Origin of the sequence: Paraburkholderia sacchari, from assembly GCF_000785435.2 — a bacterium.
In the GTDB taxonomy this organism is placed as follows: Bacteria; Pseudomonadota; Gammaproteobacteria; order Burkholderiales; family Burkholderiaceae; genus Paraburkholderia; species Paraburkholderia sacchari.
The window spans coordinates 343012-400682 of record NZ_JTDB02000005.1 but is presented as its reverse complement, the minus strand read 5'-3'; the positions used below and the strand labels follow the sequence as shown (position 1 = coordinate 400682).

At 63.1% G+C, this 57671-nt stretch carries 49 protein-coding genes and 3 pseudogenes (1 of these 52 running past the window's edge); 35 read left to right on the top strand and 17 right to left on the bottom strand.

The window, feature by feature from the left end:
* The 14 genes and pseudogenes from NH14_RS20270 to NH14_RS20205 form a co-directional block, all read left to right on the top strand.
* On the top strand, positions 1 to 199 hold the 3' portion of the coding sequence (locus NH14_RS20270; RefSeq protein ID WP_028219235.1) for a helix-turn-helix domain-containing protein. The gene continues 62 nt to the left of window position 1, outside the view; the window shows 199 of its 261 coding nt (coding positions 63–261); the start codon falls outside the window, past its left edge; the stop codon is at positions 197 to 199.
* 2 nt (positions 200 to 201) lie between these two features.
* Positions 202 to 1542 carry a type II toxin-antitoxin system HipA family toxin gene (locus NH14_RS20265; RefSeq protein WP_035524864.1) on the top strand — a complete coding sequence of 447 codons (1341 nt, stop codon included), beginning with the start codon at positions 202 to 204 and terminating at the stop codon, positions 1540 to 1542.
* A 638-nt stretch (positions 1543 to 2180) separates the two neighbouring features.
* Positions 2181 to 2417, top strand: a pseudogene (locus NH14_RS20260) (IS21 family transposase); the annotation flags it as partial.
* Positions 2418 to 3219: 802 nt separating this feature from the next.
* The gene (locus NH14_RS20255; protein ID WP_152617112.1) at positions 3220 to 3435 is read left to right on the top strand and encodes a hypothetical protein; all 216 of its coding nucleotides are present in this window, start codon (positions 3220 to 3222) and stop codon (positions 3433 to 3435) included.
* 114 nt (positions 3436 to 3549) lie between these two features.
* Positions 3550 to 4464 carry a TauD/TfdA dioxygenase family protein gene (locus NH14_RS20250; RefSeq protein ID WP_035524861.1) on the top strand — a complete coding sequence of 305 codons (915 nt, stop codon included), beginning with the start codon at positions 3550 to 3552 and terminating at the stop codon, positions 4462 to 4464.
* A gap of 31 nt (positions 4465 to 4495) precedes the next feature.
* Positions 4496 to 5917, top strand: coding sequence for an aldehyde dehydrogenase family protein (locus NH14_RS20245; protein WP_035524859.1), 1422 nt, complete (start codon positions 4496 to 4498; stop codon positions 5915 to 5917).
* Positions 5918 to 6418: 501 nt separating this feature from the next.
* Positions 6419 to 7021, top strand: coding sequence for a DUF2889 domain-containing protein (locus NH14_RS20240; RefSeq protein WP_052147941.1), 603 nt, complete (start codon positions 6419 to 6421; stop codon positions 7019 to 7021).
* Between the two features lie 72 nt (positions 7022 to 7093).
* Positions 7094 to 7740, top strand: a pseudogene (locus NH14_RS20235) (PDDEXK nuclease domain-containing protein); the annotation flags it as partial.
* An 88-nt stretch (positions 7741 to 7828) separates the two neighbouring features.
* Complete coding sequence (locus tag NH14_RS20230) at positions 7829 to 8575, top strand: GntR family transcriptional regulator (protein ID WP_035525094.1); 747 nt, start codon at positions 7829 to 7831, stop codon at positions 8573 to 8575.
* Positions 8576 to 9033: 458 nt separating this feature from the next.
* Entirely contained in the window at positions 9034 to 10647 is a 1614-nt protein-coding gene (locus NH14_RS20225) for an FAD-dependent oxidoreductase (RefSeq protein ID WP_035525092.1), read from the top strand.
* Between the two features lie 91 nt (positions 10648 to 10738).
* Positions 10739 to 11188 (top strand): nuclear transport factor 2 family protein, encoded by a 450-nt coding sequence (locus tag NH14_RS20220; RefSeq protein ID WP_035524855.1) that lies wholly within the window; start codon positions 10739 to 10741, stop codon positions 11186 to 11188.
* Positions 11189 to 11204: 16 nt separating this feature from the next.
* Positions 11205 to 11357: an SDR family oxidoreductase gene (locus tag NH14_RS33900; RefSeq protein ID WP_167556485.1), complete on the top strand. Its 153-nt coding sequence runs from the start codon at positions 11205 to 11207 to the stop codon at positions 11355 to 11357.
* Positions 11358 to 11506: 149 nt separating this feature from the next.
* Positions 11507 to 12586, top strand: a complete 1080-nt coding sequence (locus NH14_RS20210) for a porin (protein ID WP_035524852.1) — start codon at positions 11507 to 11509, stop codon at positions 12584 to 12586.
* A 57-nt stretch (positions 12587 to 12643) separates the two neighbouring features.
* On the top strand, positions 12644 to 13006 hold the full coding sequence (locus NH14_RS20205) for a BON domain-containing protein (protein ID WP_035524850.1): 363 nt from the start codon (positions 12644 to 12646) through the stop codon (positions 13004 to 13006).
* A gap of 83 nt (positions 13007 to 13089) precedes the next feature.
* Here the strand turns inward: NH14_RS20205 and NH14_RS20200 are convergent, their stop codons facing one another.
* Positions 13090 to 13749 carry a hypothetical protein gene (locus NH14_RS20200; RefSeq protein ID WP_152617109.1) on the bottom strand — a complete coding sequence of 220 codons (660 nt, stop codon included), beginning with the start codon at positions 13747 to 13749 and terminating at the stop codon, positions 13090 to 13092.
* 706 nt (positions 13750 to 14455) lie between these two features.
* Between NH14_RS20200 and NH14_RS20195 the strand changes: the two genes are divergently transcribed.
* Entirely contained in the window at positions 14456 to 14896 is a 441-nt protein-coding gene (locus NH14_RS20195; protein ID WP_035524846.1) for a potassium channel family protein, read from the top strand.
* 121 nt (positions 14897 to 15017) lie between these two features.
* Here the strand turns inward: NH14_RS20195 and NH14_RS20190 are convergent.
* Positions 15018 to 15707: pseudogene (locus tag NH14_RS20190) on the bottom strand (IS6 family transposase).
* Between the two features lie 379 nt (positions 15708 to 16086).
* Here NH14_RS20190 and NH14_RS20185 point away from each other — a divergent pair.
* On the top strand, positions 16087 to 17388 hold the full coding sequence (locus tag NH14_RS20185; protein WP_035525090.1) for a TAXI family TRAP transporter solute-binding subunit: 1302 nt from the start codon (positions 16087 to 16089) through the stop codon (positions 17386 to 17388).
* Between the two features lie 35 nt (positions 17389 to 17423).
* Here NH14_RS20185 and NH14_RS20180 read toward each other — a convergent pair whose 3' ends face one another.
* Positions 17424 to 18998 (bottom strand): PqiB family protein, encoded by a 1575-nt coding sequence (locus NH14_RS20180; RefSeq protein ID WP_084225282.1) that lies wholly within the window; start codon positions 18996 to 18998, stop codon positions 17424 to 17426.
* Positions 18999 to 19341: 343 nt separating this feature from the next.
* Between NH14_RS20180 and NH14_RS20175 the strand changes: the two genes are divergently transcribed.
* Genes NH14_RS20175 through NH14_RS20165 form a run of 3 tightly spaced genes read left to right on the top strand, consistent with a single transcriptional unit; the run spans position 19342 to position 22860 of the window.
* Complete coding sequence (locus tag NH14_RS20175; RefSeq protein WP_052147938.1) at positions 19342 to 20781, top strand: MFS transporter; 1440 nt, start codon at positions 19342 to 19344, stop codon at positions 20779 to 20781.
* 19 nt (positions 20782 to 20800) lie between these two features.
* Positions 20801 to 22003, top strand: a complete 1203-nt coding sequence (locus tag NH14_RS20170) for a CaiB/BaiF CoA transferase family protein (protein ID WP_035524844.1) — start codon at positions 20801 to 20803, stop codon at positions 22001 to 22003.
* A gap of 2 nt (positions 22004 to 22005) precedes the next feature.
* Complete coding sequence (locus tag NH14_RS20165) at positions 22006 to 22860, top strand: citryl-CoA lyase (RefSeq protein WP_035524842.1); 855 nt, start codon at positions 22006 to 22008, stop codon at positions 22858 to 22860.
* Between the two features lie 27 nt (positions 22861 to 22887).
* Here NH14_RS20165 and NH14_RS20160 read toward each other — a convergent pair whose 3' ends face one another.
* The 3 genes from NH14_RS20160 to NH14_RS20150 all read right to left on the bottom strand — a co-directional run bounded on the left by NH14_RS20160 (position 22888) and on the right by NH14_RS20150 (position 25122).
* Positions 22888 to 23643 carry an IclR family transcriptional regulator gene (locus tag NH14_RS20160; protein ID WP_035524840.1) on the bottom strand — a complete coding sequence of 252 codons (756 nt, stop codon included), beginning with the start codon at positions 23641 to 23643 and terminating at the stop codon, positions 22888 to 22890.
* Between the two features lie 79 nt (positions 23644 to 23722).
* Complete coding sequence (locus NH14_RS20155) at positions 23723 to 24415, bottom strand: DUF1223 domain-containing protein (RefSeq protein WP_035524838.1); 693 nt, start codon at positions 24413 to 24415, stop codon at positions 23723 to 23725.
* 167 nt (positions 24416 to 24582) lie between these two features.
* Positions 24583 to 25122 carry a hypothetical protein gene (locus NH14_RS20150; RefSeq protein ID WP_035524836.1) on the bottom strand — a complete coding sequence of 180 codons (540 nt, stop codon included), beginning with the start codon at positions 25120 to 25122 and terminating at the stop codon, positions 24583 to 24585.
* An 820-nt stretch (positions 25123 to 25942) separates the two neighbouring features.
* Here NH14_RS20150 and NH14_RS20145 point away from each other — a divergent pair.
* Positions 25943 to 26119 (top strand): hypothetical protein, encoded by a 177-nt coding sequence (locus tag NH14_RS20145; protein WP_161790835.1) that lies wholly within the window; start codon positions 25943 to 25945, stop codon positions 26117 to 26119.
* 182 nt (positions 26120 to 26301) lie between these two features.
* Here NH14_RS20145 and NH14_RS20140 read toward each other — a convergent pair whose 3' ends face one another.
* The 6 genes from NH14_RS20140 to NH14_RS20115 form a co-directional block, all read right to left on the bottom strand.
* Positions 26302 to 27096, bottom strand: a complete 795-nt coding sequence (locus NH14_RS20140; RefSeq protein WP_035524834.1) for a hypothetical protein — start codon at positions 27094 to 27096, stop codon at positions 26302 to 26304.
* A 297-nt stretch (positions 27097 to 27393) separates the two neighbouring features.
* The gene (locus tag NH14_RS20135; protein ID WP_052147936.1) at positions 27394 to 27798 is read right to left on the bottom strand and encodes a lipase family protein; all 405 of its coding nucleotides are present in this window, start codon (positions 27796 to 27798) and stop codon (positions 27394 to 27396) included.
* Positions 27782 to 28516, bottom strand: coding sequence for an ABC transporter substrate-binding protein (locus tag NH14_RS20130; protein WP_035524832.1), 735 nt, complete (start codon positions 28514 to 28516; stop codon positions 27782 to 27784). Before NH14_RS20130 ends, NH14_RS20135 begins: the two co-directional genes overlap by 17 nt.
* Before the next feature lie 259 nt (positions 28517 to 28775).
* The gene (locus NH14_RS20125; RefSeq protein ID WP_035524830.1) at positions 28776 to 30179 is read right to left on the bottom strand and encodes an amino acid permease; all 1404 of its coding nucleotides are present in this window, start codon (positions 30177 to 30179) and stop codon (positions 28776 to 28778) included.
* Positions 30180 to 30642: 463 nt separating this feature from the next.
* Positions 30643 to 31143, bottom strand: coding sequence for an aminoacyl-tRNA deacylase (locus tag NH14_RS20120; protein ID WP_035524827.1), 501 nt, complete (start codon positions 31141 to 31143; stop codon positions 30643 to 30645).
* Between the two features lie 133 nt (positions 31144 to 31276).
* On the bottom strand, positions 31277 to 33757 hold the full coding sequence (locus NH14_RS20115) for a GcvT family protein (RefSeq protein ID WP_035524825.1): 2481 nt from the start codon (positions 33755 to 33757) through the stop codon (positions 31277 to 31279).
* Between the two features lie 303 nt (positions 33758 to 34060).
* Here NH14_RS20115 and NH14_RS20110 point away from each other — a divergent pair, with 303 nt between their 5' ends.
* The 9 genes from NH14_RS20110 to NH14_RS20070 all read left to right on the top strand — a co-directional run bounded on the left by NH14_RS20110 (position 34061) and on the right by NH14_RS20070 (position 44971).
* Positions 34061 to 34891: a DeoR/GlpR family DNA-binding transcription regulator gene (locus NH14_RS20110; RefSeq protein WP_052147935.1), complete on the top strand. Its 831-nt coding sequence runs from the start codon at positions 34061 to 34063 to the stop codon at positions 34889 to 34891.
* Positions 34892 to 35149: 258 nt separating this feature from the next.
* Positions 35150 to 36325 carry a 2-aminoethylphosphonate--pyruvate transaminase gene (locus NH14_RS20105; RefSeq protein ID WP_035524822.1) on the top strand — a complete coding sequence of 392 codons (1176 nt, stop codon included), beginning with the start codon at positions 35150 to 35152 and terminating at the stop codon, positions 36323 to 36325.
* An 11-nt stretch (positions 36326 to 36336) separates the two neighbouring features.
* Positions 36337 to 37599 (top strand): phosphonoacetate hydrolase, encoded by a 1263-nt coding sequence (phnA, locus tag NH14_RS20100; RefSeq protein ID WP_035524820.1) that lies wholly within the window; start codon positions 36337 to 36339, stop codon positions 37597 to 37599.
* A gap of 70 nt (positions 37600 to 37669) precedes the next feature.
* Positions 37670 to 39118 (top strand): phosphonoacetaldehyde dehydrogenase, encoded by a 1449-nt coding sequence (gene phnY / locus NH14_RS20095; protein ID WP_035524818.1) that lies wholly within the window; start codon positions 37670 to 37672, stop codon positions 39116 to 39118.
* Positions 39119 to 39311: 193 nt separating this feature from the next.
* Positions 39312 to 40343, top strand: coding sequence for a 2-aminoethylphosphonate ABC transporter substrate-binding protein (locus NH14_RS20090; RefSeq protein WP_035524815.1), 1032 nt, complete (start codon positions 39312 to 39314; stop codon positions 40341 to 40343).
* Positions 40344 to 40354: 11 nt separating this feature from the next.
* The gene (locus tag NH14_RS20085; RefSeq protein WP_084225278.1) at positions 40355 to 41506 is read left to right on the top strand and encodes an ABC transporter ATP-binding protein; all 1152 of its coding nucleotides are present in this window, start codon (positions 40355 to 40357) and stop codon (positions 41504 to 41506) included.
* On the top strand, positions 41499 to 42395 hold the full coding sequence (locus NH14_RS20080; RefSeq protein WP_176329267.1) for a 2-aminoethylphosphonate ABC transporter permease subunit: 897 nt from the start codon (positions 41499 to 41501) through the stop codon (positions 42393 to 42395). The genes NH14_RS20085 and NH14_RS20080 overlap by 8 nt, the downstream gene beginning before the upstream one ends.
* Before the next feature lie 10 nt (positions 42396 to 42405).
* Positions 42406 to 43176, top strand: a complete 771-nt coding sequence (locus tag NH14_RS20075; protein WP_237179702.1) for an ABC transporter permease subunit — start codon at positions 42406 to 42408, stop codon at positions 43174 to 43176.
* 127 nt (positions 43177 to 43303) lie between these two features.
* Positions 43304 to 44971, top strand: a complete 1668-nt coding sequence (locus NH14_RS20070) for a Na/Pi cotransporter family protein (protein WP_035524810.1) — start codon at positions 43304 to 43306, stop codon at positions 44969 to 44971.
* A 19-nt stretch (positions 44972 to 44990) separates the two neighbouring features.
* On the opposite strand, the gene NH14_RS20065 is transcribed toward NH14_RS20070, so the two are convergent.
* Positions 44991 to 45338 carry an HVO_A0114 family putative DNA-binding protein gene (locus tag NH14_RS20065; protein ID WP_035524808.1) on the bottom strand — a complete coding sequence of 116 codons (348 nt, stop codon included), beginning with the start codon at positions 45336 to 45338 and terminating at the stop codon, positions 44991 to 44993.
* A 255-nt stretch (positions 45339 to 45593) separates the two neighbouring features.
* On the opposite strand from NH14_RS20065, the gene NH14_RS20060 reads away from it, so the two are divergent.
* The 5 genes from NH14_RS20060 to NH14_RS20040 all read left to right on the top strand — a co-directional run bounded on the left by NH14_RS20060 (position 45594) and on the right by NH14_RS20040 (position 50418).
* Positions 45594 to 46268 carry a histidine phosphatase family protein gene (locus NH14_RS20060; RefSeq protein WP_035524805.1) on the top strand — a complete coding sequence of 225 codons (675 nt, stop codon included), beginning with the start codon at positions 45594 to 45596 and terminating at the stop codon, positions 46266 to 46268.
* 44 nt (positions 46269 to 46312) lie between these two features.
* A complete protein-coding gene (locus NH14_RS20055; protein ID WP_035524802.1) occupies positions 46313 to 47341 on the top strand; it encodes a phosphotransferase in 1029 nt (342 codons plus the stop codon).
* 46 nt (positions 47342 to 47387) lie between these two features.
* The gene (locus tag NH14_RS20050) at positions 47388 to 48152 is read left to right on the top strand and encodes an SDR family oxidoreductase (protein WP_035524800.1); all 765 of its coding nucleotides are present in this window, start codon (positions 47388 to 47390) and stop codon (positions 48150 to 48152) included.
* A gap of 28 nt (positions 48153 to 48180) precedes the next feature.
* The gene (locus NH14_RS20045) at positions 48181 to 49431 is read left to right on the top strand and encodes an acyl-CoA dehydrogenase family protein (protein ID WP_035524797.1); all 1251 of its coding nucleotides are present in this window, start codon (positions 48181 to 48183) and stop codon (positions 49429 to 49431) included.
* A gap of 96 nt (positions 49432 to 49527) precedes the next feature.
* A complete protein-coding gene (locus tag NH14_RS20040) occupies positions 49528 to 50418 on the top strand; it encodes a LysR family transcriptional regulator (RefSeq protein ID WP_035524795.1) in 891 nt (296 codons plus the stop codon).
* Positions 50419 to 50512: 94 nt separating this feature from the next.
* Here the strand turns inward: NH14_RS20040 and NH14_RS20035 are convergent, their stop codons facing one another.
* The 3 genes from NH14_RS20035 to NH14_RS20025 all read right to left on the bottom strand — a co-directional run bounded on the left by NH14_RS20035 (position 50513) and on the right by NH14_RS20025 (position 56315).
* Positions 50513 to 52000, bottom strand: coding sequence for a YncE family protein (locus NH14_RS20035; RefSeq protein WP_035524792.1), 1488 nt, complete (start codon positions 51998 to 52000; stop codon positions 50513 to 50515).
* Complete coding sequence (locus tag NH14_RS20030) at positions 51997 to 52455, bottom strand: DUF305 domain-containing protein (protein ID WP_052147953.1); 459 nt, start codon at positions 52453 to 52455, stop codon at positions 51997 to 51999. The genes NH14_RS20035 and NH14_RS20030 overlap by 4 nt, the downstream gene beginning before the upstream one ends.
* Before the next feature lie 278 nt (positions 52456 to 52733).
* Positions 52734 to 56315, bottom strand: a complete 3582-nt coding sequence (locus NH14_RS20025) for an indolepyruvate ferredoxin oxidoreductase family protein (protein WP_035524787.1) — start codon at positions 56313 to 56315, stop codon at positions 52734 to 52736.
* 102 nt (positions 56316 to 56417) lie between these two features.
* Between NH14_RS20025 and NH14_RS20020 the strand changes: the two genes are divergently transcribed.
* Entirely contained in the window at positions 56418 to 57323 is a 906-nt protein-coding gene (locus NH14_RS20020) for a LysR family transcriptional regulator (protein WP_035524785.1), read from the top strand.
* 124 nt (positions 57324 to 57447) lie between these two features.
* Here NH14_RS20020 and NH14_RS20015 read toward each other — a convergent pair whose 3' ends face one another.
* The gene (locus NH14_RS20015) at positions 57448 to 57645 is read right to left on the bottom strand and encodes a hypothetical protein (protein WP_035524783.1); all 198 of its coding nucleotides are present in this window, start codon (positions 57643 to 57645) and stop codon (positions 57448 to 57450) included.
* Positions 57646 to 57671: the final 26 nt, after the last annotated feature.

The following is a 57671-nucleotide window of genomic DNA, read 5'->3' as shown; positions in this document are numbered from 1 at the left end:
GCAAAAAGACCTTGCTGAACGCGCAGGCGTCGCTCGCACCACGCTCGCGCGCATGGAGACGCTCGCGCGTGGCGACATGAGTGTGGCGGTGCTCGTCCGGCTCCTCGAAGCGGCCGGCTACGACCTGCGGGTCGTCAAGCGCGGTCATGCCCGCACGCTCGACGACGTGCTCACAGAACAGAAACAGTCCGGAGCCTGAGCATGCGTCTTCACGTCTACGTCAAGGGCGAGCCCGTCGCGCAGTTGTACCGCCATCAAGACAATTATGCGATTCGGTATAGCACGGAAGCGTCACCCAAGGACTTCGTCAGCCTGACCATGCCTGTTCGCGAAGAGCCCTGGATGTGGCCCCGCGATTTGCACCCATTCTTTCGCCAGAACCTGCCCGAAGGATTCCTTCTTGAGGTCATTCGAGAGGAATTCGGCCCCCTCCTCGACGGAACGGACCTGTCGTTGCTCGCCGTCATAGGCGGCGCCGGCATTGGGCGCGTGACAGTGGCGCCTGAGGGCGGCCAGCCCGGTGGTGAGCTCGACCCGCTTGACCTCAAGACCCTGCTTCATCAGGACGTCTCGACTCAGCACTTCGCGGAGCTGGTGAGGTACTACGCGCGCGCCGCCATCTCGGGCGCGGTGCCGAAGTTCCTGGCGCCGGAGGTTTCCTCCGCGCAAACGCCAGTCGGCAAGCAGACGCTGCGCACCAGCCGGCACATCATCAAGGGTTCCGACAAGCAGACGCCCTACCTTGGGTTCAATGAGCATTACACAATGCGGGTGCTCGCAAGGCTCGACGTCGCTCGAGTGGCAAAAACAACCATGTCTGACGACGGGCGTGTGCTGGTCGTCGACCGCTTCGATGTCAATGAAAATGGCATGACTGCATACGGCGTCGAGGACGCATGCAGTCTCCTTGGTTTCCCACCGCATGAGAAGTATCGGCCCTCGACAGAGCAGGTGCTGAATGCAACGAAGCCCTACATCAGCAGCGCGAAATGGAGACAGCAGGCCGAACATTTTGGCTGGCTGATACTGACCAACTACGTTGTTCGCAACGCGGACTGCCACTCGAAGAACGTTGCTCTTCTCTACTCGAACATCGACGACGTCGTGTACACACCCGTGTACGACATCGTGACCACCCAGGCTTACCCTCGCTTTGCCAGCAATCCACCCGGGCTTAGCGTCGACGGGCGCAAGACATGGGCGCCGGGCAAAACGCTGGAGCGATTCTTCAACACGCGGCTGGGCATCCCGCCGCGGCGCTATCGCGAGATGGTCGAGGCGCTCTGCGATTCGGCCGTGTCAACAGGGAAAGAGGTCGTCGAAGCCGCGAAGAACGAACCCCGATGGCATTGGATAGCGAAGCAGATGCTGAACGCGTGGAACGAGGGCATGGCGACGGTGCGAAGCGCCAAGCCACAAGCAGAGCTCAAGGGCCTCACACCCATTCTTGAGGCGGCCGGATTCTCGGATTCAGACAAGCCGGAGAGCACGAGAGACGTGATTGGACGTTCCGAGCTTCTCGCTCCTTCGAGAAAGAGCTAACCCCTGCAGGTCCGGGTTCTGCACCGGGTTGCTTGTTTGACGCAGCACGCTCCCTGGCCGACGAAGAGGCCATCCGGCGCTACCCCGCGCAGTCGTTCGAAGCGGGCGACCCAGCGTCGTGCAAGGGGTAATCGTTCGAATCGTGCGAAATCTGGCGATGGCCAAGCGCGGAGCCTCACCCAGCAAGGCTCCGGCGGCTCGCTGTTCGTTTTTCTCAATGATGGCGCTAACTCATTGATAGATATAGATTTACGTGACAAAACCGCCAGAAATTTCACAAAAAGTACGATAAACCCAGGATGGAGCGCGGGCTCGGGCAGACACGCGCATCGCGCGACCATGCTATTGAACCGACTGATCCCACCATTGCGTCGATAGATGATTAGCATTCCTACTTGTCAAAGCCATTTTCAGATGTCCGCTTTCTGGCCAAGTTGAAATGTCCGCTTTTGCGGGGTTTAGGGTTTGTCTTTCATGGTTTGCTGCTCACGCAGTGTCGAAGAGCTGCTCATGAACGGGCATGCTGTGCACCTGAACCCGGATCGAAGCGACAACCAGGGCGTCGCCCCAAACCGCCATCGGGAGCAGAAGGCCGCCTGAAATTCAATCGTTGAGGCGACAACTAGCTTGAAAATTCCGGCTACGATGCTTGCTATTCGCGGGTAACCGATTTCATCCGGGCCTGGCGGCAAGGCGAAGGCAAGGCGGTGTCGAAGTCGGCGTTTGTGCCGTTGCAGTTCGAGCTGGGCGAAGCATTTCAGTTTGACTGGTCCGAAGAAGGACTGGTTATCGGCAGCATTTACCGCAAGCTGCAGGTGTCGCACATGAAGCTGTGCGCGTCCCGGGCGTTCTGGCTCGTGGCCTACCCGAGCCAGCTACCCGCCTTGGGGGGGTACCGGACAACCAGGCGCCCCTATGCTGAGCACCAACATAGAGAATCACGACGGGGCGTAACGTAAAGCGCCTCGCAATGCAAAAAGATGGAGACAACCATGGACGCCTTGAACGCCTTGGCCCAGCAGCCGTCGTTGCCCCCTCACCCGGCTGCCCTCCCGCCCTTGAACGCGTGAGCGGCTCCGCTGCCCGGCCCTGCGAGTCAGTTTCGCGAGCCTGCGCGGCGCATCCCCTGTAGCGAGCCAGACCACGAGCACGTCCATGTCCGCATCTACTGTCTGCCAGCCCAAGTCCGCTTGGACCGTCACGGTCCTGCTCACGGGCCTCACCATTCCACTCGTCACGCTGCACCGGGGCCGGCGCGCCAACTTCTTTCTTGCCGCGGTGGGCTGCGTCCGGTGCCTTCTGTGGCTGTTCTTCGGCCGCGAGAGCACGCCGCTCGACAAGTGGCAGCGGCCGGGAGCGCCAACCGGAGCGGCTCCCGTGTCGCCCGATCCTGACCGATGCCTCCGTCCTCTCCGTATTCCTGCTCGGGTTCGTGGCCTACTGGCTGCGCGGCCAGACCATCACGTGGCTGCCCGCCTACCTGCAAAATGGGCTGGGCTTCAGCAGTGTCGCTTCGGGACGTTGGTTCGCGCTGTTCATCGCGCTCGCCGCCATCGACCTCGGGCCACTGCCAAAGGTGCTCTGCTACGCAGCGGCCGGTGCGCTGCCCACCCTCTGCCTCTCGGTCGCGCCCGCCATGCTGGCGAGATGGTGCCTCCCGCCAAGCGCGGTTCGATCGTGGCGATCAACACTGCGGTCTCGAGCCTCGACGCGGCGATCGGCCCGGCGGTGGTCAGCCGGCTCATCCAGTCGCACGCCAATTCGGGCAGCCACGCGTACGAACTCGGCATCGAGACGACCGCCGTGCTGCTGAACCTCGCGGCGTCGTCGGGCTGCGCTGGCTGCATCGCGAGCGGTCGCTGCACTCGCTCAATCGGATGGCGCGCCCGCTGACCGCCTGAGAGGCCGGTCGCCCCACGTTTGCTTACTCTTCGTCGGCTCGGGCAGGTGCGTATCGGAAGAGTACCGCGCTGCAGCCGAAGGCCCCTATCAACCTGGAGAAGTCACATGGAAGCTACCGCTGGTGCACCGAATGGGCCCCCGGCCGCTAACCCGCCAACAGAAAGCTGGCCCTTCACCGTTACGCGCCACACCCCGACGATCGGCGCTGAGATCGGCGACATCGACCTGCGCGAGCGACTCGACGACGCCACCTGTCTCGCGCTGCGCCGCGCGTTGTTGAAATACAAGGTGCTGTTCTTCCGCGACCAGGACATTACGCCAGCCCAGCACGTTGCCATCGCGCGCCGCTTCGGAGAGCTGGAAGTGCACCCGGCATTTCCCCACCACCCCGACCATCCGGAACTTGTGATTCTCGGTCGCGGCGAATCGAAGGGCGGGCGCGAGAACCTCTACCACTCGGATGTGTCGTGGCGCGAGATTCCTTCGATGGGCTCGATGCTGCGCTGCATACAGTGCCCGGAGGTGGGCGGCGACACCATGTGGATCAACATGGTCGCCGCCTATGAGAACTTGCCCGACGACGTCAAAACGCTGATTGCCGACCTCACGGCCGCACACGAATTCCTCCCCCTGTTCGGCATCGCCGTGCCGGAGGAGCAGCACGATGAGATGCGCAAGCGCTTCCCGCCCGCCATCCACCCGGTCGTGCGAACGCACCCCGAGACGGGCGAGAAGGTCCTCTACGTGAACGAGGCCTTCACGACCCATCTGGCCAACTTCGGCCACAAGACCGTCGGGCGCTACCGGATTGGCTTCGACTTCAAGCTCGCGGAGATGGATCTGCTGCAGTACCTGTTCCGGCAGGCTCAGGCGCCCGAATACCAGGTGCGCCTCAAGTGGCGCCCCAACACGGTCGCGTTCTGGGACAACCGCTCGTGCCAGCACTATGCGATCCAGGACTACTTCCCGGCCGTACGCCAGATGATGCGTGCCACGATCATCGGCGATCGCCCGGTGTGACTACTTTGCCCACCTCGTGAGGGAATACAGCATGAAAACGTTGAACCGCTTTTATATCGACGGCAAATGGGTCGAGCCGTCTCCAGGGGCCACCCTGTTCGATATCGTCGATCCGGCTACGGAAAACGTAACCGGCAAGCTTTCGATGGGTACGACCGAGGACGCCGATCGTGCCGTCGCCGCTGCGCGCGCCGCCTTTGCCGGCTGGTCTGCCACGAGCCGCGAAGCGCGTATCGCGCTGCTCGAACGCATCGCCGAAATCTATCAGCGCCGCATGCCCGAGATCGCTCAGGCCGTGCGCGAGGAAATCGGCGCTCCGGTCACGCTCTGCAACGCCTTGCAGGCGCCGATCGGCCTTGCCCAACTGCGCGCGGCCATCGATACGCTGCGCGATTACCCGTTCGAAACGGAGAGTGGCAAGAGCTATGTGCGCCGCGAGGCGATCGGCGTGGCCGCGCTCATCACGCCTTGGAACTGGCCGCTGAACCAGATCGCGGCCAAGGTCGCGCCCGCTCTCGCGGCGGGCTGCACAGTCGTGCTCAAGCCTTCCGAGATCGCACCGCTCGACGCCATGATCTTCGCGGAGATCATGCACGAGGCCGGCACGCCGGCCGGTGTTTTCAACATGGTGTTCGGCGACGGACGCATTGTGGGGGCGCGCCTCTCCTCGCACCCTGAGGTCGACATGGTCTCCATCACGGGCTCCACACGAGCTGGCGTCGAGGTCGCGATCAGCGCGGCCCCTACGGTCAAGCGCGTGGCACAGGAGCTGGGCGGCAAATCCGCCCTGCTGATCCTCGACGACGCGGATCTGCAGACCGCCGTGACGAGCGGTATTGCGCAATGCATGGCGAACTCCGGCCAGACCTGCATCGCGCCCACGCGCATGCTGGTGCCACGCGAACGCTACGATGAGGCCGTCGCGATTGCCGCTGCCACCGCAAACGCGGTGGCGGTCGGCGATCCGGCCGATCCGGCCACGCGCATGGGGCCAATTTCAAATCGTATGCAGTACGAAAAGGTTCAGCTCATGATCGAGGCGGGAATCGCGGAAGGCGCGCGCGTGGCAGCAGGCGGCCTCGGCCGGCCCGAGGGGCTGACGCGCGGGTTCTACGCACGGCCGACCGTGTTCGCCGATGTGCACAACGACATGAAGATCGCCCGCGAGGAAATCTTCGGCCCCGTATTGACGATGATCCCGTACGACAGCGAAGAAGACGCCATCCGCATTGCGAACGACAGCATTTATGGACTTGCGGGCTACATCGCCTCCGGCGATCCGCAGCGCGCCCGCAAGGTGGCGGCTCGCTTGCGCGTGGGCTCGGTGCGCGTCAATGGCGCCATGCTCGACGTCACGGTGCCGTTCGGCGGCTACAAGACGTCTGGAAACGGGCGCGAATATGGCACGGAAGGTCTCGAGGAATTTCTGGAGTGCAAGTCGGTGACGATGTAACGGTGTGATCCGGGCAGCGGCTTCGGCACACGGGCGGCCGTGTTCGACACGTGCCGCACCTAACTTGCCAGCGGTGTACGATGATGGGCTTCGGCCTGAGCGAGCCTACGCCGACTACGCAACAATTTCCGCCGCCACCGACGCGGCGAAGGAAGCCACCCATCTCGGTGCGTCGTGTGCGCCACGCACAGGCCGAACATCGAACCCGTATTGCCGCCGCTGCGCACCGAAAGCGAATGGGTGCCACCGTTGTTGAGGTACTGCGCGAAAACATCCACGACTCCATGCAGCAACTGTCGAGCAACGACCCGAACAGGATGGAATTACCCGGAGTCAGAAGGCGGGATATGGTCTGCTCCGAAGTGCGGACCGAGACGCGGACGATTGGCAGCGCAGCCTCTGTAGCCACCCTTCGCGGGTGGCGCGATGGCTGCGCTTGAGACAGCAATATGGAGATAACAGAGCCGCATAGCGCGGCGGCATCCTTAGGAGCAACGCACTATGTCCGGGAACCCCACTGCAGCCGCGCCCCGACGGCTTGCGCATACGCGTCACATCATCTGCGTTGGATACGCTCGCGACGACGGCCTCTACGACATCGAAGCCACGATGACGGACACGCGCGGCTACGATTCGAGACTGCTGCTGACGACACTGCCGGCGGGCGACGCGCTCCACGACATGCGGTTCACGATCACGGTGAACAGCGCTCTCGTAATCCAGGCCGCCTGCGCGCATACCGGGGCTGCGCCAACGCCCTACTGCGACCGGATCAATGAGGCTTACGCAAAACTGGTGGGCATTGGGCTGGGCGGGGGCTTCATGAAGGAGGTCCGCGCGCGCGTCGGTGGCACACGCGGCTGTACGCACCTGACCGAACTGTTGGGGCCGATGGCCACCACGGCGTTTCAAACCGTCATGGGCCTGCGCAACCGGGTGAAGGCCGCCGCATCCGAGGATGCGGGAGGCGCGCCGCCCCTCTCCCTGCTAGGCACCTGTCACCCGTGGCGCGAGGGAGGCGAGGTCGTCCAGATCATGCGCCGGCGCGCGGGCATGCCGCCCTTGCACGACACGGCGCGGCCGACTCAAAACAGTGATGGATAATCATGGATGGAGACGGCTGCCCGCCGTCGGTCGGCCCGACATGCGCGGATTCTCGCCGCGCAACATCAAGTACATGCGCGCGCTGGCAATGCGGTCACCAACCTTGCAGAGCGATTGCCGCCACCGCAATCCGATCTCGCGCGCGACGTACTCAAGGGTCCCTATATCTTCGATTTCCTCGGCTTGACCGAAAACGCCCAGGCGCTCGACATCGAGCGCGCGCTCACCCAGCCCATCACCCGCTTCCTCCTCGAACTGGGCGCCGGCTTCGCGTTCGCCGGCCGCCAGTACCGGCTGGAGGTCGGCGGCGACGAGCTTTTCGCCGACCTCCTTTTCTACCACCTCAAGCTGCGTTGCTATGTCGTCGTCGAACTGAAAACGACGCCGTTCAAGCCCGAATGTGCCGGCCAGCTGAACTTCTACCTTTCCGCGATCGACGCACAGGTCAACGCGCCCGAAGACCAGCCGACCATTGGCCTGCTGCTGTGCAAGGAGAAAAACCGGCTCGTGGCGGAATATGTGCTGCGCGGGATGGCCGGACCGATGGGTGTCGCCGAATATCAGCTTTACGCCGTGTGCCCGAATCGCTGGAAAGCGGATTGCCATCGACCGACCAGATCGATGCAGAACTTCACACCGATTCCTCGAACAAGCAACGCGGCGAAAGCCCGGGTAATGGACTGCGAGAGGCGCTCCGCCGTTTGATAGACCAACAATAATATATATTTCAGTTTTTGATCGTTAACCCTGATTTCTGCATACATACGCGTTTCTGAATATAATCGGGCCCACATGCAGGAGAACCTTGTGGACATCACGCTCGAGAACGCAGACACCGGCGCATCGCGTACCATGGCCTCGGTGCTGGCGGACGCCATTCTTCAGGACATCGTCACGGGCGCGCTGCCGCCCGGGTCGAAACTCAAGATCCGCGAGCTGGCGGACCGCTACCAGGCGGGCGTCATTCCATTGCGCGAGGCCGTGTCGCGGCTCGCGATGAGCGGGTTCGTCGAGGCGGAAGACCAGCGCGGCTTCCGGGTCACGCAGGTCTCCCGGGAAGACCTCGAAGACGTGACTTCGGTGCGCCAATGCATCGAAACCAAAGCACTGCGAGACGCGATCGAAAGCGGCAATCTCGAATGGGAAGGCGCCGTGCTCTCGGCGTTCCATCAGGTGAACAGCCTGCCGACGGTGATCGGAGATCCGCCGCGCATGAACCCGGCGTGGGAGCGTGCTCACGACAACTTCCACAGCACGCTGCTCGCGGGGTGCCGCTCGAAGTGGCTCAAGCATTTCGCGGCCACGCTGCGGACCCAGACTGCGCGCTACCGTCACATGTCATTGCGCAGCGAGCACGCGGTCGAGCGCAACGTTGCCAGGGAGCACGAAGATATTGTAAAGGCCGTGCTCGCGCGCGACGCGGACCTTGCCTGCAGGCTGCTGAGCCAGCACTTCGCGACCACGACCCAACTGGTGCTCGCGCGCACGACCGAATCCGCTGCGGCGCGGAAGAACACGGCAGCTGCCGCCCGCAAACGCCGCACGACATCCTGAATCCCCGCATGACCGGGCGCCAGGACGCCTGAAGCTACCGTACCTGCCCCTTCCCTGCCCCCGGCGCTCGCCTGCGGCCTCCCTTTGCGCACGCGCGTTCGTTGCCCGGACGTGTGCGCATTCCCTCGCATCGTCTTTCATTGACCTCCATCGGCAAGCGAGGCGCAAGCCTTCGCTTGCGCCTCGCCGTGCACTTCGGCCGTCCTTCACCTGACGTGGTGCCTGACCCGCGTCGATCCAGGCATCTGCATACATCCCTATCACTTCAATAGTTTTTATCTTTTTGTATATTTTTATTTCTAACGTATATTCTTCGGCAGATCGGAGCCAACCTTCGGGAGGCTCCATCCACGCCAAAAAACATATGGAGGAAGACAATGCATCAAAGCTCGACATGGGCCAGGCGCGAGACCGCCGCATCCGCGCCAAAGCCTGCCGCTTGTGATGGCGAATATGATGTGATCGTGGTAGGCGCGGGCGGCGGCGGCCTGCCTGCCGCGCTTTTTGCCCGCTGGCTCGGGAACTCGGTGGTGATCGTGGAGAAAGCCGACGTTGTGGGCGGCACGGCGCGCAAAGCCGCGTTCTGGTACTGGGTACCGAACAACCGGCCCATGCGCGAAGCCGGCCTCATCGATGACAAGGACGACTGCCTGCGCTATATGGCTCGGCTCGCGCGTCCCGAACGCTACCAGCCCGACGCGCCGCTTCTCGGTCTCGAACCCTGGGAATACGAAGCCTTCGAAGCGATCTACGAAAGCGCCGCGCCGGCTGCGCAAGCGCTTCACGAGCGCGGCGCGCTGCGCTACCGGCATTGCGCCGATGTCACCGACTATTGGGCCGAGATGCCGGAAAACAAGGCGCCGCGCGGCCGCGTGCTGCTGCCAGCGGATGCGTGCGAGTCGATGTCAGACGGCGGGAAAGTCGCCGTCGAATCGATGCAAGCCGCGGCGCTACGCGACGGTGTGCAAATCATGACGGGCGTTCGCGTGCAGCGGGTCATGCGCAATGGCAAAGGCGAAGTTGCTGGCGTGCAAGCCACGCGTGCGAGCGGCGAGCAGGTCACGTTAGGCGCGCGCAAGGCCGTGATCTTTGCAACCGGCGGCTTCACGCACGATCCCGCCCTGCGGGCGAATTTCCTGCATGCGCCGTTCGTCGGCGGCTGCGCCGCGCGCAGCAATGAAGGCGACTTCGTGCGCATCGCAAGCGCCGCCGGGGCCCAGTTGCGCAACATGAACTACGCATGGATGTGCCCGGTTGCGCTCGAACGCGTGGCGGCCGGCGGCGACGACTTCACAGGCACCTTCTCGGTCGGCGGGGACTCGATGCTCTGGGTGAACAAGACCGGGCAGCGCGTCGTCAACGAAAAGCTCGCCTACAACGAAATCGCCCAGACGTTCTTCGAATGGGACCCGCAGCGCGCCGAGTATCCGAACTTCGTTCAGATCGCCATCTGGGATCAGCGCAGCCAGCAGCATTGCGCCAGCACAGAGTATGGCCGGCTGATCCGGCCATCGGCAGGCAACAAGGCGTTCGAGCTGCGCGGCGAAACGCTCGATGAGCTAACCGATGCGATTCGCGAGCGCTTGCACAAGTATGCTCATCTGACCGGGAACGCGCAGCTTGGCGACGATTTCACGACGAATCTGCGTGCGTCGATCGCGCGATTCAACACGTTTGCGCGTGAAGGCAAGGACCATGATTTCCGCCGCGGCGAGCGCCTGGTCGAACGCATGTTCAACGGCCCAACAGGCGAGCCGCTCGCACACGGTAACCCGACCCTGTACCCGCTCGCCGACACGGGGCCCTACTACGCGGCACTGGTGGCCGGCGGCACGCTGGACACGAAGGGCGGGCCGCTGACCAATGCCAGCGCGCAGGTCCTGAACGATCTTGGCGAGCCGATTCCAGGCCTGTACGGCGTTGGCAACTGCGTCGCGTCCGCCTCCGCACGCGCCTACTGGGCCGGCGGCGGCACGCTGGGACCGATCATCGCGTTCGCGTGGCGCGCGGCCCATGCGGCGCACGCCGAAGCCATCAAGCAAACCGCGCCGGCCGAAGCCACCCTTGGCTGAGCGCGAACCCGCATCAGGACACCTTCACACTGTTGATATCACCCCGCCGCAGCGGCAATTGCCATCCGCTGCGCATCCCAAGGAGACACCCATGCAGATCCAGTCAATGACCGATGAGCAACGCAAAGCTGTGGCACTCGAATACTTCAAGCGCATGGATCGCGGCGACGAGATCCTGAGCCTCTTCGACGAGCACGCCCAGGTGTATTTCCCGAAATGGGGCATCGCGAACGGCCGCAGCGAGATCGCCAGGCTGTTCGACGACCTGCTTGGCATTCTTGCGGAAATTGGCCATGACGTGACGTATGCCAATTTCATCCAGCAAGGCGATCTCGTCGTGGTCGAAGCGACCTCGCACGGCCGGCTCAAGAGCGGCGAAACGTGGCGCGCGGGCACTTCCCACGCGGGACGCTGGTGCGATGTGTTCGAAATCCGCGACTTCAAGATCCAGCGCTGCCACATCTATCTCGACCCGGACTATGCCGGCGCCGATACGGCACGCTATCCGTGGCTCGCGAAAGACAGCGCACGCCGCTACTGATGCACGCCCGGTCCCGGTGTTTTCACTTCAGACTAAAAAGCACGGAGCACCGCTGAAGCGCCACGGCACGCCCGACGAAGTTGCCGCACTGGTGGCTTTCCTGTCGAGCGACGATAGCGCGTTCATCACCGGGTCCGAGATCGCAATCGACGGCGGCTGGGCGATCTAACGGCGGCGCGCGGACACCTGCGCATCGCGCACCGGTGTCCGCCGCCGCGAACCGCGTGGCAAATCATCGTATGTAATTCGCACTCCATATATTTTATCCATTGACTTCTTGCAATTCGCGCAGACGAAGACGTAAGGGGGAGACATTTCATGCTGCAACATAGAACGCGCGCCCAGCGCATTGCCGGCTGGGCGGCAGGCCTGCTGATCTGTGGATCGGCGCACGCGCAGAGCCATGTCACGGTGTTTGGCATCATCGATGGCGGTATGCTTTACACGAACAAGACGCTCGACGCCACCACGGGTAGCAACGCCGGCAAGCAGTTTTCAATGATCGATGGTGGGTCGTCGTATTCGCAGTTCGGACTACTCGGCAGCGAGGATCTTGGCGGCGGACTGCAAGCCAAATTCAAGCTCGAAAGCGGGATCAGCATTGCCAACGGAGCACTCGCGCACTGTAACGGCAACCTGTTCGGCTGTGAGGCGTGGATCGCGCTCGACAGCCGCTACGGCGAAGTGAAGACCGGTCTGCAATTCTCGCCGTTCTTCCTTGCCCTGTACGCATCCGACCCGCGCAACATGTCGTTCTTCGGCAGCGGCGGCGTCAATCTCGTCGACAACTTTCTCGGCACGAGTATTTTCAGCGCGAGTTCGATCTCGTATACGAGCCCGGAGCTTTGGGGTCTGCAGACCAGTCTCCTGTATTCGTTCGGCGGCAAGCCCGGCGATTTCCGGGCGGGCCGGCAATACTCTGCCAGCGCCAAGTACGAGTACGCGGGCTTCATGATCAATGCAGCGATCTTCGATGGCAACAGCGGCGCCGCAAATCCCACGCCCACACCCACCAGCCTTGCTGCCGAGGGCCGCACGCTCGGCGCGGCATTCAAGTTCGGCGCAGTCACGGTAAAAGCATCGTTCGTCAACTACAAGGTCGCCGGCATGTTTAACAACAACGTCTACGGCGGCGGCCTGTCGTGGTACGTGACACCCGCGCTGGACCTCGACGGCGGAGTGTGGGTCACCAGCGACCGTAATCACACGGCCAACCATTCGCTGCTGGCCGCGCTCGGGGCAAGCTATTTCCTCTCGAAGCGGACCACACTCTACGCACAGGTCGCCTCCGTGAACAACCACGGAGCGATGAACACGGGCTTGTCGGTCAACGGTGCCCTATATGGCGTTTCCGGCACAACGGTGGGCGCGACGGTCGGCATACGTCACTCGTTCTGATCAGGGAGAAACTCATTGAAATCCACTTATTCGGCTATTTACCCAGTTGCGCTCTGCATGGCCTTTTTCACAGCGGCGAGCGCAATCGACGTGCATGCGCAAGCGGCAAACGGCAACTCGTTGCCAATGGCGTCGCAGTCCGTTGCGGTGAGCGATGCTCCGGCCACCACATATATGAAGGCCACGAAAGCCGAGAAGTCAGCCAACCGGGCGCTGCGTAAAGTTGTCATGCGCCAGCTTTCACGCACGCGTGGGCTCGATGTCGACGGCATCAACGTCACGGCCATCGACGGCGTCGTGACGCTGCTGGGCACCGTGCCCGACATCATCCAGATCGACCTCGCGGTCGATGTGGCGCGTGATGTCGCTGGCGTACGCGAGGTGCACAACGGCCTGACGTTGCAGGTGAACGGGAAGTGAGCCGGAGACTGCCGGCAACGCCGGGAGCACGCCTGCCGCCCTGGCGTGCAGCGCCACCGGCGCTTGCCCGCCCGGCCGCAGCGTTACAGCTTTGGCACGCCTTGCTGCTGGTCATACTGCTCCTGCTGCCGCGCACCCTCCTGCGGCGTCCTTGCCGTGAATTCTCCAGCGTTAGGCGCGTCGGCCGCGCCGGTGAACGACAGTGAGACGCCGCCTGGCCGTTGCCAACTCGCCTTGATGACCTGGTAGGTGCCGCGCATCCGGTCTTGCACGATGACGGAGCGTTTGACCTGGGGTTTGCCGAACTTGTACTCCAGGAATGCATAGTCATGTAGCTGCGTGTCGACTCCCGGCGTCAACAGGTAGACGCCGTGCACAATGCCCTCGATGAGACTGATGCGCAGGCTGGTGTACATCTCGGGACAATGGCCCACTGGGTACATGACGTCGAGCATCTCTGTACCGGCAGGAGCCGTGCCAATCAGCGAGCGGTCGGCGTGTTCAAAGCACGGGTGCGGGGTTTCGTCCGTGTAGGTGTTGTCGGTGCCCGGATAGCTGTTCGGCTTGAAGGGGCACTCTGGCATCGCGGTGAAGGGTTTGTACAGGGCTATGCCATAGATGGCCGTGCCGGCGGTCCCGCTCCCTGGCACGCTGGTATGGGCTGAAGCTGCGGATGCAGCAGCAAACGTGAACGCCGCGAGCAAACCACCCAGAGCGGATGGCCGAAAACGAAAGGTTTGCATGTGCTCTCCCCGGGTGTGCTGATAGCGCCCGACTTGCGCATTGACAGGCGGGTCTGTATTGGGTGTGAGCCGGATTCTGTTCGAATGCGCCAAGTCTGTATGTCTGTCAGCGAACGGGCGCTGCGAGCTTGGGCCACGCCTGCATGCCTGCCTCCATCACCGGAGTTTCTGCGGGAAGCTCAACCTCCCCCATGTAGACCACCTGCGTGATCGATACCGGTCACTGCGTCGCACAAGATGTGGGATGCCGGCTTCTGAAGTTGAGCGGAGCCGGCGCATGGCGCTGCCGGGATGTGAAACGTTTCCTCTGCACGGCGGACCGCCGTATGATGGCTGCATTCCGGGAATCCTGGCCGCCAGACGATGGCGATTTGCTGACGGCCCATCGTCGCAGTGCAAGCGAGGCCGCTATGAATGCGTCGTGCATCCCTATGACACCTCCGCAAGCGAAGCGAGCGACGACGTCGTGGTGGCCGGTGCTTCCGCCGGCGGCCTTCCCGCGTTGCTCAAACTCGCTACGGGTCTTGGCGAAGACTTCGTGCTGCCTAATGCGGCAGTACCTGCGTCGGCTATTGGCTGGGAACCGGCACGCGCTGACCGGCGGACAATTCGCACTTAGGTCACAAAAGGTTGGAACTTGCGATCCGCGTGGCCCCAATGCGGCGTCGTATGTCCCAGTGCTCCTCCCCCGAAGACGGAGTCAATCATGCTACAAAATGTACTGGCCGCCGCTCCTGCCATGATCCTGTGCCTGCTGCTCCAAGGGGTGGTGGTAGCCGTCTGCCTGCGCCGGTATGCGCGCTTCCGGCGCAACGTTAAGGGTCAAGATTTGCTGTGGGTGGACGTCCTGCTATTGATAACCGTGATGCTGCTGACCTTGCTCTGCAATTTCGCCCAAATGGCAGTCTGGGCGGCGCTGTTCATGTTCTTAGGCGAATTTTCCGATTTCGCCACTGCTCTGTACCACTCCGCGGTCAATTTCATCACCCTGGGCTACGGCGACATTGTCATGTCCAAGCAGTGGCGCATGCTCGGTCCAATTGAAGCTGCCAACGGCATCCTTATGTTCGGAGTCTCAACCTCGGTGATGACGGCTGCGGTAATGGATGTGATCAAGTACCACAATGCCCGGTTGCAGAGCGAGTAGCCACCGTAGCTCAGGGAGCAAATAGGCATCCAACAGGTTGCTGACTTTGACGTAGCTTTCGTGGCGGTTTTGTCGCGATAAGGTGCGACGAGGATCGGCAATCCTTAGAAAATAGGATTCCTTATTTGTTAAGCGAGTAAAATTGATTGGCAGGTGTCTGTTTCAAACCGTCGGTCTGCATTTGCCCCTTGACGATCATATGCATCAACTCTATGCCGCCGGGCAGAATGCGGGCACATCGGAAATCCTTGACGCCCATCATGGGTCGCGTTCGGCGTTTGATCGCCCGATGATCCTGTTCCACAATGTTGTTCACGTACTTCGCCTGACGTACCTTGATGGGCAGCTCCCGGCCGGCGTTAATACTCTCGAGCGCCGCCGGGTTGGCTCCGCTTTTGTCGATGGTTACCGTCCCGGGCTCGCCGTTGTGCCTGATCGCCTTCTCGAAGTATCGGCGCGCCGCGACCTTGTCACGATGAGCGCGCAGTAGGAAATCGACCGTGTTGCCGTCCTTGTCCACAGCCCGATACAGGTATCGCCACTAGCCGTTGATCTTGATGTAGGTCTCGTCCATTCTCCAGCTTTTGCTCACTGGGCGCTTGCGCTTCCGAAAAAGCTTCTCCATCACCGGCAGCAACTTCAACGCCCACCGGTGCACGGTTGAATGGTCGACCGACACTCCGCGCTCCGACATCATCTCTTCGAGATTTCGCAGGCTCAGCGGATAGGCCACGTACCAGCACACGCGCAGCAGCATCACGTCCAGCGGATAATGCAAGCGCTTGAGCACCCGCCTGAGCGCTGCGTTCATCCCGTTGATCATCGTCCCTGTCGCCTCCGCTTTCATGACCTCAGCATATCAGACCGTCTTGTTGCGACAGAACCCCTTTCGGTAACGTCGTTTCCGTACGCCAATGTAGACCCTGAAGACCGGGGTTCAACAGAAGAAACTGGTTTAATGTGTGGCAGGCCACGCAAGCCATTCGTAACGCATCCAGTGCAATGGCGAATGAAAAATACGCCATAATCTGTCGCTGGATAAAGCAGTCTTGTTTCGAATCATTGGTAACGCCAGCGTTTTCACCATAACGAATCATGGGTTATCGCGTTGCTTGCCGCGATAAAACTGGAGAAGCGAGTCACGGATGTCCAGACCCAATCCCTCGCTGCACCGCAGCCAGAAACCGCCCATGACCCGGGCGAAGCGGCGCCTTTTGATCGTCGGGACAATCGCTTTGTTAGCGGTGCTTGGCGGGATACTGACAATCGTGATCGCCCCTGCCTTCCAGCACACCATCGTCATCACCACCGGTGCGGACAACGGCATCTATCGCGGCTTTGCGGATCGTTATGCGCCCATCCTGAAGCATGCGGGCATCAAACTCGACATCCGCAGTTCATCCGGCTCGGTGGACAACTATGAGCGGCTGCGGGACCCGAACAGCGCCTATGAAGTCGGTTTCATCCAATCGGGCACGACCAGTCCGCAGGCATCGGACGGTCTGCAGACGATTGCCGCCGTGTCATATGAACCGATCTGGGTGTTCTATCGCGGCGACACCACGGTCGACCGGCTGACTCAACTGCGCGGCAAGAGAATTTCCATGGGCGTACCCGGCAGCGGCTTGCTCAACGTTGCGAAGGTACTGCTCGGTTATAGCGGCATCACGAGCGAGAATTCCACACTGCTGCAAATGGATGCGCCCGCGGCTTATCAGGGCCTCGAAAGCGGCCAGATCGACGCGGCGTTCTTCATTGGCAGACCCGACGCCCAAATGCAGCAAACACTGCTGAATGACAAGCAACTGAAGTTGATGAATTTCGCGCAGGCCGACGCGCTGGTTCAGAAATTCCCGTCGCTTTCAAAAATTGTCTTGCCGCGCGCGTCCACCAGTGTCGCAGAGGATCTGCCACGCACCGACGTCACGCTGCTCGCGGCAACGGCATTGCTCGTATCGAAAGACACGATGCATCCGGCGCTTGTCTATCTCCTGCTCGACGCGGCCCACACCATTCACGGCGGCGAAGATTACTTCACGCCGATCGGCACGTTTCCGAACCTGCGCACCGAAGAATTTCCGATCTCCGACGAAAGCACCCGCTATTTCAAATCCGGCCAGCCGTTTTTGTATCGCTATCTGCCCTTCTGGCTCGCGAGTCTGATCGAACGTCGGCTATTGATTCTCGTGCCGTTCGCGGCGCTCTTGATCGGCCTGCTTCAGGCATTGCCTCGCATGGTGGAAACGCGGATGAAAAAGCGGCTCGTGGTCTGGTACCGCGAAATCAAGGCGCTGGAAGATGAAGTGTGGAACAACCGCGAGCCGTCGCGCGCGCAGATTGCGCAATGGCGCGACGAGATCGAAAACATCGATGCAAATGCCAGCCGGATTCGGATTCCCTATCGCTACTTTCAGGACGTTTATGCACTGAAGCAGGCAATCGGTGTCGTGCGCGACCGCATCGCGCAGGTTGCGCAGAGAGCGAAGGAATAGGCAATAAGCCCTTGCGTAAAATTCCCGCTTACGGCTTATTGCCCGCTTTTTCCCCGAAGCAGCGATTCAGGATGGCGCTCCAGATAATCCGCCATGGCGTTGAAATACTGCAACGTGGGTGTGAGGCCCTGCAAGGTCCGATGCATCTCCACATGGAATGGCGAGTCTTGCTGCAAGAGCGCCCCCGCTCCAGCAAGCGACTTTTGGGCTGAGTCCAGGCTGCCGCTCAATGGCGGCAGGACCTCATTGCTGAAATGCGTAGTCGTCTGGTCTACGCCTTTCAATGACGTGTTCAGGTTCATGCCCATTTCATCGAGTGGAATCTTGTCGAGCTTTGCCACCATTTCGCCGGCCTGGCTTTGCAGCGCGAGGATCTTGCTTGGCACGGTCGGCAGTTCGATCGCGTCGTTATCGAAGTCTGCCTTGGCGGGCTTGGCCTCGGGGAAAACATTCAGCGCCACATAGAGCCGCCCCGTTAGCACGTTGGCGATGCGCAATTGTCCGCGCAAGCCGCGCGCGACCATGGCCTTTATCGCCGTTATACCCTCGAGCGAGCGCGTTTCAGGAAATTTGCCGTGCGAAAGGCGCCGCAGGCGTTGCGGGTACAAATTCATGCTCACCGGCATGATGAAAGCATGCTTGCGGCGATCGTAATCGACGCCGATGTGCGTCACCTCGCCGATCACGATTCCCTGAAAGTCCACCGGTGCGCCCACCGCGAGCCCGCGAAGCGACTGATCGAAATACATCACCACGCGCAGCGGCAAGCCGTCCGGCTCGCGCATTGCATCGACCTCGTTAGCCGCCAGAGCGAATGCCATGTTGTCGGGGGCTTCAGGCTGTGGCGGACTATCCGCCCGTGCTTCGAATGCGAGCCCTCCCGCAAGGATGCTTGCGAGCGACTGCGTGTCGATATTGATGCCGTTCGAGGCGATTTTCACCTTCACGCCACTCTCTCGCCACCATCGCGTGTTCGTCATCACATACTGGTCGAAGGGCGCCTTCACAAACACGTCGACGTTGACGCTCGCACCGTCCTCGCCAATCGAATAGCCGATCACCTGACCAACCCGATCTCTCCGGTAAAAAATGGGCGAGCCGACGTCAAGCGCGCCGAGCGTTTCGGCGCGCAGCCGGTAGCGATGGCCCTTTTCATCGATGGTCACGGCGGGCGGCGCCTCCAGGCCGACGAAATCGCTTGCCTGCTCGTTCGACCGGCCGGCGTCGGCTTCAATGTACGGGCCGTTCAGCAATGCCGAGAGCCCCGATACGCCACTTGCGCCAACTCTTGGGGCGACCACCCAGAAGCGGCTGTCCTTCGCCGTGAATTTGCCCGCCTCCCTGGTTAGCTCGACGGTAACCAGCACGCGCGAGAGGTCGTGAGAAAGCCTGATCGCGCGAACAATGCCGATGTCGACGGACTTGGATTTGATGCGGGTTTTGCCGCGCTCGAGCCCTCCGGCGGTAGCAAAGCTGATCGTGACAGTTGGGCCGCGCGAGTGCACTGACCAGACGATCAGCGCAACGCCAACCAAGGCAGCGACAAGCGGAATGGTCCAGACGAGCGAAGGCAGCCAGCGCGAGCGGGAGTGCGATGCGCCTTCCTTCATTTCGTCACCGGCTCGCGGCAATTTGGATCAATCAGATTAATGAGCCGCGCGGGAACCCGTTCGACACGCATGGAACCACTCCGTACGTTGGACAAACGACGATAGCTCGACATCGAATTGTGCGACTGCAATGTGCGCAATAGCCGTGAATTGTGGCGAGTCCGGCGAACACGATTCGGACGCACGCGAAACCGCACGAACGCACGCTTCTCCTCAGTGAAACCCCTGGGTCGGTCCGCAAAGTGGCCTGCGCTATCATCCGCTCACATTTTATAGAACGTCGTTCTGTTAGATAGAACGACAAGGCCGAAAAGCCATTATCCCTGCTCAGGAGACGCCCCCTATGTCCAGCCTGCCGCTCGACGCTGTCCACGAACCGCCCAGCGCCCACGCGCTTGCTGCCAGCGCCGCGCAAATCAACGCACGCATCGACCGCCTGCCCGCCACGCGCGCAATCTGGGCGCTCGTGTTGATGCTGTCACTGGGCGGCTGGTTCGAGTTCTACGATCTGTTCTTTACCGCCTACGTGGGCCCCGGTCTCGTGAAGAGCGGCCTTTACTCGACCACCACGGCCTCGTTCTTCGGCTTCTCCGGGCTCGGCGCATTCGTGGCCGCCTCGTTCGCGGGCCTGTTCATCGGCACGTTCTGCTTCACCCGTCTCGCCGATCGCTACGGCCGCCGCACGATGTTCACGGCGTCGTTGCTCTGGTACTCGGCCGCGACCTTCATCATGGCGCTGCAAACCAGCGCGCCCGCCATCAACGCATGGCGTCTGATCGCCGGCATCGGCGTGGGCGTCGAACTCGTCACCATCGATACGTACGTGAGCGAGCTCGTGCCGATGCACATGCGCGGCCGCGCGTTCGCCTTCGTCCATTTCGTGCAGTACACGGCAGTGCCGTCGGTGGCGCTGCTCGCGTGGTGGTTCGTGCCGCGCGCGCCGCTCGGCATCGACGGCTGGCGCTGGGTCGTGCTGCTCGGTGCGTGCGGTGCGCTCGTCGCCTGGGCGATTCGCCGCCGCGTGCCCGAGAGCGTTCGCTGGCTCGCACAGCGCGGACGCACCGAGGAAGCTGCGCGCGTGCTCGCGAAGCTCGAAGCCAAAGTCGAGGCGCAGTACGGCCGCCCGCTGCCCGACTGCGCTCGTGCGAATGCAAGCGCGAGTGCGCCGCAAACCCGAGCGCGATTCGCCGAGATCTGGCAGCCGCCGTATCGCCGCCGCACGCTCACGATGCTTGTCTTCAACCTGTTCCAGGCGATCGGTTTCTATGGCTTCGCCTCGTGGGTGCCCACGCTGCTCGTCTCCAAGGGGATCACGGTCACGCACAGCCTGCTCTATGCATTCGTGATCGCCGCTTCGAATCCGTTCGGCCCGCTCATCGGCATGACTTTCGCCGACCGCATCGAGCGCAAGACGCTCGTGGTGCTTGCGGCGCTCGCCATCGCCGTGTGCGGCGCGCTGTTCGCCATGCAGACCGCGCCCGCCATGCTGATGTTGTTCGGCATCCTCATCACGCTCGGCGGCACGCTGCTCTCGGTCGGCTATCACGCCTACCAGGTCGAGCTGTTTCCCACCCGCATGCGGGCGACTGCGGTGGGCTTCGTCTACTCGATGTCGCGGCTTTCGGCGATGTTTTCGGGCTTCATGATCGCGTTCGCGCTGCGCCACTTCGGCGTCCCCGGCGTGTTCGCGCTCATCACCGGCGCGATGGCGGTGGTCATGGCGGCAATCGGTTTCTTCGGCCCGCGCACCAACAATCGCGCGCTCGACGATATTTCCCATTGATCAAGAGGCTGGAAACACTGTGACTACGTTGCCTTTGGCTGGAGTGCGCGTTCTCGATCTGTCCAACGTGCTCGCAGGTCCGTTCTGCGCCTATCAACTTGCGCTGCTGGGCGCCGACGTCACCAAGGTCGAGCATCCCGAAGGCGGCGACCTCGCGCGGCGCCTCGGCGCCGACAAGGATGCCGCCGCGCGCAATATGGGTGCCTCGTTCGTGGCGGTGAACGCGGGCAAGCGTTCGATCACGCTGAACCTGAAAGACCCGCGCGGCAAGGAGATCCTGCTTGCACTCGTGAAAGACGCCGACGTGCTGGTCGAGAATTTCCGCCCCGGCGTGATGGATCGTCTGGAGCTTGGGTACGATCAGTTATCCGTAGCAAATCCGCGCCTCGTGTACTGTGCGATTTCCGGCTTTGGCGACAGCGGCGAGCTTTCGCCCCGCCCCGCCTACGATCAGATCATCCAGGGCATGGCGGGCGTGATGAGCGTGACCGGCGACTCGACGAGCGCGCCGCTGCGCGTGGGTTATCCGGTCTCGGACACGGTGGGCGGATTGACGGCGGCGTTCGGCATTTGCGCGGCGCTCGTCGATGCGCGCACGAGCGGGCGCGGCCGGCGTCTCGACGTTTCGATGCTCGAAGCCACGCTTGCGACAATGGGCTGGGTCGTGTCGAACTATCTGAACGCGGGAGTCGAGCCCACGCCGATGGGCAACGAGAATTTCACCGCCGCGCCCTCGGGCACGTTCAAGACCGGCGACGGGCTGCTGAACATCGCCGCGAACGAGACACGCCAGTTCGAGAGCCTGTGCGAGACGATCGGGCGTCCCGACCTGCCGCGCGACGAACGCTTCGCCGCGCGCCATGCACGCAAGCAATATCGCGCCGAATTGAAGGCCGAAATCGAAGCCGCGCTCGCGGGCGACAGCGCCGCGAACTGGGAGACGCGTCTGCTCGCGCGCGGCGTGCCGGTGGGCCGCGTGCTCTCGGTGCCGCAGATTCTCGCGCATCCGCATCTGGCCGAGCGGCGCTTCGTGCGCGAATTCTCACCTGCACAAGGCGAGGCGGCGCAGCGCGTGACGCGCGCGGGCCTGCGCCTCTCGGACGGCGACGCCGCGCCCGCCACCCCCGCGCCCACGCTGGGCGCACACACGCGCGAAACGCTCGCACAGCTCGGCTACGACGCCGCGAGCATCGACGCGCTGCATGCGCAAGGAGTCATCTGAACATGTCCACGACGAACGACGGGACGGCCAAGCCCGACGCCGCCACGCTATGCGCCGACTACTGGCGCACCGCGATCATCGACATTCATCCGGGCTCGATTGCCGTGCGCGGCTACCCGATCCAGGAACTCATCGGCCGCGTGAGCTTCCCGCAAATGATCTGGCTGATGCTGCGCGGCGAGTTGCCCAATGATGCGCAAGCGTCGCTGCTCGAAGCCGCGCTCGTGGCTTCGGTGGACCATGGTCCGCATGCGCCCTCGATTGCGATTTCGCGCATGGCGACGAGCTGCGGGCTGCCGCTCAATGGCGCGATGGCCTCGGCGCTCAACGCGCTCGACGACGTGCACGGCGGCGCGGGCCAGCAGGCGGTCGAGCTTTACGAGGCGATTGCCGCGCGCATCGACGCGGGCCATGGGCTCGACGAAGCGGTCGAAGCGGGCGTGGATGCGTTCATCGCCGAACAGGGAAAATATCTGCCTGGCTTCGGGCATCGCTTTCATCCTGTCGATCCGCGCGCGGGACGGCTGCTCGAACTCGTGGATGCGCGCGTGCAGGCGGGCGACATTGGCGGACGCTATGCGCACATCGCGCGCGGGATCGAAGCGCTGCTGAAAAAACGCAAAGACAAGCCGGTGCCGATGAACATCGACGGCGTAACCGCTGTGATCTACGCGGAGCTGGGCTTCGCGCCCGAACTCGCGCGCGGCGTGTTCTGCCTGTCGCGCGCGGTGGGCATCCTCGCGCATGCGTGGGAGCAGCGCGGACGCGGCGAGCGCAACAAAGGCCCGATGCCGCGGCAGATTCCTTATGCGTATGCGGGACCTGGCGAGCGCCACCTCGAAACCGGCGGCGCCTGAAAATAGCTGCTAAAACTCGCGCCGGGCTCAGGCGCCCGCATTCGCCGCGCGTGCGCGCTGTGCAGCGCGCAATGCGCGCGAGTCACCGCCCAGCGCATCGGTAGCGCGCGCTGCGCAGTCGAACAGCGCGTCGAGATGGGCTTCGATAAACGCACGGTCGATGCGCGAACTCGGCCCCGCTAACGTGAGCACGCCGCGCAATGCGCCGTTTACGCCGAACACCGGCATCGACACGCCAGCGGTTTCGCGCTCGCGCTCGCCAATCGACATGCAGTAAAAGTCCCGCCGCGTCTGCTCGAAAATCTCGCCCGGCTCGCCGCTGAACGCGAGCAGTGCGCGGCCGCCCGAACCCGTCTCCAGCGGCAACACATCGCCTTCGCGCACGTGATGGCGCACGACGTGTTTCGAATCGACGCGATGCAGGCACACGCGCACCGTATTCTCACGCACGTAGAACGAAACGCTCTCCCCGCTCGCCTCCATGAGTTCGCGCATCAGCGGCACGAGGATGTCCCCCAGATTCAGGCTGCGCTGATAAAGCGCGCCGAGCGCGAAGGTGGCCGGCCCGAGCTGATAGCGGCCATCTTCGAGACGCAGCAGCAGCCGGTGCTGGATCAGCGCGCCCGCGAGACGCAGCAGCGTGCTCTTGTAGAGGCCCGTGCGCGCCGCGAGTTCGGCGAGCGTGAGCGCGCCGTCGTCGGGGCGAAACGCGAACAGGATCGCGCACGCGCGGTCGATGACGGCAACGCCTTCTTCCTTCTTGAGCGGCTTTTCCGCGGGCATGAGTGTCAATGCGGGAATGAGAACGAAGCCGATTTTACGCGATGTCGTGCGCCATTCGGACCGCGCTGCATAAGCCGTCTCAACGCGCGTCGTAGTCGACTCGAGTTGCGCCTACGATGCTGCCATCGGGCGCTTGAACGAGTACTGCCGCTAGCTCGCCAGAAGGCACGCGATGATTGAGCGTCATCGAAGCGCCGTTCCATTCGCCAATGGACTCAATGGAGCGAACGATGTTCGACTCCTTGAGCGCACGGCCTGAGTTTTCACCGCGTCCAATCGCCGTGACGTGCTCGCGGTCGTAGCCGACGAGAAGAATCTTTGCGTGACCGGATCCGGCTCCCACAGCAATCGACAGGGTGTTGCCCGTGCGCGTGCCATTGACGGACACAGCGCTGGCGCCACTCGCTTGCGCAGCGAGGATCGCCTTCTCGCCCGCGGCGCGGTCCCAGCCAACGAAGCTCTTGCGGCCGTCCACGACCATCTCCGGCGTATAGGAGCTGCCGCCGAAATGCGAACTGTAGTCGGCCTGGCGTTGCGTGGCCACTTCCAGCGAATACGGGTCTTTCCAGCCAAGGCCGTCCCAGTACGTCACGTGAAAGGCCAGCGGGAGCACGTCCTGGCGGCCGCGCGAAAGATCGGACAAATAGGCGTCGGCGGGCGGGCAGGAAGAACATCCTTCCGATGTGAACAATTCGATCACGACAGGTCTGGCCGAGGCGGCAACAGGCATCGCGGCAAGCAAGGCGAAAGCGGCAAAAAGACGGGCGAACACGATGAACCTCGGAAGCGTGGGGTGCTCGCTTCTAGTTCGTCCTGGCTACCTGAAAAGTTACACCGTGGTGTATCCGCTTTTGCAGAACCGCCCATCGCCTCAATGCCGGCGCGGCGGCTCGTGCGAATCGTGCAATTCGAGCGCCGCGCCGGCAGACGTGCCGCGAATTACATCGAAGAACCCTGGCCCGAACCCTGAGCTGAACCCTTCACGCCAACCGACGCGCCGCCTTGCGCCGCAGCCGCGCCGTCGAGCGTTTCACCGGCCTTTGCCTTCGCGCCGCCCACGGCGTCTTCCGCGCTCGACGTGGCCTCCTTCGCCTGGTGCTTCGTCTTTGCGGCGACGTGCTTCGCGTGCTGCTTCGTCGAATGGGTTGCCGACTTCGCGGTGCCTTCGGCCGTATCGGCCGCTGCGCCCACGGTATTCGTTGCGCCGTTGGCCACGTTGCCAGCCGCTTCGCCTGCGCTGCCCACCGCCTTGCCGGCGCCGTTCACCGCGCCGCCAACGAGACCGCCCGCACCCGCTCCCGTGCCTGCGGCGTTGGCACCTGCGCCTGCCTGCGCACCTGCGCCAAGAGCAGGCGTCTGGACATTCGCGCCCACACCAGCCGAACCTTGCGCGCCCACCTGGTTGGTTTGCGCAAAAGCAGCCGTGGTAGCGAAAGCGGTGAATGCAGCGCCGAGCAACATCGTACGAATCGTGTTCATGGTTTTCTCCCTAAAGGCATCGATCAGGCTTTAAAAAACGGGCTTTGATGATCGCGGCCGAATCATGGTGGCCGGTCCATCTTGCCCGCCGCACCGTGCGGCAGGCAGGGCCACTTTAGCGAGCCTTGGACACGAAGTCGTCGATTTTCGCGGACTGTTACTCTCGAATTACATTGATACAAATCAAAGAATTGAAGTTTTAACCGCTCCGCAATTTAGGCAAAACCATGGGCCGAAGATCCCCTTTGGGTAAGGGCCCGCAAGAAATTGCGGAGCGCACTCATCGGCCAGCCGGGCGCTCGGTCAGGCTTTCAGCCAGGCGCTGTACGCTTCGCGCGGCAGGATAACAACGCCGCGCTTCTCTTTGCGCGGTGCGTGAAAGCGGTTCATCAGCGGATGCTCGTCGGCGTTTAGCGTGAGCATGGTGATCAGGCAGAGCTGCTGCTTTTTCCACGGGCCGCTGAAGCTGTGCTTCTCGCCGGGCGTCTCGCTGAGATATGGGACGAGTTTCCGGCGCCTCTCGTGCTAGAGCTGCTGTGGGAGATCCATCGTTTGCGCGCAACGATCCTGCGGGCCAACCAGGTGCGACGCAGGCTAACAGAGGGAAACAATAAGCCGTACCTGCCGGGCGGCATATGGGAGATTTTCGAGCGTGAACTCGATGCGGAGCCATGTCTGTACGACCCGCCAACACCACGGCAGGCCAACAGGTTTAATAGAGATGAAACGAATGGCCGGCGCAAGCGCCGCATGCGAAATGGGTGACGCGAGAAGTATGATGGGTGCACTGTCAGTTACGGGCTGTCAGGAGGGTCGAGAAATGAGAGTCGAACTAGACATCGATCTGGTCGCGATGCTTTTACGCGATCAGCCGCCCTGCACGTCAGCCGAAATCAGCAATATTGCAGCTGTATTTTTGGATGGCGATGCTCTTGCGTGGGCCGACCTCAATGAAGCCGGGCACGTAGAAAAGCGATTTGCGCTTACCCTTGACTAGTGGGACGATCTCTGCGCTTACGTTATGGATTGGCTCGAGGAACCTCGTTGCAAAGCACGACTGGAACTAATGGAATGAATAAAGACCGCGCGACGCAGCAGAAACGAGTATGGCGTTCTGCAGCGTGGATCGAAATAAATCGCCCCGCTTGAAGCGGGGCCATCGAATACGCGCAGGGCCTGTCAATTCTTCGTGGCCAATACGACGAACGCGTGATCGCGCTGCGACGTAACCCCCGCCGCCGCCAGTTGATTTCCATTTACGACCGCTTCGAAGGTCATCGATGCGCCGGCCCCCAATACGCATGCACCGTTGTTGAAAGTAATCTTGCCATCAAGCACATGCTTTCCGGTCGAACGCGGGGATACTGTGCCGCTGAATGTGCAGCCGCTGTTTGCACCGTTGAATGTGCCATCGGATTTCACCGTCAGCGTCACGGTCGATCCAGACGTCTGGCCAGTCCAGCTGCCTACCGCTTCTGCGATCGTGGCAGGCGAATCATAGAGTGAATTGTAATTCCCGTTGAACGTGGAGCTCATCGAGCCGCTGGGGAATGGCGACGATAGCGCTGCGTTCGCCGATACCGTGCCGGTCAGTGTCTTTTTGGCGCTGAATGATCCCGACAGCGTGCCCGCGACAGGCACATTTGATGCGGGATAGATGACTGCGGCTGGATCAGAGATATTGCCGTTGTTTCCGCTCATCATCCCTTCAACTAGTCCGATGCCGCTCGTTGAAGTGGGTACGATGAAATATTGACCGGTCTCGAGAACAAGCGTCGAAACTGCCAGACCATCGCTCGTGCCGCCACCCCAGATTCCCTCAGGAATTGAGGTGTCGACCTTCGGCGGCGTCGTGGAAGGTGTGCACGCAACCCACCCGGCGCTAGTCAACTGCTTGCACGGCCCATCACTTCCTCCGCCACATGCAGCAACAAACGGCAATACAGCAAGCGCAGCCCAAATTCCTCTTTTCATTTCCGATTTCCCCGGTTGGTAAAATTTGGCTTATGCAACCCGCATTGGTTTTCAAAATGAGGCTCGGTTAGCACGAGGATTATTGTTGGACGTTATTTTCTCCTCTGTGCGCATACCAACATTCGCGCCAACCGGGGAGAAGTAAAAGTAGTGTTTAAGACCGCTTTAGTTTTTACGGATTTGGTCCTGGCAAGATGCGCTTATGCGGTGGGAATACAGCGGAAGCGGACATGGCGCTTCGATGAGGCGACGCGGCATCGGATGGAAGCGGTAGTCCGCAATCTCCTACCGAATACATCAGGCGGTGCCGGGGTGTGCTTCGATCACTCGCGCGAGCACGTGATCTTGGCCGTTGGGAAACGCCGACTTGCCGATATGTGTGAGCAACGCGGCATGATTCCAGCCGAGCGGCATGTACGGGACCACGTCGCTGCCGTTCTTGAAGAGCACTACGTGCACATTGGCGAGCAGCCTGCGCACGCCGAGTCCCGTGCTCACGCGCGGCGGCTCGAAGCCGTACACAGAGACCGGAGCCCTGCCCGCTAGCGTCATCTCCACCGCCGACATAATGACGATCGCGGCGCCCAGCGAGTGACCAACCAAAGGCACCGGCTGCGCGCCGACCGCGGCCTCGACGGGCCCGCTGATCGCCTTCCACGCCTCCCAGAAGTCCCTATGGACGCCTTTAAGCAGCCGGCGCAACCGAAGCGCCCTCGATGCCATGGCGCGCAAGTGATTCAGCCACGAAGCCCGACGCCTTCATCGCCTCGACAAATTCGCCAAGCACCGCGGCCGCGCGCGGGCCACGCTGCTTCGCGACGCCCATCGCCTGGCGGATGACCATGAAGCGCTCGTCGAGCAGACGCAGCCCTGGCGTCTTGCGCGCATCCGCTTCGAGCTGCTGCTTCACGCCTGCCGCCACTTCGAGCCCCTGGTCGAGGAACGTCTGCACGACCGCTGGCGACGACGGCGCGCGCACGATTTGCGCGGCCTTCAACTCGCGCGTGAGAAAGAGATCGTATGCACTGCCCTTGCCGACCGCGACGCGGTTGTGCGGCTGGTCCACCTCGGCATTGGCGCGCACCGGCGAGTCGTCGCGCACCAGGTAGAAGCCTTCGATCAGCACATAAGGCGCGGTGAAGGCGATGGTCTCTCCGCGTTTGGGATCGACGGCGAAGAAACCGAAGTCGGCGCGCTCCTCGCTCACCGCTTCCACGGACTGCGCCGCCGTATCGAACAGGACGAGTTCAAGCGGTACGCCGAGTTGCTGCGCGAACGCCCGCGCAAGATCGACGGACACGCCGGACGCTTCGCCCGAAGCCGGGTCGCGCCCCGCGAGAATGGGATTGCCGAGATTGATGGAAGCGCGCAGCGTGCCGGTGGGCGCGAACGCGTCGACGATGGCGGAATCGATGTTCATGAGCGTGGCAAGGTGAGCGCCGCGCGCGTTGCGCGCGGCCTGGTGTGAAGGTGTGGAAATTCGGAGAGGCCGCCGGAACCCCGGCGAAGGCAATATTACACTGCGGCCGCCAGCCGTCGAAATCTGGCGTCGCGAGTCCCCGGACTTGCGTCGCGGCATGATGTTACGCCCACATGGAAGAAAGGCCCGTTAGCATTTGATCGTGCTAACAGGCCTTTCTTTTTTCACTACGACTGTCTGATTTTAGTTCTAACCTGGATCAACCACGTTCAGATCGCGCCATCGAACCAAACTTGGCATCCTGGGGTTCGAGCTTCAATACGTAGTACAACACGGTGAGCAGCACGAGCCAGGCGGGTCCCACGTAGAGCGCAATTCGCGTATCAGGGAAGTACGCCATCAGGCCAATGACAATTACCAGAAAAGCGAGAGCTATCCACGATCCATATGGATAGAAAGGCATCCTGAACTTCAGATTACGCTTCTCGTTTGCGCTGAGATTGGAGCGGAACTTCATTTGCGTAATGAGAATGATGACCCACGTCCAGATTGCACCGAAGGTGGAAATCGACGTCACCCACACGAATACCTTTTCCGGCACCAGGTAGTTGAGCAACACACCAGCAAGTAACGCAACCATCGAGACGAGAATGGCATTGCGCGGAACACCGGATGCTGTGGCAAGACCAAAAGCCTTCGGAGCCTGGCTTTGCAGGGCAAGGTTGTAGAGCATACGGCCAGTGCTGAAAATCCCGCCGTTGCACGACGACAGCGCAGCGGTCAACACAACGAAGTTGATGATGCCCGCAGCTGTCTTGATGCCGAGTCGTTCGAAGGTCATCACGAATGGGCTACCCTGCGTGCCGATCTCGTTCCACGGATAGATCGACAGGATAACGAACAGTGCGCCACCGTAGAAAATCAGAATGCGCCAGAACACCGAGTTGATTGCGCCTGGGATCGTCTTTTGGGGATTTTCAGCTTCGCCTGCCGTAAGGCCAACCATTTCGACGCCCAGATAGGCGAACATCACCATCTGCATCGACATAAGCACGCCCTGTGCGCCGTTCGGGGCAAAGCCACCGTGGGCCCACAGGTTGGAGATACCCAACGCGACGCCATGATTGCCCAATCCAAACACAATCATTCCCGCCCCGACAGCGATCATGACAACGATGGTGATGACCTTGATGAGCGCAAACCAGAACTCGAACTCACCGTATGCTTTCACGGTCAACAGGTTCACTGAGCCCATGATGGCCAATGCACTGAGTGCCCAGATCCAACGTGGGACATCTGGGAACCACACGTGCATGTAGATGCCGACTGCGGTGATCTCCGCAATGCAGGTGACAACCCACAGGAACCAGTAATTCCAGCCCGTGATATACCCGGCGAGAGGCCCCAAATAGTTGTTTGCGTAGCGGGCGAAAGAGCCTGCTACGGGATCGTGCACAGACATCTCACCAAGCGCGCGCATGATGATGAAAATCATTGCCCCGCCGATGAGATACGATAGAAGGATGGCAGGACCCGCCATCTTGATCGCACTGGCTGAGCCCAGGAACAGGCCGACGCCAATAGTTGAACCCAAGGCGATCAGACGCATCTGCCTCTGATTCAGGCCTCGATGTAGTTTCGTTTGATTACTGCTGGCCTGCATTGATATGTCTCCGTACAGCCTGTTTAAGTTTGTGTGAATACGCACGAGTCCTGGCCTGCCTTGTGGGCAAGCTACGTTCTGGGCTTCACGGGAAGATGCCGAACGTTGTTCTTCCTCATTGGATCGCGTCCGGTAATTTGTATTACGAAAGTGAATGAACACATGCTTCAGGTGGGCGTCTCCTGCATGTGTTGTAACTGCTCCTTTGTCAGAGTCTGGTGATCAGCGCCATCCTAAAGGGTGAATCCCAGCATATGTTCCTGTATTTTTGCAATATTCAGCAAAAAACAACTGCCGGCCATGCCGAGGCAGCGATGCGGGTGGTGAATTCCAAGGCGCAGAAATGTCGAAGCCCGGGACATCGATTTAGAAGCATGTCCCGGGCCGTCCCTTGTTCTCCCCTCCGGCCCCCTCGATCATGGGGCCCTTTCCTTGTGAGTTTCTTTTGGCACAGAACTCCAGGTCACTGCCGTGCGCTCATCCCGCCCATGCCGCGCATGCGCCGTGAAAAATGCGCGCGCTCGGCGTCGTCCATCAGCGCGAGAAACTGATCCGCATCCATGTGAATCAGCGCTTCGTGGTCGCCGGCTTCGAAGTAGACGTCCGGTTGCCCCGCGAGACTCGAATCGAGCCAGGTTTTCATGCCATAGGCCATGCACACCGGTGGCAAGGCGCCCGCATCGCAATCCTTGAACAATTCTCGCAACTCGACTTCCGTGGCGAGCGCGAGCCGGCGTCCGGTTTTGCTCCATAGCTCGGAGAATTGCACGGCGTGAGTCGAAGGCAGCACGGCGGCCACATAGCCGTGCTCATCTTCGAGCAGCACGGTTTTTGCTAGACGGTCACCGGGAATGTGCGCGGCGGCCGCCGTTTCCATGCTCGAATGGCTGTACGGGTGACGCACGATTTCGTAGCGGGAGCCCTTGCTGCGCAGGCACTCCTGCAAGGTGGGTGAGATCGACATGACACACCTCCTGTCGAGAACCGGAAAAGGAATTCTGGTGTCTCTTCAGGATAGGTCACCCGGTGCCAATACGCACGACCGCGCACGACCGCGCACGACCGCGCACGGCGGGCATGCTCGCCGCGAACACCGTTCAGCTTTTCACGCGCATCCCACGCGGATCGTACGGGGCGCTCAGATGCACTGTGGCCGGAATCAGCTCCCCGGCCACGTCGATCGCATAGCGCCCGCCAGCTAGCCACGCCGCGTCGACTGCGCCATCCTCGCGCCAGACGAAGCCCATTGCGACCGGGCAGCCAAGCGTATGACCGAACGCTGCCGAAGTGACGGACCCCACCGCCTCGCCATCGCGCAGAATGGCCTCGCCTCCCCACAGCATCTGCTCGCTCGCGCCCTCTGCGGTGAGCACGACGAGGCGGCGCTGCAAGGGCTGCTTGCGCAGCCGCAGGAGTGCTTCGCGGCCCCGGAACGGAATGTCCGTGTCGAGCTTGCACGCGAACGAGAGGCCGGCCTCGAACGGATTGCAGTCGGGCGAGAGTTCGCGGCCCCACGCGCGATAGCCTTTTTCGATGCGCAGCGAATCGATCGCGTAGTAACCGGCATTGACGAGCCCGAACACCTTGCCCGCCGCATGCAGGGTCTCGTACACTCCCACCGCGAATTCGACCGGCACATACAGTTCCCAGCCCAGCTCGCCTACGTAGGTGAGCCGCGTCGCGCGCACCGTCGCATAGCCGATGTCCACCTCGCGGCTTTGGCCGAACGGGAACGCTTCGGCGCTCCAGTCGGCCTTCGACACGCTTTGCAGCAACGCACGAGAATGCGGCCCCATGACGGCGAGCACCGCGTACTGGCTTGTCACGTCCACGAGCACGCAGTGGCTATCGGCGGGAATCGCTTTCTCCAGGTAGTCGAGATCGCGCGTCGCCTGGGCCGAGCCGGTCACCATCAGGTATTGGTCGTCGGCGAGACGCGTGAGCGTGAGGTCCGACTCGTAGGTGCCCCGCTCGTTTAGCAACCCTGAGTAAATGGTGGAGCCAACCGGCACCGCCACATCGTTTGCCACGATCGATTGCAGCACCGCCTCCGCATCGCGCCCCTTCACAAGCAGCTTCGCGAACGAGCTCATGTCGAACAGCGCAACGCCTTCGCGGCACGCGCGGTGCTCCGCACCGCTCCACGGCAGCCAGTTCTGCTGGCCGAACGCATAGTCGATGCGCGCCTCGTTCGGGCTCGGCGCGAAGAAGTTCGCGCGCTCCCAGCCCATCTTGCTGCCGAAGCACGCGCCATCCGCCGCGAGTTGCGCGTAGACCGGCGAGCGGCGGAACGGGCGCGCCGTGTCGAGCTCGCGGTTCGGCCAGGGCATCGCATAGTGCAGGCCGAGTGTTTCCTTCACGCGGTCGTGCAGCCAGGTGTCGTTGCCGTTGAAGCGCGCGAAGCGGCGAATGTCCACGGGCCACAGATCCATGGTCGGCTCGCCGGCGACGATCCACTCGGCCAGCGCCATGCCCGCTCCGCCCGCCGAGGCAATGCCCATCGAGTTGAAGCCCGCGCCCACGAAGAAGCGCCGCAACTCGGGCGCTTCGCCCACAATGAAATTGTTGTCGGGCGTGAACGATTCCGGCCCGTTGTAGAACTGCCGGATCTGCGCGGTTTCGAGCGCGGGCACGCGCTGAAGCGCGTTTTCCATCAGGATTTCGAACTGATCCCAGTCGTCGGGCAGCAGCTGGAACTCGAAATTCTCGGGGATGCCGTTCATGCCCCACGGTTTCGCATTGGGCTCGAAGCCGCCCATCACGAGCCCGCCCACTTCCTCCTTGAAGTAGATGAATCCGTCCGGGTCGCGCATGACCGGCAGATCGGGATGCACACCGGCGATGCGCTCGGTCACGATGTAGTAGTGCTCCGCCGAATGCAGCGGCACGGTCACGCCGCACATGCGGCCGACCGCCTTCGCCCATTGCCCCGCGCAATTGACGACGATTTCCGCGTGCAGCGTGCCCTCCTCGCCGTCCTTGTTGCGCCACGACACGCCGGTGGCCGCGCGGCCCGAGGGTGTCCCTTCCGTATGAACGGCCGTGATGCGCGTGTTCTCGACGATGCGCGCGCCGCGCTGGCGGGCGCCGCGCGCGAGCGACTGCGTGAGGTCGGTGGGGTTGGCCTTGCCGTCGCCGGGCAGCCAGACCGCGCCCAACAGGTCGTCGGTGCGCATCACGGGCCATAGCTCGCCGGCCTCGCGCGGGCCGATCACGTCGCACACCACGCCGTAGGCCCGCGCGGAGGCCGCGGTGCGCTTCAGTTGCGTCATGCGTTCCAGGGTGCGTGCGACCGAGAGCGAGCCGCACTGCTTCCACCCCGTGGCCAGCCCCGTCTCGGCCTCCAGCTCGGCGTAAAGCGCCGTCGAATAACGGATCAGCTTCGTCATGCTCTGCTGCGAACGCAACTGGCCGACGAGGCCCGCGGCGTGCCAGGTGGTGCCGCACGAGAGCGTGCCCTGCTCGAGCAGGACGACGTCGCGCCAGCCGAGCTTCGTGAGGTGATACGCAACCGAGCAACCGACAATGCCGCCGCCGACGATGACAACGCGAGCGTGCGAGGGAACAGGGGTGGACATGGACATTAGCCTCGTTGCAAAGAGAGAGGACATGACGGACCGATTTGATGTTGCTTTCGGATAAGCCAAAGAATGCAACATAAAGCAACAAAAAACAACATCAAAGCCACATGCCACGATCAACGGAATCGCGTGGCGCCAACGCCCCATCCGCCCTGGTCGGCAATGGCTTAACGCCCGCCACCTGGCGGTTTCAACAGTATTCCGCCGTCTCATTCGGCGCACAGCGCCACACGTCGCATCGAAGCGCGCGGCATTTTGTGGTATTTTGTGACTTCACCTGTTTCACCCGGGAACCGCACCATGGCCGATCACCACGCCGCTCCGCCCGCTGCATCCGTTGCACCGGCCACGCTGCTGAACCGGCGGCTCGCCGTGGGCCGCATCGACTACATCCTGCAAAGCCTCGACGCGAGCGGCTCGGTGAGCGTCGCGGACATGTCGGCCACGCTCGGGGTCTCGCGCGAAACCATCCGCCGCGACCTCAAGGCGCTGGCCGAGCAGGGCCGCCTGAATCTCGTGCACGGCGGGGCCGCGAAGCGCGCGCAAGACGAGCCGTCGCTCGCCACGCGCGAGGCGGCCAACGCCGTGGGCAAGGCGGCCATCGGCGCGGCGGCGGCGCGCCTCGTGACCGACGGCATGGTCGTGCTGATCGATTCGGGCTCGACCACGCTCGGGCTCGCGGCCTCGCTTGCGAACCATAGCGACCTCACAGTGATCACCAACAGCCTGCCGATCGCGCTGCTGCTGTGCCGCTCGCCGGGCGTGAAAGTCATCATGCTCGGCGGCGACATCGAGCCCAACGACGAGGCCGCGTTCGGCGTCGAGACCATGGCGGCGCTCGCGCATTTCCGCTGCGATCTGGTGTTTCTAGGCGTGGGCGGCATCTCGCCCGAAGGCGAGCTCACCGACTATTCGCGGCTCGCCGCCGAACAGCGCCACTGCATGATGAAGGCCGGCAAAGAGGTCTATGTGCTCGCGGACCACAGCAAGTTCGAGCACGGCACGCCCGTGCGGATCGCGCCGGTGCCGCACATCGCTGGGCTGATCGTCGACGCCGCGCCGCCCGCGCACATGGCGCGCGTGTTCGCGCAGAACCAGTGGAATGTGATCGTCGCCAGCGGCCAAAGCTGACGCGCTCCCTCGATTCATCCCCTTCCGGGCGGCCTGCGCCGCCCACTGCCTGCTCCCCCTGATCGACTGCCCCCTCGCCGGCCCCCGAAGGCGCGCCGCCATTGAGCGCTGGCGTGCCCGACGTCCAATCCGGCGCATCGGTATATCTCCTGGGTATGTGGCAATTTTTGGCGTATTGACTGTTTTTGTTGCACGGCCTACAGTGGCTTTAACAATGCAGTGACGCAGCGTCAGAACCGAACTTCACGGAGACACCTCATGACGGCTTCTTCCACGTCTTGCCCGCCCGCCACGTCCGAAACTGGCGATCCGCTGCTGCTCACCCCCGGTCCGCTCACGACCTCGCGCACCGTCAAGGCGGCGATGGTTCACGACTGGGGATCGCGCGACGCGAACTTCATCGAAATCAATCGCTCGGTGCTCGCGCGTCTCGCCAGCATCGCCAATGGCGCCGACGGCTGGGTGACGGTGCCGATGCAAGGCTCGGGCACGTTCGCCGTGGAGGCGATGCTCACCACCTTCGTGCCCGCGAACGGCGAGGTGCTGGTGCTGATAAACGGCGCTTACGGCAAGCGCGCAAAGCGCATTCTCGAGATTGCCGGGCGCAAGACCGTGGTTCATGAAACGCCCGAAGACACACCGCCCGACCTCGCCCAAGTGGAGGCCATGCTCGCGAGCACGCCGTCGATCACGCATGTGTTCACGATTCATTGCGAGACCACCTCGGGCATCCTGAACCCCGTTGCAAAGATCGGTGCGCTCGCACACAAATACGGCAAGGGCTTCCTCGTCGATTCGATGAGCGCGTTCGGCGCATTGCCGCTCGACGTGCAGACCATGCATATCGATGCGGTCGCCGCCTCGTCGAACAAGTGCATCGAAGGCGTGCCGGGACTCGGCTTCGTGATCTGCCGGCGCAAGGCGCTCGAGCAGACCCAGGGCAACGCCACCACGCTCGTGCTCGACCTGCACGAACAGTGGGTCAACATGGAGAAGACGAGCCAGTACCGCTTCACCCCGCCCACGCATGTGATCGTGGCGTTCCATCAGGCGCTCGACGAGTTCGACGCCGAAGGCGGCGTGGCCGGACGCGGCGCACGCTACCGCAGCAACTGCCGGATCCTGCTCGAAGGCATGCGCGCGCTCGGCTTCAAGCCGCTGCTGCCCGATGCCTTGCAGGCCCCCATCATCGTCACGTTCCACATGCCCGAGGACCCGCGCTTCGTATTCGCGCAGTTCTACGAAAGCCTCAAGGCGCGCGGCTACGTGATCTACCCGGGCAAGCTCACGGTGGCGGACTCGTTCCGCATCGGCTGCATCGGCCGCATTGGCGAGAAAGAAATGCGCGCCGCGCTTGCCGCGATAGGCGAGGTGCTCGACGAAATGGGCGCGGCCGGCGTAGGCGTGACGGGTCCGGTCGCTAAATCCGCTTGAAGGAAAACGCAATGAGCACGCTGAAATACAACGCACTGGCCGTGAATGGCCGCGAATACCGCTTCCCCACCGCGCCCGTGGTGGTGATCTGCCTCGATGGCTCCGAGCCCGCCTATATCGAAGAGGCCGTCAAGGCCGGGCGCGCGCCGAACCTCGGCAAGCTGCTGCGCACGGGCACGAGCCGCATCGCCCAGTGCGTGATTCCGAGCTTCACGAACCCGAACAATCTCTCGATTCTCACGGGCCGCCCGCCGAAGGTGCACGGCATCGCGGGCAACTACTTCTACGACCGCACGAGCGGCGAAGAAGTCATGATGAACGATGCCCGCTTCCTGCGCGCGCCCACGATCTTCGAATCCTTCTTCAAAGCGGGCGCGAAGGTGGCGGTCGTGACCGCCAAGGACAAGCTGCGCACGCTGCTGGGCAAGGGGCTCGATTTTTCGAGCGGCCGCGCGATCGGCTTCTCTGCCGAAAAAGCCGACCAGGCCACGCGCGAGGCCAATGGCATCGGCGACGTACTTGCCTTCGTGGGCAAGCCGCTGCCCGACGTCTACTCGGCAGACCTCTCCGAGTTCGTGTTCGCAGCGGGTGTGAAGCTGCTCGACAGCTTCCGCCCCGACCTCATGTACCTCTCGACCACCGACTACGTGCAGCACAAGGCCGCGCCGGGCTCGCCGAAGGCCAACGACTTCTACGCGATGTTCGACCGCTACGTGGGCCAGCTCGACGCGGCCGGCTGCGTGCTCGCGATCACCGCCGACCACGGCATGAACGACAAGCATCGCGCCGATGGCGAGCCCGACGTGCTCTATCTCCAGGACCTGTTCGACGAATGGACCGGCAAGGGCAGCGCGCGCGTGATCCTGCCGATCACCGACCCGTACGTGGCGCATCACGGCGCGCTCGGCTCGTTCGCGACCATCTATCTGCCCGAAGGCGCGGATGCGCCGGCGCTCCTCGAACGCCTGCGCAACACCGCGGGCGTCGAACTCGCGCTCGACAGCGCGGCGGCCTGCGAGCGCTTCGAGCTGCCGCCCGACCGCGTGGGCGACATCGTGGTGGTCGGCACGCGCAGCAAGGTCTTCGGCACCAGCGCCGCGCGCCACGACTTCTCTGGCCTCACCGAGCCGCTGCGCTCGCACGGCGGGCTCTCGGAGCAGGACGTGCCGCTGCTCGTGAACCGCAAGGTCGACTGGCCGCAGGGCCGCGCGCTGCGCAACTTCGACATCTTCGACGTCGCGCTGAACTGCGTGGTGCAAACCGCCGTCGCCTGATTTGCGCATGCAGGCCTGAGCACAGCCAACGAAAAAACTCACCGAAACCGAAACACGGAACGAGGTAGCGATGAACGTCATGACGAAACCCGCATTCAAGCAGGAGTCCATGCGCATCGCCGGCCGGCAGGTCGCGACCGACGAAGTGATCGAAGTCCTGAACCCGTACACCAACGAAGTCGTCGGCACCGTGCCGGCGGGTCGTCCCGAACATGTGCAGGAAGCCTTTGCCAAGGGGCATGCCTACAAGCCGACGCTCACGCGCTTCGAGCGCCAGCGCATTCTGCAGACCACGGCCGAGGCGCTGCGCGATCGCAAGGAAGACTTCGCGCGCCTCATCACCGCCGAATCTGGCCTGTGCTGGAAGGACTCGCTCTATGAAGCGAGCCGTGCCTACGATGTCTGGTCGTTCGCCGCACAACTCACGATCAAGGACGATGGCGAAGTCTACTCGTGCGACATCAGCCCGAATGGCAAGAACCGCAAGATCTTCACGACGCGCCTGCCGCTGCTCGGCGTGATCTCGGCGATCACGCCGTTCAATCACCCGCTGAACATGGTGAGCCACAAGCTCGCGCCGGCCATCGCCACCAATAACCGCGTCGTGCTCAAGCCCACCGAGCTCACGCCGCTCACCGCGCTCGCGCTCGCCGACGTGCTCTATGAGGCCGGCCTGCCGCCCGAGATGCTGAGCGTGGTCACCGGCAATCCGCGCACCATGGGCGACTCGATGATCACGGACCCGCACTGCGACCTGATCACCTTCACGGGCTCGGTGCGCGTAGGCAAGTACATCGCGCAGAACGCGGGCTACCGCCGCACGGTGCTCGAACTCGGCGGCAACGACCCGCTCATCGTGATGGAAGACGCCGATCTCGAACGCGCCGCGCAGCTCGCGGTAACGGGGGCGACCAAGAACTCGGGCCAGCGCTGCACGGCGGTCAAGCGCATTCTCGTGGTGGAGAGCGTGGCCGACGAATTCGTCGAACGCGTGCTTGTGCACGCAAAGAAGCTCAAGTGCGGCGACCCGATGGACCCGAGCGTGGACGTGGGCACCGTGATCAACGAGGCCGCCGCGCAGCTTTTCGAGCGCCGCGTGGCCGACGCCGAAACGCGCGGCGCGCGCGTGCTGTACGGCGCGCCGCGCCGCGGCGCCCTCTTCGCGCCCACCGTGGTCGATCACGTGCCTTACGACTGCGAACTCGTGCATGAAGAAACGTTCGGCCCGGTGATTCCGATCATCCGCGTGCCCAACAATCTCGACGAGGTGATCCGCATCTCCAACTCCACCGCCTATGGCCTGTCTTCGGGCATCTGCACGAACCGGCTCGACTATACGACGCGCTTCGTCAAGGACCTGGAAGTGGGCACGGTGAACGTCTGGGAAGTGCCGGGCTATCGCACCGAGATGTCGCCGTTCGGCGGCATCAAGGACTCGGGCAACGGCTACAAGGAAGGCATGGTCGAGGCCATGAAGAGCTATACGAACGTGAGAACGTGGTCGATGCCCTGGGAGTGAAACGCATAAAAACCCCTTGCGGCACGGCCTCTCGCGGGGCTCGAGGCACGGCCGCGCAGTAACCCTGGCTGGTCCCCAACAACTCGAACAGGCAACATTGTCACGCTGTTGTCACGCGGCAAAACTGCAGGCAGAACTGCAAGAACACACGAGGTTTTTCCAGCATCCAAACCCAACGCAAGGAAGGATGGATATGAAGACTCAACTGATCGCCGCGGTGACTTGTGCATTCGCGTTCGCAGCGGGCGCCGTCCACGCGCAATCCAATGTCGTGACCATCTATAGCGCAGACGGTCTTCACGACGGTTCGCCGAGCTGGTACGGCAACCAATTCGAAGCGTTCACGAAAGCCACGGGCATCAAGGTGCAATACATCGAGGCCGGTTCGAGCGGCGTGGTGGACCGCCTCGGCAAGGAGAAGTCGAATATTCAGGCTGACGTGCTCGTGACGCTGCCGCCGTTCATGCAGAAAGCCGCCGCCGACGGCCTGCTGCAAGCGTACACGCCGGCGGGCGCGGACAAGATCGATGCACGCGACAAGGACCCGAAGGGCATGTTTGTCGCGATGGTCGACAACTACCCCACCTTCATCTACAACTCGGCGGTGCTCAAGACCCCGCCCAAGGCCTACGCCGATCTGCTCGCGCCGCAGTACAAGCAGAAGGTGCAGTACTCCACGCCGGGCCAGGCCGGTGACGGCACCGCGCTCATGCTGCAAACCTTCCACGCGTTCGGCGGCAAGGATGGCGGCTTCGATTATCTGCGCAAGCTCCAGGTGAACAACCTCGGGCCATCGGCCTCCACAGGCAAGCTCACGGCGCTCGTGAACAAGGGCGAGCTCTACGTGGCGAACGGCGACCTGCAGATGAACCTCTCGCAGATGCGCGAGAACCCGAACATCCAGGTGTTCTTCCCCGCGGGTCCCGATGGCAAGCGCACGACGTTCTCGCTGCCCTACTACGTGGGTCTCGTGGCCGGTGCGCCGCATGCCGATAACGGCAAGAAGCTGATCGACTTCCTGCTGAGCGCTGAAGCCCAGCAAGAGGTCAGCAAGACCGCCTATGGCATGCCGGTGCGCACCGACGTGCATCCCACCGACGACAACTTCAAGACGCTCAACGCGATGATGCAGGGCGTCGACGTCTGGTCGCCCGACTGGAATCAGGTCATGCGCGACCTGAAGGCCGACGTGGCGAAGTACAACCACGCGATTTCCAGCAACTGATCGAGCGACTCATGGCCAATTCCCTCACCATGGAACGGGGGCAGCAGCAGGCCTCCCCGGTGCCGGCCGCTCTCGCGCAAGGCGCGAGCGGCATCGGTTTCGAGAATGTGTCGGTGGCATACGGCGGGCAGACGATTCTGGATTCGCTCACGCTCACCGTGAAGCCGGGCGAGATCGTCGCGCTCATCGGCCCTTCGGGCTCGGGCAAGACCACCGCGCTGCGGGCCGTCGCGGGCTTCGTGCAGCCGAGCGCGGGACGCATCGTGATCGGCAACAAGGACGTGACGCAACTGCCGCCCTACGCGCGCAATATCGGCATGGTGGTGCAGAACTACGCGCTGTTTCCGCACATGCGCGTGGAGGACAACGTCGCCTTCGGGCTGCGCGCGCGCGGCGCGCAAGCCGACGTGATCCGTGCACGCGTGCCCGAGTGCCTCGGGCTCGTGGGGATGTCCAAGTATGCGAAGCGCTACCCGCGCGAGCTTTCGGGCGGCCAGCAGCAGCGCGTCGCGATTGCCCGCGCGCTCGCGATCCGGCCGCAGGTGCTGCTGCTCGACGAGCCGCTCTCCGCCCTCGATGCGCAGATCCGCCGCTCGATGCTCGACGAACTCGCGAAGCTGCACCGCAGCCTGCCCTCGCTGACGGTGCTGTACGTGACGCACGACCAGACCGAGGCGCTCACGCTCGCGAATCACATCGGCATCATGCGCGACGGCAAGCTGGTGGCCTATGGCGACACTCAGGGGCTGTACCGGCACCCGCCGAACCGCTTCGCCGCCGAATTCCTCGGCCGCGCGAACGTGCTGCCGGCGCGCCAGCTGGAGCCGCTAGACGATGGCTTCGCACGCGTGCGTTGCGGCGATTTCGTGATCGAGGGACGCAACCATCACAACCTGGCCGCCAGCAGCGCGTGCTACGTATGCGTGCGGCCGCACGACCTGCACTTCGAGCCGCGCGGGCAGAAGTCCAACAGCGTGACGGGCATCGTGCGCAGCGTGCAATGGCTCGGCGAGCTGCATAGCGTGATGCTAGAAGTGGGCGACGAGATGCTGCGCCTCACGCGAGCGCCGCTGTCGAGCCCGCCCGAACCGGGTGCCGTGCTGCCCGTGCATTTCGATGCAGCGGACGTCACGCTCGTACCGGAGGGCGAAGGCCATGTCTGATATCGCCGATCTCGCGATAGCGCCGCCCCCGGCGCGCGCCGGCGCGGCCACGGCGCTCGCGCGCAACCTGTGGATCGCGCCGCCGCTCGTGGTGCTCGCGGCCATCTTCTTCTACCCGTTCGGGCTGATCGTGGCGCAGGCGCTGGGCGGAGACACGCACACGCTGTCGCTCGAGAATTTCACCACGGTGCTGCATTCGCGGCAGTTCCTGAGCGGCCTTTATCACACGATCGCGATTGCGGTGTGCGCGTCGGCGGGCTGTCTCGTGCTCGGCTTCGTGTTCTCGCTCGTGATCGCGTTCGTGCCGTTTCCGGGCGCGCGCTTCGTGGGCCGCCTGATCGACACCTTCATCGCGCTGCCGACTTTTCTGGTCGCGCTCGCGTTCACGTTCGTGTACGGATCGGCCGGGCTGCTGAATCAATCGCTGATGGCGATCTTCCATCTGAACCTGCCGCCCGTCGATTTTCTGTACTCGCAATGGGGCGTCGTGCTCTCGGAGATCACGGTCTATACGCCGTTCATCATGCGGCCGCTGCTCGCCTGCTTCTCGCAGATCGACAACGCGCAGATCGAAGTGGCGAGCAGCCTCGGCGCGAAGCCGCTGCGCATCATCAGGCAGATCATCCTGCCGGCGGCGCTGCCCGCGCTGCTTGCAGGCGGCAGCCTCTGCCTGCTGCTCACCGTGAACGAGTTCGGCATCGTGCTGTTCATCGGCGCCAAGGACGTGATCACGCTGCCGCTGCTCATCTACGGCAAGGCGATTCAGGAGTTCGACTACACCACCGCGTGCGTGATTGCCGTTATCAATATCGCGCTGTCGCTCGGGCTCTATGCCTGCTACCGCACTGTCCTGTCACTTTTCGGAGGCCGCCGTGCTGCTCTGGGCTAGATGGGCAAGAATGTCGACGTGGAGCGCCGCCGCGCTGCTGTTTTGCGCGATCTACGGCCTGCCGGTGGCGATGATCGCGCTCGCGAGCATAAGCGGGCAATGGAACGGCATCCTGCCGAGCCACTTCACGCTCTCGCACTACACGCGGGCGCTGCACGGCGACTCCGCCGAATTGCTGCGCGTGAGCGTGTTCACCGGCGCGCTGGCGAGCGCCGCCGCGCTCGTGAGCGGCACGTGGGCCGCGCTCGCGCTGCGGCGCATGAAGGGCATGCCCAAACGCGTGCTCGACGTGATCTTCTTCGTGCCGAGCGCGGTGCCCTCGGTCTCGATCGGCCTCGGGCTGCTGGTCGCCTTCAGCCAGCCGCCGGTGCTGCTCAACGGCACGGCCACGATCGTATTCCTCGCGCACTTCCTGCTGATCTCGGCGTTCACGTACGGCAACGTCTCCGCAGGGCTTGCGCGGGTCGCGCCCGAGTATGGCGAGGTGGCCGAAAGCCTTGGCGCGAGACCGTTCTACCAGCTCACGCGCGTGACGCTGCCGCTCGTCGCGCCTTATCTGCTCGCGTCGTTCAGCCTGAGCTTTGCGCTCTCGATGGGCGAACTGGGCGCCACGCTGATGATCTATCCGCCGGGATGGGTGACGCTGCCCGTGGGCATCTTCGCGCTCTCCGACCGCGGTGCGATCTTCGATGCATCGACGCTCACGATGGTCCTTGGCGCAGCCACGCTGCTCGTGCTGCTCGGGCTCTCGCGCATCTCGAACAAGGCTGCGGTGCGCTAGAACGCTAAGGATATCCAGGGAAATAACGGGAAGGAAAGAGCGAGGACAATAAGCAAAAGGCCATACGCAAAGGGCAATCACAGCGGGCACGCAGGTTGCGCAGGCAAAAAAGCAAAAGGAGGAACCCGTGATTTTGATCGTCCTTCATCTCGCCGGCGGCGTCGCGTTGCTTACGTGGGGCCTGCACATGGTCGAATCGGGACTCATGCGCGCGTACGGCGCATCGCTCAAGCGCTTCATGGGGAAGAGCCTCGGTAACCGCTTCAATGCGTTTTTCGCGGGGCTCGCCATCACCGGCGCGCTGCAGAGCAGCACGGCGACCGGCATGATCGCGTCGTCGTTCGCCGCGCGCGGGCTGATGCGCCCCGTTACCGGGCTGGCCGTGATGCTCGGCGCGAACGTCGGTTCGACACTGATCGTGCAGGCTTTCTCGCTCGATCTGAGCTGGATCTCGCCTGCTTGCCTGCTGGTGGGCATGGCCATGTTCGAAAAAGGCAAGGGCTCGCGTAACCGCGACATTGGACGCGCCTTGATCGGTCTCGGCCTGATGCTGCTCGCGCTCACCCTGCTCGTTTCCACGGTGCAGCCGGCCGAGAGCGCGCCCGCGCTGCGCACCGTGCTGGGCGCGCTGGCCGGCGAACCCGTGCTCAACGCCGCGCTCGCCTGCCTGCTCACATGGGCTGCGCATTCGAGCATTCCTGTCGTGCTGTTCGTGATGTCGCTCGCGAACCTGCATTCGGTGCCCATGGACAGCGCCATCGCCATGGTGCTGGGCGCGAACGTGGGCAGCGCGCTCAACCCGTATTTCGAAGCCGCCAAAGGCGACGACCGCAGCCGCCGCCGGCTGCCCGCCGGCAACCTGCTTCTGCGCGGCGGCGTTTGCCTGCTGTTGCTCGGCCTGTGCGCGCCGCTCGCGCAACTGATCGACGGCATGTCCGGCGACGCGAGCCACGCAATCGCCAACTTCCACACCGGCGTGAACGTGGGCATCGCAGTGCTGTTCATCGGCTTGCTCGATCCGGTATCGCTGCTGCTGGAGCGGCTGTTGCCCGCGCCCGGCATCTCCGACGACTCCGACTCGCCGCGCTACCTCGACGTCGCCGCCTTGCAGACGCCCGCCCAGGCGCTCGCCTGCGCGGCGCGCGAAGTGATCCGGATGAGCGAGGTCGTGGAGGCCATGCTGAGCGCGAGCGTGCCGGTGCTGCTAGCCAACGACCGCCGCGCGGTGAGCGAACTGGCGGACCGCGACGACACTGTGGACATGCTGCACGATGCGATCAAGCGCTACGTCACCGACATCACACGCGAACCGTTGACAGACGAAGACCGGCGCTGGGCCTCGGCGATCATGACGGCGGTGATCAACCTCGAGCATATCGGCGACATCATCGACAAGAACCTGCTGGAAAGCGCGCAGAAAAAGATCAAGATGCAGTTGAGCTTTTCGCCCGAAGGCGCAGAGGAGCTGCGCATGATGCACCGCTCCGTAATCGGCAGTTTTCATCGCGCCCAGGCACTGCTGGTCTCGGGGCGCACCCAGACCGCCGCGCAACTCATCGCCGATAAACAGGCGTTGCGGCGGCTCGAACGCTCGGCGCGCGACCGTCACCTCGAACGGCTGCGCGATGGCCTGCCGGACAGCATTGCGTCGAGCTCGCTGCATCTGGACGTGCTGCGCGATCTCGTGCGGATTCAGTCGCATATTTGTGCGCTTGCGTATCCGCTGCTCGAGCGGGAGCGGGAGGAGGCGCAGGCACTGGAGGCGGCGGAGGTGGGGCTGCGCGATGTGAGTTGAGCGGTATTAGCGTACGAATTCAGGCGGCCTGTGCCTGCAATGTGAAGTCGACGTGAATCGCATCGTACGGAAAAATGACGCCGCCCTCCGCCGTACGTTCAAACACACCGGCTTTGAGCAGTGCGCTCACGTCTTCATGCACGCGCTTCACATCGCGCTCGACCCTGCGCGCCACTTCGCGAATCGACAACGCGCCAGCGCCGGTCATTACCTTGAGGATGTTCCAGCGCAGTTGCGTGAGCGTCTGAAACAACAGTTCGGGCGTCGCGAAACTGATGAACTGGCCTTGCGCCTGCCCACGCATTGCAGCCGCGAATCGCTTGCTCATTTCGGCGCGCCCTGCAACGCCCAGCGTTACCGTGTTCATGTTGAAGCCCTCCAGGTATCGACGTCAGACCAGAAGTCATGCAGAAATTGCCAAATCAATGCTGCCGCGAACGATTCCGCGTCGATCACAAACCATTCTTTGAGCAGGAGCTTCATGTTGGCGATTATGCCAACACATGCGCCTGGTTCGCCGCGGCAATCACCACAATGAATGCCACCACATTCACAAAATAAACTTCATCAATACCCTCATCAGCGCTAATCTAGCCCTACTCCCTCAAAGGCTAGCGAAGCGATGGCTGAACTCTTTCTGATCAGGCACGGCCAAGCGTCTCTCGGCGCCGACGACTACGACTGCCTCTCCACGACAGGCGAGCAGCAAGGCCGTTGGCTCGGCGAGCATTTCGCGCGCGACGGCATGCAGTTCGATCACGTCATGACTGGCACGCTGCGTCGCCACGCGCAAACGCTCAATGCGATCCGCCACGCGCTGCCCACCCTTCCCGCGCAGTGCGAAATCCACGCCGGTCTGGACGAATACGATTTTTACGCGCTCTTTGCTGCACTGCCCGACGAGCATCGCCACCTTGCCGATGCCATCAAGCACGGCTCGCGCGAGTTCTTCAAGGCGCTGCGCCAGATCCTGCACCTGTGGACCGAAGGCGCGCTCGACGAGCGCGCGCCCGAAACATGGAGCGCATTTCAGCAGCGCGTTGCCAACGCCCGCATCGCCATCCAGCAAAGCGGCGCGCAGCGCGTGCTGGTGGTCACTTCGGGCGGCGTGATTGGCGCATGCGTTCAGCAGATCCTGCAAGCCCCTGCTGCAACGGCCATCGCGCTGAATATGCAGATCCGCAATAGCAGCGTGACGCATTGCTACTTCAACCGCGAAGCGCTGCAACTGTCGAGCTTCAACGGCCTCGCCCATCTCGACGATCCGCAGCGCCACGCGTTTCGAACCTACGGCTAGGTCATTTGCCAAGATCAGCCAGAACACGTCAAGCATCGAACGATATGACCACTGAACTCTCCAGCCCGTCGCTCGACCTCGATCGGCTCACGCCCTATCTTGAGCGGCATCTCGCGGGTTTTCGCGGCCCCGCGAGCGCCACAAAATTTCCGGGCGGCCAGTCCAACCCGACCTGGCTGATCGAAGCGCCCAGCGGCCGTTACGTGCTGCGCCGCCAGCCGCCGGGGCAGTTGCTCAAATCCGCGCATGCCGTCGACCGAGAGTTTCGTGTGCTGAGCGCACTTGCCCAAACGCCGGTTCCGGTGGCGCGCGTCTGGCACCTCTGCGAGGACCGCGAGGTCATCGGCAGCCTGTTCTATCTGATGAGCTACGAGGACGGACGCATTTTCTGGAACCCGGCGCTGCCCGAGGTCGACCGCGACGCGCGACGCGACTATTACGCGGCGATCGTCACGACGCTCGCTGCACTACACGATGTCGATCCCGAACGCGTGGGCCTGAGCGATTACGGCCGCCCGGGCAACTATTTCCAGCGCCAGACCGAACTCTGGACCAAGCAATACCGCGCCGCCGAAACGGAGCGCATCGCGCCCATGGAGGCGCTGATCGAATGGCTGCCCGCGCATTGCCCGACCGACACGCAGCGCCCCGCGCTCGTGCACGGCGACTTCCGCATCGACAACTTGATCTTTGACCACGCTGCACCGCGCGTGCGCGCGATACTCGACTGGGAGCTATCGACGCTCGGCAATCCGCTCGCCGATCTCGCGTACTTCTGCATGTGTCTGCGCCTGCCGTCGAAGGGGCATATCACGGGGCTGCGCGGCCAGGACCGCGCCGCGCTGGGCATTCCCGAAGAGGAAGAAATGATTGCGCAGTACTGCAAACTGCGCGGCCTGCCCGGCATCGCCAACTGGAACTTCTATCTAGCGTTCAGCTTCTTTCGCCTCGCATCAATTGCCCAAGGCGTGAAAGCGCGCGCGCTGCAAGGCAATGCTTCGAGTGCGAACGCACACGAAGTCGGCAGCATGGTCGAACCGCTCGCGACCCTCGCAGCGGAACTGATTGCTTGACGCCTCACCCGCGTCGGAACACTGACACCGAATCAAGGAGACGAGATTGACCACGAACCTGTTTGACCTCTCGGGCCGGATCGCCCTCGTGACCGGCGCGAGCCGCGGCATCGGCGAGGCCATCGCGAGGCTGCTGGCCGAGCAAGGCGCCCATGTGATCGTGTCGAGCCGCAAGCTCGAAGACTGCAAAGCCGTTGCCGCCAGCATTCGCGAGAACGGCCACAGCGCCGAAGCGCTCGCGTGCCACGTCGGCCGCATGGAAGACATTACGGCCACGTTCGCGCATATCCGCGAGAAGCACGGGCGGCTCGACATTCTCGTCAACAATGCGGCGGCCAATCCGTATTTCGGCCATATCCTCGATACCGATCTGGCCGCCTACAACAAGACCGTCGAAGTGAACGTGCGCGGCTATTTCTTCATGTCGGTCGAAGCCGGCAAGATGATGAAGGCGCAAGGCCGCGGCGCCATCGTGAACACCGCTTCGGTCAATGCGCTGCAGCCCGGCGACCGCCAGGGCATTTATTCGATCACGAAAGCGGCCGTCGTCAACATGACCCGGGCGTTCGCCAAGGAGTGCGGCCCTCTCGGCATTCGCGTGAATGCGCTGCTACCCGGCCTCACGAAAACGAAGTTCGCGGGCGCGCTGTTCGAGAACAAGGACATCTACGATCGCTGGATGAACGAAATCCCGCTGCGCCGCCACGGCGAGCCGGAGGACATGGCCGGCACCGTGCTCTATCTGGTGTCCGACGCGGCGAGCTATACGAACGGCGAGTGCATCGTCGTCGATGGCGGACTGACGATCTAGGCCTGCTCACCTTAGGAGTCGATACATCATGAATTTCGGTTATAGCCCCAAGGTCGAAGACCTGATCCGCCGCGTGCGCAACTTCATGGACGAACATATCGTGCCGCGCCAGCGCCAATGGCACGAGGAAGTGCACGCGGGCCGCTACCCGGTTTCGTTCATGGAAGATCTCAAGGCGCTCGCCAAAGCCGAGGGCCTGTGGAATCTGTTCCTCCCGCATTTGCACGACGACGAGCCCGGTACCCGCCTCACGAACCTCGAATATGCGCCGCTCGCCGAAATCATGGGACGCGTTTCGTGGGCGCCCGAAGTCTTCAACTGCAATGCGCCCGACACCGGCAACATGGAGTTGCTGCACATGTTCGCAACGCCGGCGCAGCGCGAGCAGTGGCTCGTGCCGCTGCTCGAAGGCAAGATTCGCTCGGCGTTCGCCATGACGGAACCCGACGTGCCCTCCTCCGATGCAACGAATATCACGACCTCGATCCGCCGCGACGGCGACGACTACGTGATCAACGGCCGCAAATGGTTCATCACGAACGCCGCGCACCCGAATTGCAAGATCTTCATCGTGATGGGCAAGACCGATCCCGATGCCGAAACCCACCGCCAGCAAAGCATGATTCTCGTGCCGGCGGGAACGCCGGGCGTGAAGATCGTACGCAATATCACCGTCATGAACCACGTCTCGCCGGAAGGCCACTGCGAGATCACGTTCACCAATGTGCGCGTGCCCGCATCGAACCTGCTCGGCGAGGAAGGCAGCGGCTTCGCGCTCGCGCAGGCGCGTCTCGGGCCGGGGCGCATTCACCACTGCATGCGCTCGATCGGCGCGGCGGAACTCGCCCTTGAACTGATGATCGAGCGCGCGCAGGAGCGCAAGACCTTCGGCAAGTATCTGCATCAGCACGGCACCGTGGGCGAATGGATCGCGAAGTCGCGCATCGAAATCGATCAGGCCCGGCTGCTCGTGCTCAAGGCCGCGTGGCTGATCGACGAGGTGGGCGCCAAAGCGGCGCGCAAGGAGATCTCGATGATCAAGGCGCTGGTTCCGCAGGTTCATACTGCTGTTTGCGACCGCGCGATGCAGGTATTCGGCGCAATGGGTGTGAGCCCCGACACACCGCTGGCCGATCACTGGACCTGGGGGCGCGCGCTGCGCTACGCCGACGGCCCCGACGAAGTCCACCTCCAGGCCATTGCGAAAATGGAGCTTGCGAGCGGCAAGGAACGGCTCGGCGCGATGGCGGCCTACCTGAACGCACCGTTGCGCGACTGATCCCTCGCGCAGCGCAGCACAGCGAAAAACCAGAGCAAAGCGAACGCATCGTCACAGCACCTCTCGTTTATGATGACGGCAAACGGAGACTGTGAGATGCGTTCCCCCAAACTGGATCTGAATCTATTCGTCGTATTCGAATCGATCTACGAAAAGCGCAATCTGACTCGCGCAGCCGAGGCGCTCTTCATCACGCAACCCGCGGTCAGCAATGCACTGGCCCGCATGCGCAAGGCGTTCGACGATCCGCTTTTCGTGAGCACATCGGCCGGCATGGTGCCCACGCCGCTCACCGAGAACATCATTGGCCGCGTGCGCGAGGCGCTGCAACTGCTCGAAGCAAGCGCGACCGAAGGCGATGTGTTCGTGCCCGCCACTTCCGAGCGCACCTTCCGCCTGAGCATGCCCGACCTGAGCGAGGCCATGCTGCTGCCGGCGCTGGGCGAGGTGCTTCAGCAACAGGCGCCCGGCATGAGCATCGAATGCTATTTCACGCCGCGCAGCGAGATGTCCACTGCGCTGGCCACCGGCAAGATCGACTTTGCGATCGATGTGCCGCTCGTCGACGACCCGCAACTGCATCAGGCGCCGCTCGGCAACGACCACTATGCGTGCATGCTGCGTCACGATCACCCGTTTGCGGGCGAGACGCTGACCATGGACGATTATCTCGCGCTCGGCCATATCCAGGTGTCGAGCCGCCGCCAGGGGAGCGGCTTCGTCGACTCGGAATTGAAGAAGCTCGGCCGGCAGCGGCGCATCCAGATGCGCGTGCAGCACTACATGGTGGCGCCGCTCGTGGCGCTGCGCACCGATCTTGCGCTCACCGCGCCGGTCGAACTTCTGCAACGCCACGACGCGCGCATTTTCGAACTGCCGTTCGAGTTGCCCAATCTGGAATGGCATCTGTACTGGCATCGCAGCAGCGAGCAGGATCAGGCCAGTCTGTGGCTGCGCGCCAGGATACTTGAACTCATGCGCGGGTGAGCGGCATGAACGGCGCGCCCAGACCGCGTTGACGAAGCGCATGACGAAGCCCGCAACGAAGCGCACCGGCCACCAGCCGGCGCAACCTGCCCGCTCATAACGTCTGCACCTGCACCGGCGTGCCCAGCTTGCCCTCCACGAGCGGCGCCACCACGAGATAGCGGCGCTTGTCGCCGGACGCGCTCATGCCCGGCGTAACCAGCTGACGAATCTGCCCGAGCGCGTTGACGATCGCTGAACCCGCCGGGTTCGTCACGAAGTTCGCGAGCACCTGCACGTCGCCGCTGCCATCGGGACGATCGGCAAGCCCCAGTGCATAGGGCTGTTTCGGCTGCAAACCGGTTACGGCGGCCTGCAGAACCTGCACGAGCCCCTGGTCGAATAACGCAACCGTGGTGGGCGCATGCGCGGCGTCCGTTGCGTTGCCCGAAGCCGCTGAACCCACCGGCACCAGCGCGACGTGCGCGCTCTGCCCGGCGAGGCCCAGCGGTTGCAGGTTCTGCGTGCCATCACCTTGCGGCACGGCGTTCGGCACGTAGGTGACGGCCTGAGGCGCCTGGCCAATCGGCACCGTGGCGATCACTGTGTTCGTGAGCGTGTCGATGGCCATCATCGCATCGGCGTTTTCCAGGCCGACATAGATGCGGCTGCCGTCGCCCGACGGCCAAAGGCCGTGCGGCAGGCTGCCGACCGGAATCGCCGCGACCTGCGAGAAGTCGTCGGTCCGAAACACCTTCACGACGTTCAGGCCTCCTACCGTTACATAAGCGAACGTTCCCTTCGCGTTATGCACGATGTTCACGTGATTCGTGATCGGGCCCGTATCGATGGTCTTGAGCATGGCAAACGGCGGCTGGGCGTCGAACACCTGCACCTTGCCCACGTCCTTGAGCGTGAACCAGACTTGCTTGCCGTCCGGCGTGGCGGCAAGATCGGGGCAGAACGGACTGGCCTGCTTGACCGTGCCCACGATCTTGTGGTCGGCCACGGAAATTACTTCGGTCTGCGGATTGAATGACGAGCACACATAGCCATACTTTCCGTCGGGCGAGAAGATCTGCATGCCGGGGCCGGCTGGAACGGTAATGCGCGTTTTCTCCTCATACGTCGTTCCGTCGAGCACCGCTACATAGTTTTCGCCGCGCACGGTCACCCAGACCTCCTTGCCATCGGGCGTGAAAAACGCCTCGTGCGGCGAGCGGCCCACATAGGTGACGTGCTTGACGGCATTGGTCTGCGTGTCGATGAAAGAGACCGAGTTCGACCCAATCGACACCACCGCGATCGTGCGATGGTCCGGTGCGTAGCCCATGCCATGCACGAGCAATTGCCCCTTGTACAGCGGGCTGAAATTGCCCGGCGACGGATCGCCGAGACGGATCAGGCCCAGCAGCTTGTTATCGGCCGGGTCGATCACCGAGACCGTGTTCGAGAACTGCTCGGCGGCATAGACGCGATCGTGGTGGCTCACCGGAATGTCGGGGGAGGACAACAATCCGGGAGCCTGCCCGGCCCAGGCCAACTGCGCGGCTGCGAAAGCAGCCGCCGACATGGCGACGGCGCAAAACGATGTGCGTTTCATCGCGGCTCCTTCTGTGTGGAATTCGATGTTGAATTTGGCATGCGCATCTGCATGCCCTGGTGTGGCGAGGAATGAAGGTGGGCTGCGGGGCTGGAGGCCGGCCCCTGCTGCTGATCGGGCGTGCTTGCCGAAGGCGGTAAGGGTTGCCCGAGCGCGAGGCGCATGGCAACAATTTCCTGCTGTTGCTCGACCACGATCTCTTGTGCAATGCGGCGCAATTGTTCGTTGTGTCCGTGACGCAGCTCGGCCTGGGCCATGTCGATGGCGCCTTGATGGTGGGGGATCATCATCGCGACGAAATCGCGGTCGACGTCGCCGGTCGGTTTGACCGACATGCCGTCCATCATCCTTGTCATGGCGGCGTCGTTCTCGGCCTTGAAGGATGCTGCGTCGGAGGATGGGGCCTGCAAACCCGCCGCAAATGCAGCCGAGCCGCACAGCGCAAGAATGGCCATGCCGGCCGTGAAGGCGCGCTGGACTGTTCGCACGATGGTTCTCCCCTGCAAGTCATTGAGTCTTAATGGGGTGAACCAGCCGCACGCAGGATTATTCCGGGTGTGCCGGATATTTCTTTTCGAAAGCAGGCGGGGCGCTATTGCGCCGTGTTTGCTTTGGCGATGCTATCGGCTCGCATCGGCGTGCTCGTCGGGCACGTCCTGGCGCTTGCGAAATCTCACTCTGTCCCTCCCGCCGGCGGAACGTCTTGCGGCGAGAGGGACAATGCGCGGCGTGCTTACGCGCTCGCCGCCATGCGCACCGGGTTGCGGTATTCGCGCAGCAGTTGCTCGCGCTTGCTGGCCGCGGCGCGAATATTGTTCTCCTTCACATGGCCGAAACCGCGAATATCATCGGGAATGCCCGCCAGCTTGAGCGCCGCCGCAAGACGTTCGGCATCGAGCGTCGCGCAGAACTCCTCGACCAGCGCGAGGTAATCGGCAATCAACTGACGTTCGCCGCGCCGCTCCGCCGTGTGGCCGAACACGTCCAGCGCCGTGCCGCGCAGCCCCTTCATGCGCGCGAGCGCACGCAGGGCCGGGAGCACCCACGGGCCAAACTGCTTCTTCTTCAGGCGGCCCTGTTCATCGCGTTTCGCGAGCAACGGCGGCGCGAGGTGGAATTTCAGCTTGTAATCGCGGCCCGGCTCGCCTTCGAACTGCTCGCGCAGTTTCGCAAGGTAGGCGGGATCGGCATAGAGCCGTGCGACTTCGTATTCGTCCTTATACGCCATGAGCTTCGCGAGATTAACGGCAACGGAACGCGTGAGCGGCAGCTTCGTATTTCCGGTGGCTTGCATTTCCTTCGCACGAATCCGCTCGACAGCGTCGCGATAGCGCTGCGCATAAGCCGCATTCTGGTAAGCCGTCAACAATGCTTCGCGCGAGGCGATCACCGTGTCCAACGACTCGGGCATGCGCACGACAATCGCCTGCTGCGCGGGCTTTGCATGCGCCTGAATCGCGGCTTCGCCGTGATGCGCCACATGGCGGCCCCAGTTGAACGCAAGGCGATTCTTCTCGACCGCCACGCCATTGAGCTCGATCGCGCGCATCAGGCTCGCAAGCTGAAGCGGCAGCCAGCCCTTCTGCCACGCAAAGCCCAGCAGCAGCGGGTTGCTGTAGATGGTGTCGCCCAGCAACGTCAGCGCAAGTGCATTGGCATCGATGAACTCGCAGCCCTCGCCGATGCTCTCGCGCAGGCTCGCCTCCGTCTGCGCGCCAGGGAATGCCCACTTGGGATTGCGCACGAGGTCCGCCGTGGGCGTCGCGCCGCTATTGACCGCGGCCACCGTCACGCCATGCTGGGTGCGCGAAAGCACGTCGCTCGATGCGCTCACCAGCGCATCGCAACCGATCACGAGCCGAGCTTCACCCGTGGCGATGCGCGTCGCATGCAGCGCGTTGGGCGCGGATGCAATCTGCACATGGCTGAGCACGGCGCCGCCCTTCTGCGCGAGGCCGGCCATGTCGAGCACGGTCACGCCCTTGCTCTCGATATGCGCAGCCATGCCGATCAGCCCGCCGATGGTCACCACCCCGGTGCCGCCCACGCCCGTGACGAGAATGCCGTAAGGCCGTGCAAGCGCAGGCAGCGTGGGTACGGGCAGCGCGTCGAAGTCGGGCGCGGCTGTTCCACGCGCAGCCTGAGGCTTGCGCAGTTGCGCGCCTTCCGCCGTCACGAAGCTCGGGCAAAAGCCCTTCACGCACGAAAAATCCTTGTTGCACGACGACTGATTGATCTTGCGCTTGGTGCCAAGCGGCGTTTCAAGCGGCTCGACAGACAGGCAGTTCGATTGCACCGAGCAGTCGCCGCAGCCCTCGCACACCGCGTCGTTGATGAACGCGCGGCGAGCGGGATCGGGATACGTGCCGCGCTTGCGGCGGCGGCGCTTTTCCGTTGCGCAGGTCTGGTCGTAGATCAGCACCGTCGTGCCCGGCACTTCGCGCAGCGTGCGCTGCACGGTGTCCAGTTCGTCGCGGTGGAAAATATCCACGCCCGCCGGCAGCGCGATGCGCGAATCGTATTTTTCCGGCTCATCCGAAACGATCACGATGCGCTTCGCGCCTTCGGCATGAACCTGATGCACGATCTGCGAAACGGTCAACACGCCGTCGATAGGCTGGCCGCCCGTCATGGCGACCGCGTCGTTATAGAGAATCTTGTACGTGATGTTCGCGTTGGCCGCGATAGCCGCGCGAATCGCAAGCAGTCCGGAGTGAAAGTAGGTGCCGTCACCGAGATTCGCAAAAACGTGCTTGTCGCCGGCAAAGTGCATCTGCCCGATCCACGTCACGCCCTCGCCGCCCATCTGGCTGAAGGTCTCGGTCTTGCGGTCCATCCAGATCGACATGTAGTGGCAGCCAATGCCCGCGAGCGCGCGCGAGCCTTCGGGCACATTGGTCGAGGTGTTGTGCGGGCAGCCGGAGCAGAACCACGGCTTGCGCTCGACGCTAACCTGGGGCTTCGCGGCCTCACGCTCCTTCGCCTCGATAATGGCCACGCGGGCCAGCATGCGCGCCCGCACGTCGTCAGGCAGATCGGCGCGCGCGAGCCGCCGCGCGATGGCCTTCGCGATCAGCGCGGGCGAAAGTTCGTAATGCGCGGGCAAAAGCCAGTTGCCGCGCGGCACCGACCATTCGCCGCCTTCATTGTCGCGTTCATCGAACTTGCCATAGATCTTGGGGCGCACGTCCTCGCGCCAGTTGTATAGCTCTTCCTTCAGCGCGTATTCGAGAATCTGGCGCTTTTCTTCCACCACGAGAATCTCTTCGAGGCCGGTGGCGAATGCGCGCGCGTCCTGCGCATCGAGCGGCCACACGCAGCCCACCTTCATGACGCGCAAGCCGATCCGCGCGCAGGTTTGGTCGTCGAGACCGAGGTCGCTGAGCGCCTGGCGCACGTCGAGATAGGCCTTACCCGCGGTCATGATGCCAAAGCGCGGCTTCGGCGAATCGATCACCACGCGGTTCAGCTTGTTCGCGCGCACGTAGGCAAGCGCCGCATACCACTTCTCGTCGAGCAAGCGGGCTTCCTGCACGAGCGGCGTATCGGGCCAGCGGATATTGAGGCCGCCCGCGGGCATAGCATAGTCGTCGGGCGTGACGATCTCCACGCGGTCCGGATCGAGATCGATCGACGCCGTGGATTCGATCACGTCGGTCACGCACTTCATGGCCACCCACAGGCCCGAGTAGCGGCTCATCGCCCAGCCGTGCAAGCCGTAGTCGATGTATTCCTGCACATTGGACGGATAGAGCACGGGAATGCCCGCCGCGATGAACGCGTGCTCGGACTGATGTGCGACCGTGGAAGACTTCGCCGCGTGGTCGTCGCCCGCGAGCACGAGCACGCCGCCGTGCGCCGCGCTGCCCGCGGAGTTCGCATGCTTGAACACGTCGCCGGTGCGGTCGACGCCCGGACCCTTGCCGTACCACATGCCGAATACACCGTCACGCGTCGCGCCCGGCCACAGGTTGACCTGCTGCGAACCCCACACGGCGGTGGCGGCCAGATCCTCGTTCACGCCCGGCTGAAACACGATGTCGTTGTCGTGCAGATGCTTCTTGGCTTTCCACAGCGACTGATCGAGCGCCCCCAGCGGCGAGCCGCGATAGCCAGAAATGAAGCCCGCGGTGTTCAGGCCCGCCTTGCGGTCGCGCGCCTTTTGCAGCATCGGCAAGCGCACCAGCGCCTGCGTGCCGCTGATGTAAACCCGCCCGCGTTCGAGCGTGTACTTGTCGTCGAGCGAAACCGGGGTGGCCGGCGTGTCGATCGTTACGTCCTGTGCATTGTGTGCAATCGGGTCGCGCGCATTCATGGGTGGTTGTGTCTCCGATGGATGATCGTTTTCCGGCGAGTATAGGAAGCCATATTCGTATCGTAAAATCACAAATAGGCAAACCTGATATGCGAAAAACAGATGGCGTTCGATCTCACTCTGCGGCAGCTCCGCTACTTCGTGGCGGCGGCGCAAACGGGCCAGTTCTCGATGGCGGCGGCCAACGAGCACGTCTCGCAATCGGCGATAACCAATGCCGTGCTCGCGCTGGAAAGCGGGCTGGGCACACGGCTCTTCGAGCGCCTGCCCCATGGCGTGGTGCTTACGCCCGACGGTCAGGATTTCTACAATCACGCGCGCCGCGTGCTGGACGCCGCGCGTGATGCAGTGCACAAACCGCCGTTCCGGGCGTACGACATGCGCGGCACCGTGCGCATTGCCGCGACCTATACCCTGCTCGGCTACTTCCTGCCCGAATTGCTCGCGCGCTTTCGCGCGACTTACCCGTTCGTGGATTTCGACTTGCAGGACCGCGAGCGCCCCGATATCGAAACGGCCGTGCTGAACGGCGAGCTGGATCTGGGCGTGGTGCTCCTATCGAACGTCGACCGCCTGAACCGATTCGGCAGCCATGTGCTCAATCGCTCACGGCGGCAGTTGTGGATGGCGCCCTCGCACCCGCTTGCGCAAATCGACGCGCCGTCGCTGAAAGACATTGCCGCGCACCCGTATATTCTGATTACTGTGGACGAGGCCGAGCAGTCGACGCTGCGCTATTGGAAGAAGAAAAGCGCCAAGCCCAATATCGCGTTCCGCACCTCTTCGATGGAGGCGTTGCGCGGGCTGGTCGCGCACGGTTTTGGCGTGACGGTGTTATCGGATATGGTGTTTCGGCCGTGGTCGCTCGAAGGCAAGCGCATCGAGGCGCGCCCCGTGCTCGACGCGATTCCGCCGATGGAAGCCGGCATGCTTTGGCAGAAGAACGCGCAAATGAGCGGGCCCGCCGCCGCGCTGCAACAGTTTCTGATTCACGCGTGCGGCGCGTGACCCCGGCACGTCATGAGGTGGTTGCACACCGGCGCAAGTAAGACGCAGTTGCCCTTCCCCCATCCTGATGCTTCGCGATGCTTATCGTCTGGCTCGGAACCATCGACACCACGATGCCGCGCGCCTAGCGCACGCGCGCCACCGCGCGCAATAGAGCATCGCCACGCGGCGTCACGCGAGGCAGCGGAACGCCGAGTTCCGGCGGCCCGATGTCGATCAACTGAAGCTCGCGAAGCGCGCCAAGCTCGATCCGGTCCGGTTCGATCCCGTCGGGCGCACTCTTCACCAGCATCAGCGTAGCAAGCTCGTGGGGACTCAACATGTCACGACCTTCCACCCGTAAAGCGA

Bases quoted from the DNA above. Each gene is read 5' to 3' on its own strand.
- NH14_RS20265 (WP_035524864.1), top strand. From the start codon at position 202: ATGCGTCTTCACGTCTACGTCAAGGGCGAGCCCGTCGCGCAGTTGTAC.
- NH14_RS20250 (WP_035524861.1), top strand. From the start codon at position 3,550: ATGGAAGCTACCGCTGGTGCACCGAATGGGCCCCCGGCCGCTAACCCG.
- NH14_RS20245 (WP_035524859.1), top strand. From the start codon at position 4,496: ATGAAAACGTTGAACCGCTTTTATATCGACGGCAAATGGGTCGAGCCG.
- NH14_RS20240 (WP_052147941.1), top strand. From the start codon at position 6,419: ATGTCCGGGAACCCCACTGCAGCCGCGCCCCGACGGCTTGCGCATACG.
- NH14_RS20220 (WP_035524855.1), top strand. From the start codon at position 10,739: ATGCAGATCCAGTCAATGACCGATGAGCAACGCAAAGCTGTGGCACTC.
- NH14_RS20210 (WP_035524852.1), top strand. From the start codon at position 11,507: ATGCTGCAACATAGAACGCGCGCCCAGCGCATTGCCGGCTGGGCGGCA.
- NH14_RS20205 (WP_035524850.1), top strand. From the start codon at position 12,644: ATGGCCTTTTTCACAGCGGCGAGCGCAATCGACGTGCATGCGCAAGCG.
- NH14_RS20200 (WP_152617109.1), bottom strand. From the start codon at position 13,749: ATGCAAACCTTTCGTTTTCGGCCATCCGCTCTGGGTGGTTTGCTCGCG.
- NH14_RS20195 (WP_035524846.1), top strand. From the start codon at position 14,456: ATGCTACAAAATGTACTGGCCGCCGCTCCTGCCATGATCCTGTGCCTG.
- NH14_RS20185 (WP_035525090.1), top strand. From the start codon at position 16,087: ATGACCCGGGCGAAGCGGCGCCTTTTGATCGTCGGGACAATCGCTTTG.
- NH14_RS20180 (WP_084225282.1), bottom strand. From the start codon at position 18,998: ATGAAGGAAGGCGCATCGCACTCCCGCTCGCGCTGGCTGCCTTCGCTC.
- NH14_RS20175 (WP_052147938.1), top strand. From the start codon at position 19,342: ATGTCCAGCCTGCCGCTCGACGCTGTCCACGAACCGCCCAGCGCCCAC.
- NH14_RS20165 (WP_035524842.1), top strand. From the start codon at position 22,006: ATGTCCACGACGAACGACGGGACGGCCAAGCCCGACGCCGCCACGCTA.
- NH14_RS20160 (WP_035524840.1), bottom strand. From the start codon at position 23,643: ATGCCCGCGGAAAAGCCGCTCAAGAAGGAAGAAGGCGTTGCCGTCATC.
- NH14_RS20150 (WP_035524836.1), bottom strand. From the start codon at position 25,122: ATGAACACGATTCGTACGATGTTGCTCGGCGCTGCATTCACCGCTTTC.
- NH14_RS20145 (WP_161790835.1), top strand. From the start codon at position 25,943: ATGAGAGTCGAACTAGACATCGATCTGGTCGCGATGCTTTTACGCGAT.
- NH14_RS20140 (WP_035524834.1), bottom strand. From the start codon at position 27,096: ATGAAAAGAGGAATTTGGGCTGCGCTTGCTGTATTGCCGTTTGTTGCT.
- NH14_RS20130 (WP_035524832.1), bottom strand. From the start codon at position 28,516: ATGAACATCGATTCCGCCATCGTCGACGCGTTCGCGCCCACCGGCACG.
- NH14_RS20125 (WP_035524830.1), bottom strand. From the start codon at position 30,179: ATGCAGGCCAGCAGTAATCAAACGAAACTACATCGAGGCCTGAATCAG.
- NH14_RS20120 (WP_035524827.1), bottom strand. From the start codon at position 31,143: ATGTCGATCTCACCCACCTTGCAGGAGTGCCTGCGCAGCAAGGGCTCC.
- NH14_RS20115 (WP_035524825.1), bottom strand. From the start codon at position 33,757: ATGTCCACCCCTGTTCCCTCGCACGCTCGCGTTGTCATCGTCGGCGGC.
- NH14_RS20110 (WP_052147935.1), top strand. From the start codon at position 34,061: ATGGCCGATCACCACGCCGCTCCGCCCGCTGCATCCGTTGCACCGGCC.
- NH14_RS20105 (WP_035524822.1), top strand. From the start codon at position 35,150: ATGACGGCTTCTTCCACGTCTTGCCCGCCCGCCACGTCCGAAACTGGC.
- phnA (WP_035524820.1), top strand. From the start codon at position 36,337: ATGAGCACGCTGAAATACAACGCACTGGCCGTGAATGGCCGCGAATAC.
- phnY (WP_035524818.1), top strand. From the start codon at position 37,670: ATGAACGTCATGACGAAACCCGCATTCAAGCAGGAGTCCATGCGCATC.
- NH14_RS20090 (WP_035524815.1), top strand. From the start codon at position 39,312: ATGAAGACTCAACTGATCGCCGCGGTGACTTGTGCATTCGCGTTCGCA.
- NH14_RS20085 (WP_084225278.1), top strand. From the start codon at position 40,355: ATGGCCAATTCCCTCACCATGGAACGGGGGCAGCAGCAGGCCTCCCCG.
- NH14_RS20080 (WP_176329267.1), top strand. From the start codon at position 41,499: ATGTCTGATATCGCCGATCTCGCGATAGCGCCGCCCCCGGCGCGCGCC.
- NH14_RS20075 (WP_237179702.1), top strand. From the start codon at position 42,406: ATGTCGACGTGGAGCGCCGCCGCGCTGCTGTTTTGCGCGATCTACGGC.
- NH14_RS20065 (WP_035524808.1), bottom strand. From the start codon at position 45,338: ATGAACACGGTAACGCTGGGCGTTGCAGGGCGCGCCGAAATGAGCAAG.
- NH14_RS20060 (WP_035524805.1), top strand. From the start codon at position 45,594: ATGGCTGAACTCTTTCTGATCAGGCACGGCCAAGCGTCTCTCGGCGCC.
- NH14_RS20055 (WP_035524802.1), top strand. From the start codon at position 46,313: ATGACCACTGAACTCTCCAGCCCGTCGCTCGACCTCGATCGGCTCACG.
- NH14_RS20045 (WP_035524797.1), top strand. From the start codon at position 48,181: ATGAATTTCGGTTATAGCCCCAAGGTCGAAGACCTGATCCGCCGCGTG.
- NH14_RS20040 (WP_035524795.1), top strand. From the start codon at position 49,528: ATGCGTTCCCCCAAACTGGATCTGAATCTATTCGTCGTATTCGAATCG.
- NH14_RS20035 (WP_035524792.1), bottom strand. From the start codon at position 52,000: ATGAAACGCACATCGTTTTGCGCCGTCGCCATGTCGGCGGCTGCTTTC.
- NH14_RS20030 (WP_052147953.1), bottom strand. From the start codon at position 52,455: ATGGCCATTCTTGCGCTGTGCGGCTCGGCTGCATTTGCGGCGGGTTTG.
- NH14_RS20025 (WP_035524787.1), bottom strand. From the start codon at position 56,315: ATGAATGCGCGCGACCCGATTGCACACAATGCACAGGACGTAACGATC.
- NH14_RS20020 (WP_035524785.1), top strand. From the start codon at position 56,418: ATGGCGTTCGATCTCACTCTGCGGCAGCTCCGCTACTTCGTGGCGGCG.
- NH14_RS20015 (WP_035524783.1), bottom strand. From the start codon at position 57,645: ATGTTGAGTCCCCACGAGCTTGCTACGCTGATGCTGGTGAAGAGTGCG.